The following is a 54,506-nucleotide window of genomic DNA, read 5'->3' as shown; positions in this document are numbered from 1 at the left end:
CTCATCGGCTGATCACCGACATTGAAGCTGGCGTCGAACAGTTCGGCCATGCGCGCCTCCACATTGGGGGGCAGGCGACGCGTGACGATGACGCGCGGCTTGGCGGGGCGCGGTTTTTTGGCCATGTCCCGCCGCTATGCTTGGCCGGGCCATCGGTCAAGCGCTTATGGCGGATTGGGCAAGTCAGCAGTTGTCGCGGGGGCGGCGCAGCGGCTATGGGAAGGCCATGGGTGACAGGAAAAACAGGTCTGGCATGAAGCGCATTTTGCTGGGCGCGGGCGTCCTTATGGCGCTGGGCGTAGCGGGTGGCGCGGTGATCGCGGCGGGCAAGCCCGTGCCTTACTGGGCGTCGATCGCGCAGAATGAGGCGCGGATGCGGGTCGGGCCGAGCCTGGATTACCCGTCCAACTGGATCTATCGCCGCCGCGACCTGCCGGTGAAGGTGGTGCAGGTGCTGGGCCTGTGGCGCAAGGTCGAGGACCCGGACGGCGCGCAGGGGTGGATGCATGTCCGGTTGCTCAGCGATACGCCGACCGGGGTGGTGCGGGCTGCGGAGGCGCCGTTGCGCGAATCGGCCAGCGATGGCGCGCGGACGCTGTTTCGCGCGCAAAAGGGCGTGGTGGGGCGCCTGTCCGACTGTTCGGGCGGCTGGTGCAGCTTCGACGTGAAGGGCCAGCGCGGCTATGTGAAGGCGCAGGATGTCTGGGGCGCGACCGAGTAATAGGATTTGCGGGGCTTAACTTCGCATATTTCCCGGTGATCGTGATATTTTCGTGCGTGCTGCGGACAGGATGTTACGCGGGCCGGTGGTTGCGGGCGGTGCGGAACTTCGCAAACTTCGCCCGTGTCGCGTGTGGGGGATTTGCGCGGGTGTGGCGCTGGCGGGCTGGGGTGGACGATGGGAAAGAGCAGGGCGCGAGTGTAGCAGGTGGCGGGGGTGTAGGACAGCGTGGGGGTCTGGCTAGGGTGGATGGCGGAATGTCGGGTTATGAGGTGCCAACCCGCTATTGCTGACATTGCATATCGAGGGCATTTTTCGGATAGCTCGAACTATGAAGCTTCCCAAGAATGTCCGCCGCCGCGAAGGCGATCTCCTTGCAATCGATCTGGGCGATGGCCGACGTTCCTATGCTCAGGTCGCGGCTGAACCACTCATGGTATTCTTCGAAGGTTGTTTTGCGAACAATCTGACACCCGAGGAGATTGGCGGTCTGCCGATTCTGTTCCGCCTATGGGTAGCAAACCATGCGACTACGCGGGGGCGTTGGTCGGTAGTCGGGCGAGCAGCACTTGCGCCGGAGAACCAAGAGGAACCCTTCTTTTATAAGCAGGATGCGATCACGGGCCGTTTGGCGCTCTATCATTCCTCCTTCGCAAAAACGAACTGGGAGCGAGCCGCGAGCCTTGCGGAATGTGAAGCCTTAGAATGCGCCGCTGTGTGGGAACCGGAACACATTGAAGATCGGCTGCGGGACCATTACGACGGAAGGACAAGCAAGTGGACCGAAAGTCTTCAGATTAACGTTGCGGCGATTCCTTAAAAGCGTCCGCTTTGCGGACCGGAATTCAGCGAGGCGAAAGGCAAAAATGGTCGTTCATTGCCAAGGTGATGAAGGTGGGTGTGGCGGCCTCTCGGTATGTGCGCGCCGCCAGCGTCGGTCCCCCTCATCCAACTTCGCCTAACCTCACTGCGTTCGGTAAGACTGCGTATCCTTCTCCCCCGTGGGGAGAAGGGAGGGGCTTATGAGCGCTATCAGTCAATTATCGTCGTCATCCTGACGAACGTCAGGATCCAGGGCGGTGTGAAGCTGCCCTGGATCCCGGATCAAGTCCGGGATGACGGGGGTAGGGGGCGGCCTTCTTTCTTTTACCAATCGTCCTCACGCTTCCGGGCGGGTCCAGATCCAGGTGCCGCCGATCAGGGCGGCGGTGAGGGGGAGGAGATACCAGGGCCAGGGGGAGAGGAAGAGGGCTAGGGTGGCGCTGAAGATAAAGGCGGCCAGCGCCGCTTTCTTGCCGCGGCGGCTGATCGCGCCGCGTTCCCGCCAGCGGCGGATGTGGGGGCCGAAATGTTTGTGGTCGAGCAGCTTTGCCTCCAGCGCCGGGCTGGAGCGGGCGAAGCAGAAGGCAGCGAGGATCATGAAGGGGACCGTGGGCAGCAGCGGCAGGAAGGCGCCGATCGCGCCGAGGCCGAGCGAGGCGAAACCGGCGATGAGGTAGAGGTGCCGCCGCATGGGGTTCCTGTTCTGGCCGGGGTGGGGCGGTGTGTGGGGGTGATGCTATTGCTTCGCAGGTGCGGGGGTGGATGGCAAGGGTGGAGAGCGACGTTGGCGTCGGTCCCCCTCATCCAACTTCGCCTAAGCCGCTGCGCGGCCAAGGCTTCGTATCCTTCTCCCCCGTGGGGAGAAGGTGGGTCAGGCCGCCGGGAGTCTTAGGCGGACCAGGAGGCCGCCAAGGTCCTCGCTTTCTTCCAGGGTGACGGTGCCGCCGTAGATTTCGGCGACGTCGCGGACGATGGCGAGGCCAAGGCCGGTGCCGGGCTTGCCGGAATCGAGGCGGACGCCGCGGTCGAAGATGCGGGTGCGGTCGGCGGGGGGGATGCCGGTGCCGTCATCCTCGACCAATATTTCCACCATGTCGCCCGCGCGCTGGACCGTGGCGAATACGCTGCCGCCGCCATATTTGGCGGCGTTTTCGACGAGGTTGCCGAGCATTTCGTCGAGGTCCTGCCGCTCGACACGGACGGCGGCGTCCTTGTCCCCATCCATGTCGACGCGGGCGTGGGCATAGAGGCGGGCGACGGCACGCTCGACGGCGGTGAGGCTGGCCCAGACGTCGGCGCGGCTCTGCGCGGCACCGCGCCTGCCGACGGCGCGGGCGCGGGCGAGGTGATGATCGACCTGCCGCCGCATGGTGGTGGCTTCGCGGATCACGGTTTCGCCAAGGTCGGGCGACTGGGCCGTGGCGGCGTTCATGATGACGGTCAGCGGGGTCTTGAGCGCATGGGCGAGATTGCCCGCATGGGTGCGCGCTTCCTCCGCCTGGCGTTCGTTGTGGGCGAGCAGGGCGTTCAGTTCCTCGACCATGGGCAGCACTTCGGCGGGCATGGGTTCGGTGACGCGGCTTTTGAGGCCGTCGCGCATACGGATGATTTCCAGCCGCACCTTGCGCAGCGGGCGCAGGCCATAGAGGGTCTGGAGCGTGGCCAGCACGAACAGGCCGAGCGCGAGCAGGGCGAAGCTCTGGAACAGGGTGGAGCGCAGGGTGCGGATCTGGGCGTTCAGTCCCTCGCGCGCCTGGCCGACGATGAACATCCAGCGGGTGTTCGATCCGGGCAGGACGACGGTGCGCTCCATGATGCGCAGATCCTCGCCGGGAAATTGCTTGCTGTCATAGACGTGGAGGTGGCGGTCATGATGGTCGGCGGGGACCTTGATCGCGCGGTCCCAGAGCGAGCGGGAGCGCCAATCTTCATGCCCCTTGGCGCTGACCTGATAATAGAGGCCGCTATTGGGTTCGAGGAAGCGCTGGTCGGCGAGTTCGCGGTTGAACAGGACTTCGCCGTCGGGGCCGATTTCCGACGCGGCGATCATCGCGGTCAGCACATAATTCATGCCGTCGTCGAAATTGCGGGTGATGGCGTCGGCCAGCACCCGGTCCAGCGCCACGCCGCCGCCCACCAGCAGCACGCTGATCCACAGCGCGGCGATGCCGATCATCCGGCGGCTGATGGAGCCGGTGGAGCGGACGGGGGGCTGATCGGTCGTGCTGGTCACAAACTGCCGTTCGCCCTGAGTAGCCACTGAGCGAAGTCGAAGTGGCGTATCGAAGGGTTCGTGCGAGATGCTTCGATACGGGATTTCGACTTCGCTCAATCCCTACTCAGCACGAACGGTGAATGGTTTACCGCCCCGGCTCGTCCAGGCTGTAGCCCAGGCCGCGGATGGTGGTGATGACGTCGGCGCCCAGTTTCTTGCGGATGCGGGTGACGAACACTTCGATCGTGTTGGAATCGCGGTCGAAATCCTGGTCGTAAATATGTTCGATCAGTTCGGTGCGGCTGACCACCTTGCCCTTGTGATGGAGCAGGTAGGACAGGAGTTTATATTCCTGCGCGGTGAGTTTTACCGGATCGCCGCTGAGCGTCACCTTGCCGGACCGCGTGTCGAGGCGGACGTCGCCGGCGGTCAGTTCGCTCGACGCATTGCCCGACGCGCGGCGAATGAGAGCGCGCAGGCGGGCGATGAGTTCTTCGGACTGGAAGGGTTTGGCGAGATAGTCGTCCGCGCCCGCATCCAGCCCCGCCACCTTGTCCGACCAGCTGTCACGCGCGGTCAGCACCAGCACGGGGAAGGCGCGGCCTTCCTTGCGCCAGCGGTCCAGAACGGTCAGGCCATCGATGGTGGGGAGGCCAAGGTCCAGCACGACCGCGTCGTAATTTTCGGTCGAGCCAAGGAAATGCCCATCCTCGCCATCGGTGGCGAGGTCGACGGCATAGCCTGCGCCCTCCAGCGTGTTCCTGAGCTGCTGGCCCAGACTTGGTTCATCCTCGACGATCAGCAGACGCATGGGCTGTTCCGTTTCTTATTCTGTGTCAGGCGCGGTCAGCGCGCCCAGCCGATGATATCGCCTGTCCGGCCGTCCGCATCAACCCACATGACCTTGCCGTCCTTCACATATTTCAGGCGGTAGCGGTTGGAGGATGGGTTAAATTCGCTGCCGACATAGCTGGCCCCGTTCATCTGCGAATCGACGCGGCGCTTGATCATGGCGAAGGGCATGACCTGGCCTTCGAGCATGGCGCGGCGCGCGGCGTCCTGCTCATCGCGTCGTCCGCCAGCGTCGGCAACGGGGACCAGCGCGAGTGCGGCCCCCATGGCGATGATTCCGGCGATCAGGCTTTTGCGCATCATTGTCATGGGCATGGCATAGGCGGAAGGCATTGAACAGGTGGTGAATGGGGGAGGGGGAATGGATTGTCACTCTCCGTCATGCCAGCGCACGCTGGCATCCCGCTTTCTTGCGCCTGGTTGGAAGAAGGAAGCGGGATGCCGGCTTTCGCCGGGATGACGAGGGTGGGACGTGTGGCCTTACTTTTCCAGTGCGTATTGCACCGTAAGCGTGACCGATGCGCTGACCTGGCCGGGTTCTACCGGGGTGGTGGGGGCGGCGTCGGCCTTGAAGCGGGCGCTTTGCAGCATCGGCATGGGAGGCTGGCCGCCGCTGTTGCTTTCGGCGATCGAAAGCAGGCGGGCGGAACGATAGCCTGCGGCCTGGGCGTAGAAATCGGCCTGGGCCTTGGCGCTCTTGAGCGCGGCGCCGCGCGCCTGCACCAGCATCGGCGCGGGATTGTCGATCGCGAAGGTCGGGCCGTTGATGTTGGTCGCGCCTGCGGCCACCATGGCGTCGAGCAGCGGGCCGACCTTTTTGATGTCGCGCAGTTTGACGGTCAACTGGTTCGACGCTTCATAGCCGATGAAGCGCGGGCCGGTGGGTTCGCCCTCGCGCTGGTTATAGTCATATTGCGCCGACAGGTTGATGCCGCTGGTCTGGATATCCTTCTTGGCGATCCCGGCTTTGGCGAGAGCGGCGATCAGCTTCTCGGTCTTTGCCGCATTGTCCTGCATCGCCGCCTGCGCAGTGGGTGCGCGGGTCTGGACGCCGGTGCCGACGGTGGCGATGTTGGGCGACCCCTCGACGCTTTCAGTGACGTTGAGCGTCACGACTGGCGCGGTTTCGGCGATGGTCACGCTGGTCTGGGCGATGGCGGCCATCGGCAGCGACGAAGCGGCAAGCGCCATGATGGCGAGGGCGGATTTCATGGGGGGAACTCTCCTGTTGGGATGCCGCCTGTTTGTGACGGCTGCGATGAATGGACGCTGACATGCGTTGAAAGCCGTCAGACAGGTTGAGGTTCCATTCCTCCCCGGCACGGGGAGGTGGCAGGCGAAGCCTGACGGAGGGGGTGTTCGGGCGCATGCCCCCTCCACCACCGCTTCGCGGCGGTCCCCCTCCCCGTGCCGGGGAGGATATGCTTGCCCCGTTGCGATCTTGCGACTAGCTGCACGCGCATGGCAGCACCTCTTCTTTCGTTTGAAAATCTCGGCCTCTCGCAGGGCAGTCACTGGCTGTTTCGCGGGATGGATATTCATGTCGGCGCGCGTGATCGGCTGGCGCTGATCGGGCGCAATGGCGTTGGCAAGACGACCTTGCTCAAGCTGCTGGGCGGGCAGATCGAGGCGGATGAAGGCGTGCGGTCGGTGCAGCCGGGCGCGCGGATCATCACGCTGGAGCAGGACCCGGACGTCAGTGCGTTTGCGACGCTGCATGATTTCGCGCTGGCGGGCGAATTTGCGCCGCCCGCGCATGAGGTGGAGGCGATTGCCGACCAGCTCGGCATCGACCTGTCGCGTGAGGCCAGGACGGCGAGTGGCGGCGAGCGGCGGCGGGCGGCGATTGCGCGGGCATTGGCGAGCGAGCCGGACCTGCTGCTGCTGGACGAGCCGACCAACCATCTGGATATTGCGGCGATCGACTGGCTGGAAAACTGGCTGGCGCGCTATAATGGCGGTTTCATCGTCATCAGCCATGACCGGGCCTTCCTGACCCGGCTGACCCGCCAGACTTTGTGGTTGGACCGGGGGCAGATGCGGCGTAACGAGATCGGCTTTGGCGGGTTCGAGCAGTGGATGGAAGCGGTCTATGCCGAAGAGGCGCGGGCGGCGGAGAAGCTGGACGCCAAGCTGAAGATCGAGGCGCACTGGCTGGAACGGGGCGTTACCGCGCGGCGCAAGCGCAACCAGGGGCGGCTGGCCAAGCTGTGGGAAATGCGCGAAATGCGCGCGGCGATGAACGGGCCGCAGGGCGTGGCTAAGATCGCGGTGGCGAGCGATGACAGCAAGACCAAGAGCGTCATCAAGGTCGAACATGCGACCAAGATGTTTGGGCAGCGGACGATCATCGACAATCTGTCGCTGCGGGTCCAGCGCGGCGACCGGATCGGCATCGTCGGCGGCAATGGCGCGGGCAAGACGACGCTGCTGAAGCTGCTGACCGGCGAGTTGCAGCCCGATAGCGGCACGGTGAGCCAGGCCAAGACGCTGGACATGATCTTCATCGACCAGCAGCGCAGCCTGATGCAGGGCGACAAGACGGTGCGCGAAGTGCTGGCCGAAGGGGGCGACTGGATCGACGTGCGCGGGGTGCGCAAGCATGTCCATGGTTACCTCAAGGACTTTCTGTTCGATCCGAGCCTTGCGGAGGCGAAGGTGGCGACCTTGTCCGGTGGGGAGCGGTCGCGCTTGCTGTTCGCGCGGGAATTTGCGCGTGAATCCAACCTTTTGGTGCTGGACGAGCCGACCAATGATCTGGACCTCGAAACGCTCGACCTGTTGCAGGAAGTGATTGCCGATTATGACGGCACGGTGCTGATCGTCAGCCATGACCGCGACTTTCTGGACCGGACGGTGACGGTGACGCTGGGTCTTGACGGGACGGGCGTGGTCGATGTGATCGTGGGCGGCTATGCCGACTGGATCGCCAAGCGCGATCCGCGCAAGGCGGCCAAGGTGGAAAAGAAGGCGGTTGCCGCGCCCGCGCCGCCAAAGCCCGTGTCGGCGAAGCTGAGTTACAAGGACCAGCGCGACCTGGAACTGCTGCCCAAGCGGGTCGAGGAACTGGAGGCGGTGATTGCGCGGGACGAGGATTTGCTGGCGGACCCGGCGCTTTATACGCGCGATCGCAAGCGGTTCGACGCGCTGACCGTCGCGATCGAGAAGGCGCGGGCGGAGAAAGAAGCGGCGGAAATGCGCTGGCTGGAACTGGCGGAGAAGGCGGAAGGGTTGGCGGGGTGAGCTGTTGTGCTCCCGCGCAGGCGGGAGCCTAGTCGATAGCGTGGGACTGGGCTCCCGCCTGCGCGGGAGCACGTAACATGGGACACTCGACTTCGCGCCAAACCGACGGCAGGGTGGGGCAGGATCGTAACAGGGGCTGACTGATGGACACGGTAACCGACCAGCCGCACCATGCCGTTCATTATGTGAACCGGGTCGGCTGGCTGCGCGCGACGGTGCTGGGGGCCAATGACGGAATCGTGTCGACCGCCAGCCTGATGACCGGCATTGCCGCGTCCGGGGCGGACGGGCAGACGATCTTGCTGACCGGGGTCGCGGCGCTGGTGGCGGGCGCGATGTCGATGGCGGCGGGGGAATATGTCTCTGTCAGTGCGCAGTCGGATACGGAGCGCGCCGACCTGGCCAAGGAGCGTCATGCGCTGGCCGCGCAGCCCGATGAGGAATGGGCGGAACTGCGCGACATCTATGTCGAGCGTGGCCTGACGCCCGATCTGGCGGGGCAGGTGGCGCAGCAGTTGATGGCCGCCGATGCGCTGGGCGCGCACGCCCGCGACGAACTGGGCATTTCCGATATTGCCACGGCCCGGCCGGTGCAGGCGGCGATGGCGTCGGCGGCGAGCTTTGCCGTGGGGGCCGCGCCGCCGGTGCTGGTTGCGGCGATCGTGCCGGCGGGCAGCGCGATCGTCGCGATCGTGGGCCTCTGCCTGCTATGCCTGGCGCTGCTGGGCTATGTCGGTGCGCGGCTGGGCGGGGCGCGGGTGGTGCGATCGATCGGCCGGACCCTGTTCTGGGGCGCTTTGGCGATGGCGGTGACGGCGGGTGCGGGGCATCTGTTCGGCGCGGCGATATAGTGGCAGGCTACACGCAAATTTTTACAGGAGACGATCATATGACCGACATTCAGCAGATTCCGCTCAAGACCATCAAGGGCGCGGACACGTCTCTCGCCGATTATGCAGGCAAGGTGGTGCTGGCGGTCAATGTCGCGTCCAAATGCGGCCTGACCCCGCAATATGAAGGGCTGGAAAAGCTGTTCGCCGATTATAAGGACAAGGGGCTGGTGGTCGCGGGCTTCCCCGCCAATGATTTCGGCGCGCAGGAGCCGGGGACCAACGACGAGATCGCGACCTTCTGCACCACCAATTTCGGCGTCGATTTCCCGATGTTCGAGAAGATCGTGGTGACCGGGCCGGACAAGCACCCGCTCTATGCCGCGCTGACCAGCGCCGTGCCGGAAGCGCAGGGTGAGGGCGATGCGTTTCGCGAGAAGCTGAAAGGCTATGGCATGACCCCCAATCCGGTGCCTGAAGTGCTGTGGAATTTCGAGAAATTCCTGATCGCCAAGGATGGCAGCGTGGCGGCGCGCTTTGCGCCGACGACCGCGCCGGACGATGCGGCGCTGGTCGCGGCGATCGAGGCGGAACTGGCCAAGTGAGGATGCGGGCAGGTCTGATCGCGGGCGTGATGCTGATGGCGGGGATGCCCGCCGGGGCGGCGCTGTCGCCCGCCGAATGCACGATCACCACCAGCGTCGAGGCGGGTTATGAACCCGCGATCGGCCTGCTCGAAAGGCTGGTGAACCAGAATAGCGGGTCGATGAACCTGGCGGGGGTGAAGGCGGTCGCCGACATGCTGCGGCCTGAATTTGAGAGACTGGGCTTTGTCGTGACCTGGCAGCCGATGGATGCGGCCAAGCGGGCCGGGCATCTGATCGCGGTGCATAAGGGGCGGGCCGGGACGACCAAGATGCTGCTGATCGGGCATCTCGATACGGTGTTCGAGCCGGATTCGCCGTTCCAAAAGTTCGAGCGCAAGGGTGATCTGGCGCGGGGGCCGGGCGTGGCGGACGATAAGGGCGGCGTGGTGACGATGCTGCTGGCATTGAAGGCGATGCAGGCGGCAGGCACGCTGAAGGCTGCGAATATCGAGGTGGTGCTGACCGGGGACGAGGAGGATTCGGGCGATCCGATCAGCATCGCGCGGGCCGACCTGATTGCCGCTGGTAAACGCGCCGATGTGGCGCTGGATTTTGAAGGGCTGTCCCAGCAGGATGGCAAGGATATGGGGTCGATCGCGCGGCGATCCTCCAACAGCTGGACGCTGACCGCGACGGGCAAGTCGGGGCATAGTTCGGGCATTTTCTCCGCCAGTGCGGGCGACGGCGCGGTCTATGAGCTGGCGCGGATCATCGTGGCGTTTCGCACGGAGCTGCCCGAACCCAATCTGACCTTCAATGTCGGGCTGATCGGCGGCGGGCAAAGCGCGGAGGTGGACAAGGACGGCGTGCGCATTGCGGTGACGGGCAAGACCAACATCATCCCGCCGATCGCCGTGGCCAAGGGCGATTTCCGCACGCTGAGCGAGGAGCAGACGGCGCGGGTGCGGGCGAAGATGCAGGCGATCGTCGGGGCGGGGCATCTGCCCGGCACGTCGGCGAGCATTGCGTTCGACATGGGCTATCCGTCGATGGCGCCCACGGCGGGCAATCGCGCATTGCTGGCGAAGCTGAACGGGGTCAATGCCGATCTGGGGCTGGCAGTAATGCCGGAGCTGGACCCGCTGAAGCGTGGCGCGGGCGATATCAGCTTTGTGGCGCAGGATACGGACGGGCTGGTGGGGCTGGGCGTGACGTCGAGTGGCGATCACAGCCCGGCGGAACAGGCCGACCTTTCGAGCATGAAGCGCCAGGCCAAGCGCGCAGCGATATTGATGAGCCGACTGGCGGGGGAGAAGGGGCGGAAGTAGGGGTACTCTACCGCCGTTCGCCCTGAGCGAAGTCGAAGGGTTCTACCGAGCGAAGCGAGGTGCCTTCGCCTCCGCTCAGGCAAAGGCTTCGACTTCGCTCAGCCCGAACGGGTTTGGGGTGCGCAACGTTTCTCGACTTCGCTCGAAACGAACGGATGTAAGTGTATCGCCATGCTCCCACCCACACCCCTCCTCGCCACCTCCATCGGCCCGGTGCTGGAGACGCTCAGCATTATCGGCACCTTCGTGTTTGCCGCGTCAGGGGCGTTGGCGGCGGCGCGGTTGCGGCAGACGTTGGTGACTTTCGCCTTTTTCGCGCTGGTGACAGGAGTGGGTGGTGGCACGTTGCGCGACCTGCTGATCAGCGCGCCGGTTTTCTGGGTGGTGGATGCCGCGCCTGCCATCACCTGCATGTGCGCGGCGGTGATCGTCTGGTGTACGCCGCGACGCTTCTGGAGTGAGCGGGCGCTGGACTGGCTGGATGCGATCGGGCTGGCGGCGTTTGCGGTGTTCGGCGCGGCCAAGGCGATGAGCTTTGGCGTGCCGCCCTTTGTCGCGGGGATGATGGGCGTGGTGACGGGCTGCGTCGGCGGGATCATGCGCGATCTGCTGGCAGGCGAACCGTCGATCCTGTTGCGGCCCGAACTCTATGTGACGGCGGCGGCGGTGGCGGCGGGGCTGTTCGTGGGGTTGCGGCTTGCGGGGCTGGACGTGCCGGTGGCGGGGGTCATCGCGGCGCTCGTGGGGTTCGTGCTGCGCGCGGTGGCGATTTGGCGCGGGCTGGGCTTGCCGGTGTATCGGGATGAGGAGGGATAGTGTCTCTTTATCCCTCTCCCTCAAGGGAGAGGGTTGCGCAGACTTGGCAGCTTGCTGCCTAGTCGTAGCTGGGAGAGGGTGTGCTGACCTCACGTTGGAGCGCCATATTGGCGTCGAACCCCCTCTTCCAACTTCGCCTAACCCGCTGCGCGGGTAAGGCTTCGTATCCTTCTCCCCGCTGGGGAGAAGGGGGTTAGCGCCATAGGCCTGTGATTAGTGCCATCATGCCACGTTCATCTGCTGCGCTCTGCATCTTGGGCGCGCCGTAGCTGCGGCATTCCAGGCAGTCGGCGCGGATGCCTGCGCCGGTGACCAGCGCCTTGACGTCGGCGACGGCCTGCATCGCCCAGCCGCGCTGGACCATCGCCTGGCGCGCCAGCATGTCGCGGGGGGCGACGGCGTCGTCGGTGTCGCGCTCGGCCATCGCCTCGATCCAGGCGGCCCATTTGTCGGGCGTCTTTTCGATGGTGTAGGCGCGGGCGGTTTTGGGGTCGATTTTGGCGCGGCGGGCGGCTTCGGCGATGGCGTCCTCCAGCCCGCCGAAGCGGTCGACCAGCCCGATTTGCCGCGCGGTGCCGCCGTCCCAGACGCGGCCCTGCGCAATGGCGTCGATCTGCGCCGGGGTCTTGCGGCGCGATTGGGCGACGATGCCGACGAAGCGGCGGTAGATATCCTCGACCCCCATTTGCATGATCGCGTCGAATTGCGGGGAGGTGCCACCGGCGAGGTCCGGCTGGCCCGACAGGGGCGTGGTGGCGACGCCGTCGGTGGTGACGCCCATCTTGGCCAGCGTGCCTTCAAAGCTGGGCAGGATGCCGAACACGCCGATCGAGCCGGTGATGGTGTCCGGCTGCGCAAAGATCATGTCGGCGGGGGTGGAGACCCAATAGCCGCCGCTGGCCGCGACATTGCCCATGGAGACGACCACGGGCAGGCCGTCCGCCTTGGCCTTCAGGATCGCGTTGCGGATTTTTTCCGACGCCATGACCGAACCGCCGGGCGAATCGACGCGGACGACCAGGGCTTTCAAATCCTTTTCGTTGAGCGCGGTCAGCAGCAGGTCCGAAATCGTGTCGCCTGCCGCCGTGCCGGGACCGGCTTCGCCATCGACGATATTGCCCGCGATCGTCAGCACGCCGATCTGGCCGTCATTGGCGGGTTTGCGCGCTTTGACATAGGCGGCGAGGTCGATCTTGGCGAAGCCGCCAGCCTTGGCATCGGATGCTTCGCCCGCAATCTCCGCGACCCGCGCGCCGAAAGCGGTGGCGTCGCCAAGCTTGTCGATCAGGCCTGCGGACAAGGCGGCCTGCGCCATATTGCCGTTGGCGGCGGTGGCGGCGGCGACCGGGTCGGCGGCATAGGCGGCGATCTTCGCCTTGGGCCGGGCCTTGGCGACGTCATCCTGCCAGTTCTGCCACAGGACATCGGCCAACGCCTGATTGGCCTGCTTGGCTTCGGGCGACTGGTCGGCGCGGATATAGGGTTCGACGAAGCTTTTATAGGTGCCGACGCGATAGACATGGGTGTTGACGCCCAGCTTGTCGATCAGCCCTTTGTAATAGAGGCCCGACCCGCCCCGGCCCATGATGGCGACGCCGCCCAGCGGATCGCTCCACGCTTCGCTGGCATGGGCGGCAAGCTGATAGCTGTCGTCGGTGTAGAGGGTGGCGTAGGCCAGCACCGGTTTCTTCGCAGCGCGCAGGCCATCGAGTGCCTGGCCGACGCGGGCGATGGCGACCTGACCGCCGCCCATGAAGCCATCCAGGTTCAGTACGACCGCCTTGACCTTGCTGTCCGTTTTGGCCGCCTCCAGCGCGGTGACGATGTCGGACAGGCGATATTCCTTCATGTCCGGGCCGGAGCCGGACAGGAGCGCGAAAGGATCAGCCTCGGCGGGTTGTTCGACGATCGTGCCGTCAAGGTCGAGCAGCAGCGCGCCCGCGCTGATGCTGGCGGCGGGCTTGGGCGAGAAGGAGAGGGCGGCGTAGAGCGCGCCGAAGAACAGCAGTAGGAAGAGCAGGACCAGCCCGTCCTTGATCGCGACCAATATGCGCCACGCGCCCTTCACAAATGCCAAGTGGGTGTTCCTTCTGCCCGGTCCGCCATGGCTAGCCCATCGCCCTGTCGACTGCAATGTGGGGGGACAGGCGAGCGGGACAAGCTTGCACGGCCGATTTTGGTCGCTATGGGGAGCTTTGCATAATCAGGGCCTTCCTTTCCCCGTTCGCCCTGAGCCTGTCGAAGGGCCGCACTTCTTGAAGAGAAGGACAAGGCTTCGACAGGCTCAGCCCGAACGGGTGTGGGGTTGGCGAATTGTGCCGCCGTCCCGTGATGGGAACTTATATTGTCCGCTCTTGCGCAGGAGACGTGCCCGATGCCCACCCTCGTCCTAATCCGCCATGGCCAGTCGTCATGGAATCTGGAAAACCGCTTCACCGGCTGGTGGGATGTGGACGTGACCGAGAAGGGCGCGGGCGAAGCACGGGCGGCGGGGCAGTTGATGAAGGCCAAGGGGCTGGATTTCGACCAATGCTATACCTCGCTCCAGACGCGCGCGATCAAGACGCTCAATCTGGCGCTGGAGGAAATGGGGCGGCTGTGGCTGCCGGTGGAGAAGGACTGGCGGCTGAATGAGCGCCATTATGGCGGGCTGACGGGCCTGGACAAGGCGGAGACGGCGGCCAAGCATGGCGACGCGCAGGTCAAGATATGGCGCCGCAGCTTCGACATTCCGCCGCCGGTGCTGGAAGCGGGCAGCGAGTTCGACCTGAGCAAGGATCGCCGCTATGCGGGGATCGCTATCCCCTCGACCGAGAGCCTGAAGGACACGATCGCGCGCGTGCTGCCCTATTGGGAAAGCCGCATCGCGCCGGACCTGAAGGCGGGCAAGCGGGTGCTGATTTCGGCCCATGGCAATTCGCTGCGTGCGCTGGTCAAGCATCTGTCGAACATTCCCGACGATGAGATCACCGAACTGGAAATCCCGACCGGCCAGCCGATCGTCTATGAACTGGCGGACGATCTGAGCGCGATCGAGCGCTATTATCTGTCGGAGCGGTAATCCTCCCCGGCACGGGGAGGGGGACCGCGCCCGCAGGGCGTGGTGGAGGGGGCAGGCCCCACGCGCTTCCATTCGCCGTTGCGCTTTGCCGCCAGCCCCCTCCGTCGCGCTGCGCGCGCCACCTCCCCGCAAGCGGGGAGGAAATACGACATTGCCCCCCGACGGGCTGGCCGCTAAGGGGCTTTGCTTTCCGGGCGGCACCGTAGCGGCCGCGCCATGAGGGGAAGCACGGGCATGAGCGGGGCAATCGAGGTCGGCATCATCATGGGGTCGCGGTCCGACTGGGACACGATGCGCCATGCCGCCGAAACGCTGGACGCGCTGGGCGTGGCCCATGAATGCAAGGTGGTGTCGGCGCACCGCACCCCGCAGAGGCTGTATGATTATGCGACGAGCGCGGTGGATCGCGGCCTGAAGGTCGTCATCGCGGGTGCTGGCGGCGCGGCGCATCTGCCGGGCATGTGTGCGTCGATGACGCGGCTGCCGGTGCTGGGCGTGCCGGTCGAATCGAAGGCGCTGAAGGGCATGGATTCGCTGCTGTCGATCGTCCAGATGCCCGGCGGCATCCCCGTGGCGACGCTGGCTATCGGCAAGCCCGGCGCGATCAATGCCGGGCTGCTGGCTGCGGCGATCCTGGCGACCCATGATCCGGCGCTCGCCGAGCGGCTGGACGCCTGGCGCGCGAAGCAGACCGATGCGGTCGCCGAAACGGTCGAGGACTGAGCCGCCCCATGACGACCATTGCGCCCGGTTCGACCATCGGCATCCTTGGCGGCGGCCAGCTGGGCCGGATGATCGCCATTGCCGCCGCGCAGTTGGGCTATTGCACCGCCATCTATGCGCCGGAGGAGAGCGGCCCCGCCGCTGACGTGTCGCCGCGCTGGACGCGGGGCAGCTATGACGACGCGGCGGCGCTGGCGGCCTTTGCCGATGGCGTCGATGTCGTCACCTATGAGTTTGAGAATATCGATCCGGCGGCGGTCGAGGTGCTGGCCACGCACGGGCTGGTCCGTCCCGGCGCGCAGGCGCTGCGCGTGGCGCAGGACCGGCTGGCGGAAAAGCGCTTCGTTTGCGATCTGGGCGGGCTGACCGCGCCGTTCGCGCCGGTCGAAGATCTGGACGATCTGGAGGCGGCCATCGCGCAGGTCGGCAGCCGGGCGATCCTGAAAACCAACCGCATGGGCTATGACGGCAAGGGGCAGGCGCGGCTCAACGAGCCGGGCGACGCGGTCGGCGCATGGAACGCGATCGGGCGGCAGAGCGCGATCCTGGAAGGCTTTGTGACCTTTGCCGAGGAATTTTCGGTCATATTGGTGCGCGGCGCGGATGGTGAAGTGCGCTTCTGGGACAGTTCTGCCAATGTCCATGTCGACGGTATCCTCGACACGTCGATCGCGCCCGCCGGGCCGCTGATCGAGGGGCAGGTGCCTGCTGCGCGTGCGCTGGCGCGCAAGATTGCCGATGCGCTGGACTATGTCGGCGTGCTGACCTGCGAATTTTTCGCCAGCGCCGACGGACCGGTGTTCAACGAAATGGCGCCGCGTGTTCACAATAGCGGTCACGGCACGATCGAGGGCGCGTTGACGAGCCAGTTCGAAAATCATGTCCGCGCGATTTGCGGCCTGCCGCTGGGCGACACTGCGCTGGCGGCGCGGCGGGTAGAGATGCGCAACCTGATCGGCGACGACGCGCATGACTGGCTGGCGATCCTGTCCGACCCGGCCAACCATCTGCACCTGTACGGCAAGCATGAAGCGCGGCCGGGGCGCAAGATGGGGCATGTGACGCGGCTGGTGCTGTGAGCGAGATCGTGCTGATCCTGGCCCGCGCCGATAATGGCGTGATCGGGCGGGATGGCGATCTGCCCTGGCGGCTTCCGGCGGACCTCAAGCGGTTCAAGGCGCTGACGCTGGGGCATCCGATGATCATGGGGCGCAAGACGTTCGACAGCCTGCCGGGCTTGCTGCCGGGGCGTCGCCATATCGTGCTGACCCGTGACGGCAAGTGGACGGGCGCGGGGGCGGAGGTGGCGCATGATGTCGCGGGCGCGCTGGCGCTGGCCGATGCGCCGAGCGTGATGGTGATTGGCGGGGCGGAAATCTATCGACTGTTCCTGGGCCAGGCGCATCGGATCGAGCTGACGGAAGTGCATCTGGACGCGGTGGGGGACGCCAGCATTGCCTATCCCGATCCGGCCGACTGGGCGGAAGTGGCGCGCGAGGATCATGGCGCGCTGGATGGACGGCCTGCCTATAGTTTCGTGACGCTCAAGCGTGAATAATTATCCGTTCGGGCTGAGCGAAGTCGAAGCCTTCTCCTGAGCGAAGCGAAGGCTCCTCACTATGTTCGGAGTAGCCCTTCGACTTCGCTCAGGGCGAACGGGAGGAGTGGAGATGTCGCATTGCCACGCCGTCGCCACCCCCCTATAGGCCGCGCCATGGAGCGGCTGACAAGCGGCGCCCCGGTCCCGGCGCATTTGCGCGGGGCCATCATGGCGCTGGGCAATTTTGACGGGTTTCACGCCGGGCATCAGGCCGTGGTCGGCCATGCGATAGACCGCGCCCGTGCCGAGGGGCGTCCCGTCATCGTCGCGACATTCGATCCCCATCCGATGAGGCTGTTCCGTCCCGATACGCCGCATTTTCGTCTGACCACGCTGGACCAGCGGCAGGCTTTGTTCGCCGCCGCCGGGGCGGACGCGATGATGGTGTTCGCCTTTACCCCGGAACTGGCGGCGCTCGATCCGGCGGCGTTCGTGCGCCTGCTGGCCGTCGATATGGGCGTGGCCGGGGTGGTGACGGGGCAGGACTTCACCTTTGGCAAGGGGCGGGCCGGGTCGGTGGCGCTTCTGTCCGAACTGGGCGCGCCATGGGATATGTGGGCGCAGGCAGTTGCGCCCGTGACGGATGCCGATGGGGCGGTGATTTCGTCCAGCCGCATTCGCGCGGCGTTGCAGGCGGGCGATTGCGCCACCGCGACCCGGCTGCTGACCCGGCCCTTCACGATCGAGGGCGTGGTGCAGCATGGCGACAAGCTGGGTCGCACGATCGGTTTCCCGACCGCCAATGTCGATATGGGCAGCTATTTGCGCCCGGCCTATGGCATTTATGCGGTGCGCGGGATCTTGCCCGACGGGCGGGTGCTGGACGGCGCGGCGAATCTGGGCATCCGTCCGACCTTCGACCCGCCCAAGGAATTGCTGGAGCCGCATTTCTTCGACTTTGCCGAGAGCCTGTATGACCAGTGCATTGCCGTGCAACTGATCGCCTTCCTGCGGGCGGAGGCGAAATATGACGGGCTGGACGCGCTGATCGCACAGATCGCGCGCGACTGCACGCAAGCACGGCAAATCCTTGCGGGAACGCCTTACGTCGCCTAATGGCGGCTTGTTTTCTCACCCGTTCGGGCTGAGCGAAGTCGAAGCCTTCCACTGAGCGGAGCGAAGTGACCTCCCTATCGGTCGGTCGAGCCCTTCGACTTCGCTCAGGGCGAACGGTCATTAGCAGATACCGGACCCAATATGACCGACGCACCTGACTATAAGTCCACCGTTTTCCTGCCCGTCACCGACTTTCCGATGAAGGCCGGCCTGGCGCAGAAGGAACCCGCGATTGCGGCGAAGTGGGAGGCGATGGGTCTGTATGACCGGCTGCGCGAGCGGCGCAAGGGGCGCGAGCGCTTCATCCTGCATGACGGCCCGCCCTACGCCAATGGCGACATCCATATGGGCCATGCGATGAACAAGGTGCTGAAGGACATCATCGTCCGTTCGCAATCGCTGCTGGGCAAGGATGCGCCCTATGTGCCGGGCTGGGACTGTCATGGCCTGCCGATCGAATGGAAGATCGAGGAGGAATATCGCAAGAAGAAGCTGAACAAGGACGAGGTGCCAGCGCAGGAATTCCGCGCCCAGTGCCGCGCCTATGCCGACAAATGGGTGGGTGTGCAGAAGGAGCAGTTCAAGCGTCTGGGCGTGATGGGCGACTGGGCCGATCCATACCTGACGATGAAGTTCGATGCCGAGGCGACGATCGTCGGCGAATTGCTCAAATTCGCGGAAAGCGGCCAGCTCTATCGCGGGGCCAAGCCGGTGATGTGGTCCCCGGTCGAAAAAACCGCGCTGGCCGAGGCTGAGGTGGAATATGAGGATGTCGTGTCGACGCAGATCGACGTGGCGTTCGAGATTGTCAGCGCGCCCAATGCGCCGGAGCTGGTTGGCGCGCACGCGGTGATCTGGACGACGACGCCCTGGACGATCCCGGTTAACCAGGCGATCGCGTTTGGGGAGGGGATTGAGTATTCGGCTATTCGTGATCCAGATGGTCGGGTTTATTTGATGGCGGATGAGCTTCAGCAAGCATCCGCTTTCCGTCACGCCGTTTATCTTCGTCATTCCCGCGAAGGCGGGAATCCATCTCCTGACGTTCCAGCGGTCACAGCGCCGGAGATGGATCCCCGCCTTCGCGGGGATGACAACATCATTTGGAGGGGCAAAGGCACCGATCTCGCCGGTGCCGTTGCCCGCCATCCGATGCATGCGCTCGGCGGCTTCTTCGCCCGGCCCCGTCCCTTCCTCCCCGCCGATCACGTCACCACCGATGCGGGCACCGGCCTTGTCCATATGGCGCCCGACCATGGCGAGGAGGATTTCATTGCGTGCAAGGCGCTGGGGATCGACCCGGTGTTTGCGGTCAATGATGCGGGTTTTTATCGCGACGATTGGGAGTGGCTGCCGGGGCAGGGCAGCGTCATCAACACCAAGTTCAACGGCGCGGACGGCCCGATCTGTAACGACCTGCGCGCGGCTGGCGCGCTGCTGTCGGCCAGCGAGTTCAAGCATAGCTATCCTCATAGCTGGCGGTCGAAGGCGCGGATCATCTATCGTTGCACCCCGCAATGGTTCATTCCGATGGACAAGCCCAGCGGGCAGGTGGCGGACTATCCGCTGCCGCCGCTGGAGCCGGTTACCGGGGCGCTGGCTGCAATCCTGCCGACCAACGGCCCGACCCTGCGCGGCGTGGCGCTCGATGCGATCGCCAATACACGCTGGGTGCCGGAGCGGTCGCGGAACCGTATCAATGCGATGGTCAGCGATCGTCCCGACTGGGTGATCAGCCGCCAGCGGGCCTGGGGCGTGCCGATCGCGCTCTATGTGCATCGCAAGAGTGGGCAATATCTGGTTGATTCAGCAGTCAATGCCCGCATCATCGAAGCGTTCAAGGGCGCGGGGGCGGACGCCTGGTTCGGGGCGGATCATCAGGCGCTGTTGGGGCCGGATTACGACCTCAACGACTATGAGGTCGTGACCGACATTCTCGACGTGTGGTTCGATTCCGGGTCGACCCATAGTTTCGTGGTGGAAGCCTGCTATGGCGAGGGCGTGCGCGCCGACCTGTATCTGGAGGGGTCGGATCAGCATCGCGGCTGGTTCCAGTCGTCGCTGCTGGAATCCAGCGGCACGCGCGGGCGTGCGCCCTATGACGCAGTGTTGACCCACGGCTTCGCGCTCGACGGCACCGGGCGCAAAATGTCCAAGTCGCTGGGCAATGTGGTCGATCCGCTCAAGATCATGGGCGAAAGCGGCGCGGATATCTTGCGCGTCTGGGTCGCCAGCACCGATTATTTCGATGATGTGCGCATCGGCAAGGAAGTGCTGGCCGGGTCGTCCGACGCCTATCGCAAATTGCGCAATACTTTCCGCTACATGCTGGGTGCTCTTGCCGATTATGATGAAGAGGCTGAGGCGGTATCCTATGCGGAAATGCCGGAGCTGGAGCGTTATATGCTCCACCGGCTGGCGACGCTGGACGCGGAATTGCGGTCGGTCGTGGACAAGGCGGCGGGCAGCGACAATTGGCTGGAGTTCAGCCGCTACACCCGCGCGCTGTTCGATTTCGCCAATAGCGACCTGTCGGCCTTCTTCTTCGATATCCGCAAGGACTGCCTCTATTGCGATGCGCCGTCGGACCCCAAACGCCGCGCCTATCGCACGTTGCTCGATACGCTGTTCCACGCGCTGGTCCGCTATGCCGCGCCGATCATCCCCTTCACTGCTGAGGAAGTATGGCAAAGCCGATTTCCAAGTGACGAGGAAAGCGTGCATTTTCTGGAATGGCCGGAGATCGACCGTCACTGGATCAACGCGCATCTGGACGAAAAATGGACCGAGCTGCGAAGCCAGCGCGAACAGGTGAACGAGGCGATCGAGCCATTGCGGCGCGAGAAGATCGTTCGCTCCAGCCTGGAGGCCGATGTCACCATGGGCCAGGTGCTGGCCGTGGGCGACGTTGATTTCGCCGAAGTCGCGATCGTCGCGCGGGTGACCATGGGCGAGGGCGACGGCATCAGCGTCCAGCCCAGCGAATGGCATAAATGCGGGCGCTGCTGGCGGTTGCTGCCCGAAGTTGCCGAGGATGGCGCATTGTGCGACCGGTGTGATGATGTGGTGAAGGCTTGACGACCATTGCACAGTTTCGTCATCCCGGACTCGATCCGGGATCCAGGGCGGCGCTGCACCGACCCTGGATGCTGACTTTCGTCAGCATGACGATATGTTTTTAGGCTGAGACAACAGAACCATGCCCACCCCTATCAACCACCGCCCGCTGGGGCTGACCGTCGCGATCGTGACGTTGGCGCTCGACCAGCTCATCAAATATGCCGTCACCTATCCGCTGGCGCTCAAGAGCCGGGCGGATACGGGCATCGAGATTTTGCCGATCTTTCGCCTGCGCTGGCTGGAAAATCGGGGGGTGTCGATGGGCTTTTTCCATGCCGATACCGACCTGATGCGCTGGGCGCTGGTGGGGATGACCATTTTGATCGCTGGCTTTGTCGGCGTGTGGATGTGGCGGGAAAAGGCGCGGCAGGATGTCGCGGCGCTGGGGCTGGTGCTGGGCGGGGCGATCGGCAATATCGTCGACCGGATCAGGCTGGGCTATGTCGTTGATTATGCGGACCTGCACTTTGGCGCATGGCGGCCCTTCCTGATTTTCAACCTGGCTGACGCAGCGATCACCATCGGCGTGCTGATCCTGCTTGCGCGGGCGTTGCTGCTGCGCGACAAGGGCGCAAATACGGAGACTTTGAAGTGAAGCTTAAACTGATCCTTGCCGCCGGTCTGCTCTCTACCCTGTCGGCCTGTGGCGGCGGCGGTGGCCTGTTCAACCGCGAACGGCCCGATGAATTTGCGGTGTCGCGTCAGGCGCCGTTGGTGATCCCGCCCGATTTCGCGCTGGTCCCGCCCGCGCCCGGCACGCCTTCGTCCAACGCGGTCGATTCGAGCAAGGCGGCAATGGAAGCGATGTTCGGCGGCCCGGCCCAGCGCAGCGCGACCGAAACATCGACGCTGAACGCGGCGGGTCGCGTCAATGCAGCGGCGGGCATCCGCTCGACCGCGGGCGATCCGGGGACCGAAGTGGTCGACAAGGGGGCGACGACACGCGACATCATTGCAGCGCCTGAAGGCGACGGGCAGGACGCACGGGCGGCCACGCCGCAGCAGTAAGGAATGGAAAAGGGGCCGAATGGCCCCTTTTTGTTGCGTGGTAAATACCGGGACATCCTCCCCTGCAAGGGGAGGTGGATGGCCGGAAGGCCAGACGGAGGGGTATCGCCCTATCGAGAGGGTGACACCCCTCCACCATTCGCTACGCGAACGGTCCCCCTCCCCTTGCAGGGGAGGATCTTTTTTCAGGCCCGCGCTTCTGTTCCCACGCTGTTGTGCCGCAACGCTGTCAGCACAGTGTCGATGATGGCATCGGCGTCCAGGCGGGCGTCGGCATATTGTTTTTCGGGCTTGTCCTGATCCTGAAACATGTCCGGCAGGCGCAGGGTGCGTAGTTTCAGGCCGTTGTCGATGAGGCCCAGGTCGCTGGCCAGTGTCAGCACATGCGCGCCAAGCCCGCCGATTGCGCCTTCCTCTATCGTCACGGCGACTTCGTGGGTGGTGAGCAGGCGGCGGATCATCGCTTCGTCGAGTGGCTTGGCAAAGCGCAGGTCGGCGACGGTGGTGGACAGGCCGCGCGCTTCCAATGCTTCGGCGGCTTTCAGCGCTTCCTCCAGCCGCGTGCCGAGCGAGAGGATCGCGACCTGCCGCCCGTCGCGCACGATGCGGCCCTTGCCGATTTCCAGCCGTTCGGGGACCACCGGCATATCGACGCCGGTGCCGTTGCCGCGCGGGTAGCGCAGCGCGATCGGGCCGCTGTCGTGGCAGGCGGCGGTGTGGGTCATGTGGACCAGTTCGGCTTCGTCTGCTGCCGCCATCACCACCATATTGGGCAGGGTGGCGAGATAGGTGACGTCGAAACTGCCCGCATGGGTTGAGCCGTCCGCACCGACAAGGCCCGCGCGGTCGATGGCGAATCGGACCGGCAGGTTCTGGATCGCGACGTCATGGACGACCTGATCATAGGCGCGTTGCAGGAAGGTCGAATAGATCGCGCAGAAAGGCCGCATCCCCTGAGCGGCGAGGCCCGCGGCGAAGGTGACGGCATGTTGTTCGGCGATGCCGACGTCAAAGCAGCGATCGGGGAAAGCGGTCGCGAATTTGTCGAGACCGGTGCCGGACGGCATGGCGGCGGTGATGGCGCAGACGGTCGGATCGCGCTGCGCTTCGGCGATCAGCGCCTGCGCAAAGACATTGGTGTAGCTGGGCGGGCCGGGTGGTGCCTTGGCCTGGGTGCCGGTGATGACGTCGAATTTCTGGACGCCATGATATTTGTCGTCGGCGGCTTCGGCGGGGCCGTAGCCCTTGCCCTTTTGCGTGACGACATGGATCAGGCACGGCCCTTCGGCGGCGTCGCGGACATTTTCCAGCACCGGGATCAACTGGTCGAGATTATGGCCGTCGACCGGGCCGACATAGTAAAAGCCCAGTTCCTCGAACAAGGTGCCGCCCATCGCCATGCCGCGGGCGAATTCGTCGGTCTTTCGCGCGGCATTGTGGAGCGGGCGGGGCAGCTTGCGCGCCAGCCGCTTGGCAAGGTCACGCAGGCCCAGAAATTCGCGGCTGGACACGAGCCGCGCCAGATAGCCCGACAGGCCACCGACGGGCGGGGCGATCGACATGTCATTGTCGTTCAGAATGACGATCAGGCGATTGCCCGCCGCCTGCGCATTGTTCATCGCCTCATAGGCCATGCCCGCCGACATGGCGCCGTCGCCGATGACGGCGATGCCCTTGCCCGGCTGATCCTGCATCTTGTTGGCGATGGCAAAGCCCAAAGCCGCGCTGATCGAGGTGGAGCTGTGCGCCGCGCCGAACGGGTCATAATCGGATTCGGACCGCTTGGTGAAGCCCGACAGGCCGCCCCCCTGACGCAAGGTGCGGATGCGGTCGCGCCGCCCGGTCAGGATTTTGTGCGGGTAACATTGATGCCCCACGTCCCAGATCAGCTTGTCGCGGGGCGTATCGAACACATAATGGATGGCGGTGGTGAGTTCCACGACGCCAAGCCCGGACCCCAGATGGCCGCCGGTGACGCCGACGGCGGCGATCACTTCCTGCCGCAGTTCGTCGGCAAGTTGCCGCAGCTGCTCCGGCTTGAGGGCGCGCAGGTCGGACGGCCAGATCACCTGGTCGAGCAACGGGGTTTCGGGACGATCGTTCATAAAAGGCATAGACTCGTCAGGGCGCTAGGCCGTTCCGTCGCGAAGCGCAACGATCCACTTATGCGGCGCATTTGGCGCATGTCCCCAAAATCTCGATCACCGGGCGTTCGGGCCTGAACCCTTCCTGCTCGGCGACGGCGCGGACCTGGTTGGTGACCTTGTCATCATCGAGGTGCGTGGCCTGCTTGCAGGTGCGGCACACCAGGAAGATGCAGTCATGGTGGCAGCCGGGATGGGCGTTGGCGATATAGGCGTTGGCGCTTTCCACCCGCATCGCGATATTGTTGGTCACGAACAGGTCGAGGATGCGATAGACGCTGTTGGGCGCGACCCGCTTGCCGCGCGCCTTGGACACGGTATCGGCGATGTCATAGGCCGATGCGGGCTTTTCCTCCGCCGCCAGCGCATCGAAAATGGCCGCGCGCATGGGCGTCCATTGCTCGCTCTGCGCTTCCAGCGTGACGCGCGCGGCGTCGGCCAGCCGGGTGCCGGTGGGTTCGTGATGATGATGGTGATGGTCGGCCATGACGTCAATCTAGGCCGGGTCAGTGGCGGGGGCAAGGGCGCGCGTCAGCGTTGCCCGAAGGTCCATGCCGCCCACAGCCATCCGGCGATCATCAGCAGGCCGCCGATCGGGGTAATCGCGCCCAGCCATTTGGGCGCGCCCAGCGCCATGGCGTAGAGGGTGAGGGCGAAGATCGCCGCACCGACCAGCAGCAGCGCCGCCGCGCCGCGCGCCACGCCCATGATCGCCAGCGCGGCGACGGCGTGGACCAGTTGGTAGAGGCCGCCGGTGCGCAGCCATTCGACCGCCTTGGCATCGGTAACGCCATGCGCGCCGAACGCGCCCGCGCCGATGGCCAGGGCGGCGGACAGGGCGGCGAAAATCGCGATCATGTCTTGTCTCCATCGCCACGGGTCAGCAGGCGCATGCCCCGGCCGGGGCGGTACATCAGGTCTTTCGCCGCCAGCAGCGTGCCATGTTCGATCTGGAGTGCGAGGCGCTGTTCGTCATTGGCGCGATATTGGCGTTCGACTTCCTCGACCTCCTCAGGCGGAACGCCCAGCGCCTGCATCGCCTGCACGCCCATGCAGATGGCCGATTCATAGACTTCGCGGACGACGGCGGCGAGATCGATATCCTGCAAGGCGAGCAGCTGTTTCCGGTCGAAGGCGCGGACCATGAGGGCCGCCTGCGGGAAAGCCTCCACGATCGGCTGGAGCGTACGGCTGTCGAGCGAGGGATCGTCGATGCAGAAGGCGATCAGCCGGGCTTCGTCGGCACCTGCGCGGTGGAGCAGGTCGATGCGGGTGCCGTCGCCATAATAGACTTTGGTGTCGAACCGCTGCGACACTTCGATCTGGGCGGGCTTCTTGTCGATCGACACGACGGCAAAGCCATGGCCGATCAGCATCTGCGCGACGGTCTGGCCGAAACGGCCATAGCCCACGACGATGGCGGTGCCGCGCGGCGCCTGGTCCGGGCCGGGCAGGTCGGCGCCATCCCTGGGTGCGGCGAATTCGAACCGGCGGGCGAACAGCATCAGGAAGGGCGTGGTCGCCATGGAGAAGGTGACGATGGCGCTGAACAGGCTGGCGGCTTCGGGCGCGATCAGCAGCGCGCCCTGCGCCTGGGCGAACAGGACGAAGCCGAATTCGCCGCCCTGGCTCAGCAACAGGCCAGCGCCCAATGCGGGTCGCCAGTCCATGCCGAACAGGCGCGCTAGGCCCGCGATGATCGCCGCCTTAGTCGCGACCAGGATCAGAGCCATGCCGATGACAAATATCGGGTTGGCGGCGACGGTGGCGAGGTCCAGCACCATGCCGACGGCCAGGAAGAAGAGGCCGAGCAGGATCGAGCGGAAGGGTTCGACGTCGGCCTCAATCTCATGCCGGTAGGGCGAATCGGCGAGCATCACGCCTGCTACGAACGCGCCCAGCGCGGTCGACAGGTGCAGGCTGTGCATCAGCGCGGCGGCGGCCAGCACGGTGAACAGGCCGACGGTGACGAACAGTTCGCGTTCGCCAAAGCGTCCGACCAATGAGAGGAGCGGGCGCAGGATGAAGCGGCCAGCAAGGACGAGGCCTGCAATCGCTGCGACGGTGTAGGCCGCCGTCATCCATCCCGGTGGTCCGCCCGCATCAGCCGGATTGCGGGAGAGCGCCGCGACGATAGTGATCAGCGGGACGATCGAGAGATCCTGAAACAGCAGGATCGAGAATATTTTTTCACCAAATGGCGAATTGATCCGGCCGCTGGATTTGAGGCCCGGCAACACCTGCGCCGTCGAGGAAAGGGCGAGCGGCAGGCCGAGCGCAATCGCCGCGCCCCAGGTGAAGCCGGTGAAATAGAAGATGATCGCGGTAAGGGCGCAGCCGCACAGCACGACCTGCGCCATGCCCAGGGCGAAGATGTCCTTCTTCAAGCGCCAGAGACGGGCGGGATGCAGTTCAAGCCCGACGAGGAACAGCAGCAGTACGATACCGATTTCGGCAATGGCGAGTTTCGATTCGCCCCCGCCGACCAGCCCCAGCCCCTGCGGCCCGACCAGCGCCCCCGCGACGAGATAGCCCAGCACGGCACCAAGCCCGAAGCGGCGGAACAGGATGACGAACAGCAGCGCGGCACCCAGCAGGATGACGCCTTCGGACAGCAGCATTTCGGTTGCGCTGATGGTGGGGCCGCTGGCGGGAGCGGTTGGCGTGGCCATCAGGCGTCGGCCATCCGGGCGGCTTCGGCAATGGCTTCAAAGCCCAGGCGGATCGAGGCGTGGCGGGCGGGATAGCCGCGCGCCGGGGCCAGCACGGCAATACCTGGCCAGAAGTCGAGATCGTCGCTGGCACCGGAAAGATAGGCGGTGAGCCTGTCGCGGGCGTCGGCCAGTTCATCGGCGCTCATGCCGATCGCCTGCGCCGCCATCAGCGACGCGGACGCCTGCCCCAGCGCGCACGCCTTTACGTCAAGACCAATGTCGGCCAACCGCCCGTCGGCCATCGCCACATCCACCGTCACCCGCGACCCGCAAGTAGGCGACCGCCGCTCGACGCTCGCCTGCGGGGCGGGCAGGCGGTGGTGGTGCGGGATGCTGGCGGCGAGCCGCAAAATATCTTTGTTGTAAAGGGGTGCGCTCATTGCGTCCCATGTAGGACAGGATGGGCGTGGGGTGAAGGCGGCGAATGGTCATAGGGGGAAATAATGGGGCCGAGTGTTCCCGCGGAGGCGGGAACCAGTCCCGCCGTTTGAACTGGGTTCCCGCCTGCGCGGGAACACGCTGCGTACATACTCGCCATTGTGAAGTGCCGCCCCCGCGCTTATCGCGCCATCCATGAAGATTCTGGTCGATGCCGATGCCTGTCCTGTGAAGGATGAGATTTACAAGGTCGCCTTTCGCCATGGCGTGCCGGTGACGATCGTCAGCAACAGCCCGATCCGAATCCCTGCGCATGAGCTGCTCGACCGGGTGGTGGTGAGCGACGGGTTCGATGCGGCGGATGACTGGATCGCGGAGCGGGCGGATGCAGGGGCGGTGTGCATCACGGCTGATATCCTGCTGGCGGACAGGTGCCTGAAAGCCGGTGCGGTGGTAATCGCGCCCAATGGCAAGCCCTTCACATTGAGTTCCATCGGCGCGGCGATAGCGACGCGGGCGATCATGGCGGATTTGCGGGCCGGGGGTGAGCAGATTGGTGGGCCACCGCCGTTCGGCAAGAATGACCGGTCGCGATTCCTGTCGGCGCTGGACGAGGCGCTGGTGCGTCTGAAGCGGGGCCGCTGATGGCCGATTGGGACGCGATCATCCTGGGCGCGGGCGCGGCGGGGATGATGTGCGCGGCGATAGCGGGCCAGCGCGGCAGGCGCGTGCTGCTGGTCGACCATGCCGATCAGGTGGGCAAGAAAATCCTGATTTCCGGCGGCGGGCGGTGCAATTTCACCAATGTCGATACGGCGGCGGATCGCTATCTGTCGGCCAATCCGCATTTCGCCAAATCGGCGCTTGGGCGGTATAGCGCGCAGGATTTCATCGCGCTGGTCGATAGCTATGGCATCGCCTGGCATGAAAAGACGCTGGGGCAGCTGTTCTGCGACGGGTCCGCGAAACAGATCGTCGCGATGCTGGAAGAGGAATGCGCCAAGGGCGGCGTGACGCTGGCGCTGGGGCAGCCGGTGGCGGATGTGAGCCATGGTGATGGCCTGTATCGGGTGACGACGGGCGGCGTGGAGCATTGCGCGCCCGCGCTGGTGCTGGCGACCGGCGGGCCGTCGATCCCGAAGATGGGCGCGACCGGCTTTGCCTATGAGGTCGCGCGGCAATTCGGGCTGTCGATTGTCCAGCCCCGGCCTGCGCTGGTGCCGTTTACGCTGGGGACGGAAGAGGCGCTGTTTCAGGCGCTGTCGGGTGTGTCGGCGGACGTCGTAGTGCGGTGGAACAAGGTTCGGTTTCGCGAGGCGGCCTTGTTCACCCATCGCGGGCTGTCGGGACCGGCGATGTTGCAGATTTCCTCCTACTGGCAGCATCGCACGCCGATCCATGTCGATTTCCTGCCCGATCATGGGGCGGACTGGCTGATCGAGGCGAAGCGGGAGCGGCCGCGCGCCAGCCTGCGCAAGCTAGTGGCGCAGGCGTTGACCGAGCGGCTGGCCGATGCGCTGCTGGAGCGGGCCGGGGTGCAGGGCGAGATGGGTACTCTGTCCGACAAGGCGCTGCGGCAATTGGGGGCGCGGCTGCATGACTGGCCGTTCGAGCCGACGGGGACGGAGGGCTATGCCAAGGCCGAAGTGACCGTTGGCGGGATCGCGACGGCGGGCCTGTCATCGCGAACGATGGAGGCGGCCAAGGTGCCGGGGCTGTACGCGATTGGCGAGGCGGTGGACGTGACCGGGTGGCTGGGCGGCTATAATTTCCAATGGGCGTGGGCCAGCGGCTGGGCGGCTGGGCAGGCGGTTTAGGGTTTACCTTGTTCCCCCTCCCGTAAACGGGAGGGGGTTAGGGGGTGGGTCAGCGCTACGTTGCGTTTGCCCACCCCGCTGCGACTAAGACGCTGCGCGCCTAAGTCTCGCTGCCCCTCCCGCTTGCGGGAGGGGAATAGATTTAAGGCCCGCTATCCTCACCCTCTGGCGGTTGCGTGGGCGCGATGCGGGGTGGGGGGGCGTCGGTTGGCGGGGCGGGCTGGTCGGTGGGCAGGCGGATTTGGGCCGGGCCGATATTCACCGTCATGCCGCCTTCGTCGACACCGAGCTGGACATTGCCGATGCCGGTTTCCACGCTGATATTGGCGATGGCGTTGACGAGGTCGGCGTCCTGGGTTTCTTCCGGTGCGTCCTCGACCGTTTCGTTGATCGCGCCGCTCATGAAATTGCGCCAGATGCGCGCGGGGATGCCGCCGCCGGCCGCGCCACCGGGGAGCGGGCTATTGTCGTCATTGCCGATCCAGACGGCGGTGACGAGGCCACCGGCATAGCCGACGAAGATGGCGTCGCGGCTGTCCTGGGTCGTGCCGGTCTTGCCGAAGGTGCTGGTGCGCAGGGCCGCCGCGCTGCCGGTGCCGCGATTGGCGGCGGAGGACAAGAGATCGCGGATCATCGCCAGTTCATCGTCGCCAAAGGATCGCTGGCGCGCCATCAACTTTTCGAACCAGCCCTGCTCTTCGGGCGGCAGGCCGTGGGCGAGGACGGGATAGGCACCCGCCGCGACCGCCGCATAGGCTTCGGCCAGTTCGATCAGCGGAATTTCCGATGTGCCGAGCGCGAGGCTCAGATCCTCGGTGAGCGGTGCGGTGACGCCCAGATCGCGAGCGACCTTGATAACATTGTCGACGCCGACCTTCTGCGTCAGGCGGACGGCGGCGACGTTGCTGGACGCGGCAAAGGCCTGACGCAGGCTGATGCGGCCGCGATATTTGCCGCCATGATTGGCGGGGCGATAGCTGCCGGTGGTGATCGGCGTGTCGTCGATCATATCCTCCGGCGTCATGCCCGCGCGGAAAGCGGCGAGATAGACGAACAGTTTGAAGGTCGATCCGGGCTGGCGCTTGGCCTGCACGGCGCGGTTGAAACTGCTCTTGGTGTAATTTTTGCCGCCGACCATGGCGACGACGCTGCCGTCGGGCTTCATCGCCACCAGTGCGGCCTGCGCGCCGCCCAGCGGCGCGCGGCGGATGGCGGCTTCGGCGAGGCGCTGGATGCGCCAGTCGAGCGTGGTGTCGATCTTTTGCTCACCATAGACCGCCCCCGCCCGGTCGCGCGCCTGCGGCAGCACCCAGTCGGCGAAATAGGTGCCGGTGGTGGCGTCGGGGGTTTCGCGGACGTTGAGGCGGGCAGGGGAAAGGGCGTTGCGTTCGGCCTGGCTGATATAGCCAGCGTCCACCATCGCCTGCGTCACCAGCGCGGCGCGCGCGCGCGCGCCCTTCAGGTTGCTGGTGGGGGCGAGGCGCGAGGGGGCTTTCAGCAGCCCGGCCAGCATCGCGGCCTGCGGGATGGTCAGCCGTTCGGGCGCGCGGTTGAAATAATGGAGCGAGGCGGCGCGCAACCCGTACACATTGTCGCCGAAATAGACGTTGGACAAATAGCGTTCGAGGATCTGGTCCTTGGTCAGCCAGGCTTCGAGCCAGAAGGCGATCATCGCCTCACGCGCCTTGCGGCCCATGGTGCGGTCGCTGGAGAGGAACACGCCCTTGGCCAGCTGCTGGGTGATGGTGCTGCCGCCCTGCGACGATCCGTCCGACCAGAGATTGTGCCAGGCGGCGCGGGCGACGCCGCGCGGATCGACGCCCCAATGGCTGTAGAAGCGGCGATCCTCGATCGCCATGAAGGCTTGCGGGACATGGGCGGGCAGCTGGGCGATGGTGACGGGCGTGTCGATCACCGCGCCGCGGCGGGCGATGAGGTGACTGTCCGCCGACATCAGGCTGATGCTGGGCGGCGCGATCGGCCGCAGCGATCGGGAAAGCGGGGCGGTGACGGCGAGCCAGCCGATCATCAGCATCAGCAGCGCAAGACCCGCTGCGACGATCCAGCCCAATATCTGCAACCGGCGTCGCCAGGGCGTGGGCGGGGCGAAGGCGCTGGGCGGCCCGGCGCCAAATTCGCGCGGGGACAGCGAGGCAGGATCGGCGGTGCTGGACGGATCGGTCATCGGTTCAGCCATGCTGTATTATTCACCTGATACAGTCAAGTCTGTCCCGCACCGGGACAGGCCAATCTTAACCATCATTCGCGATGGCCCCAAAGGTAAATAATGCGTTAACCTGCGACCATGCGAACACGTCCCCTTGTCCTGACGACCGAATCCGCCCGCCACCCCTTTCGCCAGCGGTTGCCCCAGCATGTGCTGCGCGTCGTGGAGCCAGCGCCTGCGCGCAAGCGGAAGATGGTTGATGACGATAGCGACTGGAAGCTGTTTGGGTTGAGCTTCTGCGCCTTCTTCACGGCATTCTACAGCTTCATTTCCTGAGCGCATCACGCGCAGACAGGGCCGTCGCAGGCCTTGTGCAGTTTCCACGCCAGCCAGGCGCAGGGCAGGCAGAGCAGGGCGACGAGCAGCAGCTGCTTCACCACCGACAGCCCGGCAATCGTCAGGCCGATCGCTATCACCGATCCGATCACCATCGCGCCTGAATTGACGATATTATTGGCCGCGACCGTGCGCGCCGCTTCGCATTTTTCCACCGTAGTGGTCAGGAAGGCGTAGAGCGGTACGACGAACATGCCGCCAAAGGTCGCAACACCCAGAAGGCAGGCGGACAGCGCGATCGCCATGGGATGGGCGAGGAAGCCGGTAAAGGACAGCATCTCCCCGGCGGGCGCGGGCGTCCAGAGTGCGCACACGACATGGAAGGCGACGATGCAGGCGCCCATGCCGATGACCGATGCGGGGGCATATTTTGCCGACACATGGCCGCAGAGCAGCCGGTTGATCGCGACCGATCCGATGGCGATGCCGATCGAGAAAATGCCCAGGAACAGGCTGGCGACGGACTTGTCGGCGGTCAGCACATTTTTGACCAGCGGCGGAAACTGGATGAACAGGATGGAGCCGACCGCCCAGAACAGGCTGATCGACATGATGGCCAGAAAGAGTCGGCGGATGTGCATGGTGCCGCGCACCAGCGTGACGGACGATCGGATGATGTGGAAATCGATCGGCGTGCGTTCCAGCAGCGACGGGGCGGGCGGCACTTCACGGCCCGCGACATAGCCGATCAGCGCGGTGATGACGATGCCGATGGCGGCAATCTCCACCGGGATCAGGCCCGCCAGGATCGTGCCGGCGAGGATGGCGATATAGGTGCCGGCCTCCACCAGGCCGGTGCCGCCCAGCACTTCTTCATCGTGAAGATGCTGGGGCAGGATGGCATATTTGATCGGGCCGAAGAAGGTGGAGTGAACCCCCATGGCGAACAGCGCAAGCAGCAGCAGCGGAATGGCCAGCGTGTGGATGGCGATGCCACCCCAGATGAGGCCAAGGCCCGTCGCGCCGACCAGCATGATCGCGATTTCCGCGCCCTTGACCCATCGGATGATGACCGCCTTGTCGCGCTGGTCGGCCAGTTGCCCCGACAGCGCCGACAGCAGAAAGAAGGGCAGGATGAAGATGCCGGTCGCCAGCGCGCTGAACCAGGTTTCGGACCGTTCGTCATTATAGACCTGATAGACGACGAACAGCACCATCGCGTTCTTGAACAGATTGTCGTTGAACGCACCCAGCAGCTGGGTGATGAAAAGCGGCAGAAAACGGCGCTTGTTCAAGAGCCTGAGAGAGGCTTTCATGGATGAATCTGGCTTCTTTTCCGTTAGCGACCGGTGCGGGGTCTAGCCGCTGCCGGTGCCGCTGTCCAATCCCGTCACCGCAAACATCTGCCGCGCCTTGTGCGTCGGGCCGGACTGTGGCAGTCGGCGGCGATGCTGACGCTGCCTAATCTGCTCACGCTTTCGCGCATCGTCACGGTGCCGTTGCTGGTCGCCCTGCTGTGGCCCGCGGAAATGGGGGCGCGCTGGATCACCGGCTATGCGCTGGCCTTCGCGCTCTATTGCCTGATGGGCATCACCGATTATTTCGACGGCTATCTGGCGCGCGCACAGGGCGCGGTGTCGCGGCTGGGCATTTTCCTGGACCCCATCGCCGACAAGATCATGGTCGCCGCCGTCATCCTGATGCTGACCGCGACGCGCGACATAGCGGGCATCCACATCGTTGCCGCGATGATCATTCTGCTGCGCGAGATTGCCGTGTCGGGCCTGCGCGAATTTCTGGCGGGGATTCAGGTGTCGGTGCCGGTGTCGCGGCTGGCCAAGTGGAAAACGACGTTCCAGATCATTGCGCTGGGCGCGCTGATCCTGGCGGGGGCGGTGCCGCAATTCCCCTTCGTCCAGGCGGTCGGCATCGTGACGCTATGGGCCGCGGCCTTGCTGACGCTGATAACCGGCTGGGATTATCTGCGCGTCGGCATAAAGCATATGGATTGAGCGATGGCGGCTCTGACGATCGTCTATTTCGCCTGGGTGCGCGAGCGGATCGGGCTGGATGAGGAGCAAGTGGCGCGGCCTGATCTGGGCGCGACCGTTGCCGATCTGGTGGCTGGACTGGCGGCGCGGGGCGGCGGTTATGCCGAGGCGCTGGGCGATGTGACGCGGCTGCGCGCGGCATTGGACCAAAGGTTCGTGGCCCTCGATACGGTGATCGGCGATGCGCGCGAACTGGCGCTGTTTCCGCCGGTGACCGGGGGATGAAGCGGGTCGCGGTGCAGGCCGGGGATTTCGACGTCGCGGTGGAACTGGCCGCGCTCGAAGCGCTGGGCGGCGGCGGGGTCGCGAGCTTTACCGGCGTGGTACGCGGTGGCGGCGGGTTGGTCGCGCTGGAACTGGAACATTATCCGGCGATGACGCAGGCGCAGGTCGACCGCATCTGTGACGAGGCGATGGCGCGCTGGCCGCTGCTGGGCTTAACCGTCATCCACCGCTTCGGGCGGCTGGAGCCGGGCGCGCGGATCGTGTTCGTCGGCACGGCGTCGCGCCATCGCACCGCCGCGCTGGAAAGCTGCGCCTTCCTGATCGACTGGCTGAAGTCGGAGGCGCCCTTCTGGAAGAAGGAGCATTTCGCCGATGGCGCGACCGGGTGGGTCGAGGCGCGGGTTGAGGATGAGGTGAAGGCGAAGGGGTGGAATGGCCACGACTGAACGCTACTGCAACTCCTCTCTTTGCAGGGACGGCTACTGTGCATGACGTTCCGTTATCCCTTCAACGTCATGCTGAACTCGTTTAGCTGCGCTGGCCTGCGGCTCAGCATCCATCATGCCCCCAAAGCCCCTGTTTGAGACGAGAAATGGATCCTGAGCCGAAGGCCAGCGCAGCTAAATAAATTCAGGATGACGATGAAGGAGGGTGCAGTTTCAAATGCGATAGCCCTGCCCTGCGGGGGAGGATTTGATGCTACGCCGCCTCCACCATCACCGCCGGAGGGTCGGACGCCTCGCGCAATATCCCGGCGAGCAGATGAAATTCCTTTTCGCGCGGACTGTTCTTGCGCCAGACCAGGGCGATGTCGCGCCAGGCGCGGTCGGAGCGGAGGGGGCGGGCGACGATCTGGGTATGTTCCAAAATGCCGCTCGTGATCGCCATTTCGGGCAGCATGGTGACGCCCAGGCCATTGTCGACCATCTGGATCAGCGTGTGCAGCGACGTCCCCATCATGATCGCGCTGGCGCGCAGTTCGGGGCGGTTGCAGGCGGCGAGCGCATGGTCCTTGAGGCAATGACCATCCTCCAGCAGCAATAATTTGCTCTCGTCGATCATTTCCGGCCCGATCCAGTCGGGCGGATCGCGGGGATCATCGCGCGGGAAGGCAACATAGAGGCGGTCCTGAAAGAGGATTTCGCTTTCCAGTTCGCCAGTGGGGAAGGGGAGGGCGAGCAGGACGCAATCGACATTGCCGTGGCGGAGCGATTCGATCGCCGCCGATGTGGTTTCCTCACGCAGATAGAGTTTGAGTTCGGGGCGGTCGGCGCGCAGCCGGGGGAGGAGGCGCGGCAGCAGGAAGGGGGCGATGGTCGGGATCACGCTCATGCGTAGTTCGCCCGACAGCGGCTTACCGGACGCTTCGGCGATGGCGGAAAGCTCCTCCGCCTCTCGCAACACCCGGTGCGCCTTTTCCACGATGCGATCGCCCAGAGCGGTGAAGCGGACGACGCGGCGGGTGCGCTCGACCAGGGTGACGCCGAGCAGCGACTCCAACTCGCGGATGCCCGCCGACAGGGTGGACTGGGTCACATAGCAGCTGTCGGCGGCCTTGCCGAAATGACCCTGTTCCTTCAGCGCAACCAGATATTGCAGCTGTTTGAGGGTGGGCATGTAGTTGGACATCTATCGGCTTCCTCGATCAGAAAGCCGAATATAAGTGCCTTAGCCGATATATCCAAGAAATTTGGCGAGGCCGAACATCGAGGTGATGGTCAGGATGATGCCGACCGCCGTGAACAGCAGGCGGGGCGGGATATGCCGGGCGAGCATCGCGCCGATCGGGGCGGCCGCGACGCCGCCGATCAGCAGGCCGAGCGTATAGGTGGTGAAGGCCTGCCAGCCCAGATGAATGAGGAAGGTGATGCTGATCGACAGGGTCAGGAAGAACTCGACCGTATTGACCGTGCCGATCGTATGGCGCGGGCTGGACCCCTGCAACAACAGGTTGGACGTCACGATAGGCCCCCAGCCGCCGCCGCCGGTCGCATCCATGAAGCCGCCCACCAGGCCGAGCGGCGCAACCCAATTGGGGTCTTTCTGCTTGGGCGGCAGGTGAAAGCCGCGCCAGACCAGATAGAGGCCGATGCCCGCGAGATAGGCCTGAATATAGGGTTTGATGACCGCGCCGTCGATGTTGGACAGGACATAGGCGCCGGTCACGCCGCCGATGACGCCGGGGATGATGAGTTTGGAAAACAGCTTCCAGTCCACATTCTTGTGCAGGATATGGCTGATAGCGGAGACGGCGGTGGTGAAGGTTTCAGCAACATGGACACTGGCCGATGCGCGGCTGGGCGGCACGCCGAGCGTGAGCAACAGGGTGCTGGAGATGACGCCATAGGCCATGCCGAGCGCGCCATCGACCATCTGGGCACCAAAGCCGACAAGGATGAAGGGCAGGATTTCGCCGAAATTGGCGATGAAAGCGTCGATCATCCGGTTGCCTCTGGTCTGATTGTCTACTTCTATGATTGGCTTATCCGGGGCCGCCAAGCAAGTTTCTATTTTGGCTCGCAAAGGGGAAATAGCGCCGTCTCTGGAAAAATCGGACCTGCGACGCTATGTTGGGGGCGATTTTGTTACAGCGGCGTGCGGACAGGCACGCCCGGTTCGGGGACATGTGGATGGTACGCAACCTCATTGCCTATCTTGATTCGGTCAAGTCGCGCGATCCCGCGCCCCGTTCACGGGCGGAAATCCTGCTTTATCCGGGCATTTGGTCGCTGGCTTTCCACCGGGTGGCGCATCGGCTCTACCGGGCGCGGCTCTATTTCCTGGCGCGGGCGGTCAATCATTTCTCGCGCTTCCTGACCGGGAACGACATTCATCCGGGCGCCAAAATCGGCAAGCGTTTCTTCATCGACCATGGTTTTACCGTGGTCGGCGAGACGGCGGAGATTGGCGACGATGTCACGCTGTACCAAAATGTGACGCTGGGCGGGACTGATCCGGCCAATGGTATTGCGGGCAAGCGTCACCCGACGCTGGGCAATGGCGTCATCGTCGGGTCTGGCGCGCAGGTGCTGGGGCCGGTGACGGTCGGCGCGCGGGCGCGGGTCGGGGCCAATGCGGTGGTGACCAAGGATGTGGCCGAGGGCGCGACGATGGTGGGCATCCCTGCGCGCGCGATGCTGGTCGACGTGACCGCCTATCAACGCGACTTCATGCCCTATGGCACGCCCTGCACCGATTGTTTCGACCCGGAAAAGCAGAAGCTGGAACTGCTCCAGTGCGAGGTCGAGCAGTTGCAGAAGCGGCTGGCCGAGCTGATCGCGGAACAGCAGCGGCCAAAGCTGCCCGATGATGAGCCGTCGCTGTTCAAGGAACGTGGCCGGGCCTGATGTCCAATGTGACGCCGTTTCCCAAGGATGGGACGGGGCAGGTCGGGTTCGACCGGCTGGAATTGCAGCGGATCATGGACCTGTATGGCCGGATGGTGTCGGCCGGGCACTGGCGCGACTATGCGATGGATATGGGGCGGGAGGCCGCGATTTTCAGCGCCTTCCGCCGCGCCGCCGAACGCCCCGAATATCGCATCGAAAAGCGCCCGGCGCTGCGCAACCGGCAGGGCATGTGGGCGCTGGTCGGCGAGGGCGGCCATATATTGAAACGGGGCCAGGAGTTGCAGAACATCCTGGCCCCGGTCGAGCGCAAATTGTTGCGGATCGTCGAGGGGTAAATTCTTGCCTTATAGGGTTTTGCGAAATTCGTACCGTTTTCAGATTTTGTCATCCCCGCGAAGGCGGGGATCCATCTCCTGACCTACAATCAAGTGGATAGGTTGGGAGATGGATTCCCGCCTGCGCGGGAATGACGACACTATTTGAGAGTGTCTGAGTTTCGCAATTCCTCCCCAAGGCAAGCTTGGGGAGGAATTTTTACGCCGGTGCGCGGTCCAGATAGGGCAGCTTGTCGGTCAGGACCGGGGGCAGGCCGCTGACCACCAGCGTGCGGGCATGGTGCCAGAGCGCGGAGAGCAGCAGCAGCGAGGAGCCGATCACCAGCGCGGTGAAGGCGGCGGAGAGTTCGACCGCGCCTGCCTGCTTGAACAGGGCGTAGAGGGCGAAGAGGACATAGGCGAGGCTGGACACCAGCAGCGCGCGCCGGTCGATCGCCAGGGCGACAAGGCCAAAGGCGACATAGAGGGCGATCACCATCAGCGCCTTGGCCACGCTGATGTCATCGCCGTCGAACACGCCCAGCAGATGGAACAGCGAATGGGCGATCATCGGCGCAGCGGTCAGGTGCAGCCAGAAGGCGACATCCGACCGGCGGGTGATGCGGCTGCGGTCGGACATGTCCCACCACATCGCGAAGGCGAAAATGGTGAGACCGCCGGCGAGCAGCAGCAGGAAGGGCAGTGTCTGATTGAAAGGCACCGCCGCAATGATCAGGCTGGCGACGACGAGCGCCGCCGCGCCTGCGCCCGCCGCGACCGTGATCGGCACCATGAAGCGCCGCCAGTGCGCGAAGGCCGCCAAGGCGCTGAACGCAGCCACGCCCGACAGGATCAGCGCGCCGCCGCGATGTCCCGCATCGGGGAAGAATTGCGCCGCCAGCGCGCCAAGCGAAAAGGCGACACCGCCGACAAAGCCTGCCAGCAGCAGGATGGAGGGCAGCGCCATGCGCCGCTGGCGGGTGAAATATTCGGCCAGCCCCCAGCTGGTCGCCGCGACCAGCAGGCCCGACATCAGCGAGGGATGATGTTCCGCCGCGCCCAGCCGCACGCTGTTGCCCAGCCAGCCCACAGCGACCAGCAGGATGACGCCAGCGATCGACACGAAAATATCGTTGAAGCCGGTCAGCAGGCGGAAGGATTCTTCATCCACCACCGGGCTGGACCGCAACCGGGCGACATGGTCGCGCAGCGCCTGCGCACTTTGCGCCGGGATCACCCCGGCCGCTACGGCATCCTGTAGATCGCTCTCGCTATACATCGTCCAGCTCCAAAGGACTGTTGATTATGTGCCTTCATAGCATGACTGTATTATATCATCAATACAGCAGATTTGGCCTTTTTCTGCGGCCCGGCGAATGATAGCGCGGATAGCGAACAATGAAGGAGAGCCGCGATCATGACCCTGCCGACATCGCTTCAAGGCCGTTTGTCGTTGCCGCTGATCGGATCGCCGATGTTCATCATATCGCAGCCCGAACTGGTCATCGCCCAGTGCCGCGCGGGCATTGTCGGCGCTTTCCCCTCGCTCAATGCCCGGCCTTCGGGCGTGTTCGAAAGCTGGCTGCAACGGCTTCAGGCGGAACTGACCGACAAGGACGCGCCCTTTGCCGTCAACCTGATCGTCCACAAGACCAATCCCCGGCTGGAGGAGGATCTGGCGCTGTGCGTCAAATATCGCGTGCCGATCATCATCACGTCGCTGGGCGCGCAGGAAAAGGTGAATGAGGCGATCCACAGTTATGGCGGGATCGTGCTGCACGACATTATCAACGATCGTTTCGCGCGCAAGGCGATAGAGAAGGGCGCGGACGGGCTGATCGCCGTCGCTGCGGGAGCGGGTGGCCATGCCGGGACGCTCTCGCCCTTCGCCCTGGTTCAGGAAATACGCCAGTGGTTCGACGGGCCGCTGGCCCTGTCCGGGTCGATCGCGACGGGCCGGGCGATCGCGGCGGCGCGGATGATGGGGGCGGACCTGGCCTATATGGGGTCACCCTTCATCGCCACGAGCGAGGCCAATGCCGACGCCGCCTACAAGCAGATGATCGTGGACAGCCACGCCGACGACATCGTCTATTCCGACGTGTTCACCGGCGTCCACGGCAATTATCTGCGCCCCAGCATCGTTGCATCGGGCATGGACCCGGACGCGCTGCCCAAGGCGGCGGACATGGATTTCGCCAGCGCGATGACCGACAAGAAGGCTTGGCGCGATGTGTGGGGATGCGGGCAGGGGATCGGCGCGGTGACTAAGGTGCAGCCCGCTGGCGCGTTCATCGCGGGGTTGAAGGCGGAATATGACGCGGCGGTGGCGGGGTTTGTGGCGTAATCGCATCCTGTCCTGTTAGGCAGGGCTATCGCACATGGAACCGCGCTCACCTTAACTCGTCACCCTGAACTTGTTTAGCTGCGCTGACCTGCGGCCCATGGTCCATTTCTCGTCACGAGCGGCGGCTTTTGGCGCACGATGGATCCTGAAACAAGTTCAGCCCAAGCGACTGTTCGGGTTCGATAACCGTGCGGAGGGGTAATCACGCTGAACTGGGGGCTCGTGCGCCCAAGGATGAAATGATCTCCCCGCCGGAGCCGCTGCGATATCTCTATCATTCAACGGCTCAGACAAGTTCAGGGTGACGAGTAAAGTGGGTATGGATCGATTTGCGATAGCAGGATTTGGGCGACACAAACTGTATAACTCGCTTTGCGCGCCGCGCTCCCTTGGCTAGAGGGCAGTCATGACCGAGCCCATCACCGCCATCCTGCTCGCCGGATCAAGGCCGACGGCTGATCCTCTCGCCGTGGCGGCAGGGGTGGCGATCAAGCCGCTGGTGCCGGTGGCGGGCGAGCCGATGATCAATCATCCGGCCCGCGCGTTGCTGGCCCATCCGGCGGTGGGGCAGGTGATTGTTCTCACCCAATCGCCTGATACCTTTGCTGCCGATCCCGCGACGGCATGGTTGCTGACGCACCCGCATGTCCGGTTCGAGCAGAGCGGCGCAGGGATTGCTTCCTCGCTGCTGGCGCTGCTGGAGCGGGGCGATGTGCCATTTCCAATTTTGCTCACCACCGCCGACCATGTGCTGCTCGATAACGCGATGCTCGACCAGTTTACCGCTGAGGCGACGGGCGCGGACATTGCCGTCGCCATGGTAGAGCGGCGCACATTGCTGGCGCGCTATCCGGGGTCGCGTCGCACCTGGCTCAAATTTCGCGATGGCTGGTGGTCGGGGGCCAATATCTTCTGGTTCGGCAGTGACCGGGCGCGGCCTGTCATCGCATTGTGGCAGGAGGTAGAGCAGGACCGCAAGAAGGGCTGGAAGATCGTGTCGGCCTTTGGTCCGATCGCGCTGATCGGCACGTTGTTGCGCATATTGACGTTGCGCGGCGGCATAACCCGGATCGGGCGGCGTTTTGGATTGGTTGCCCGGCTGGTCGCTATGGAAAAGGCCGAAGCCTGCATCGATGCGGACAAGGTGGACGATGTGGTGCTGATCGAACGGATCGTCGCCGCGCGAATAAGCACCTAGGCCCCTAATCTCCGTTCGTTTCAAGCGAAGTGGAGAAACCTGTGTGTGACGTTTCTCGACTTCGCGCGAAACGAACGGAGGTGGAGTTTCAGCCAAGAGCGACGACGCGCTAAGCCGCCTTGCGCGCGCCGTCGAGCTTGCCCAGCAGCGCCTCGACATCCTGCGCCGGGATCGGGCGGCTGAACAGATAGCCCTGGATCTGGCCGCACCCTTCTGCGCGCAATATGTCGAGCTGTTCGCTATGCTCCACGCCCTCGGCGGTGGTTTCGATCCCCAGCGCGTCGGCCAGCGTCGTGATTGCGCGGATGATGGCGGTCGCGCCCTTATGCTCCAGCAGATCGACGATGAAGCTGCGGTCGATCTTGAGCTTGTCGAAGGGGAAGCTGCGCAAATAGCTGAGCGAGCTATAGCCGGTGCCGAAATCGTCGAGCGCCACCCGCACGCCCAGCGCGCGCAGGCTGTGGAGCGAGGACAGCGTCGCCTCGACATTGTCGATGAACAGGCTTTCGGTGATTTCCAGCTCCAGCCGGTTGGGCGCGATGCCGGACCGCGCCAGCGCCTGCAAGACCACGGCGGTCAGATTCGGGCTGCGAAACTGGATCGGCGATATGTTGACGGCGACGCGAATATGGTCGGGCCAGGTCGCGGCGATCCGGCAGGCTTCGTGCAGCGCCCATTCGCCGATGGGGATGATGAGGCCGGTTTCTTCCGCCAGCGGGATGAAATTGACCGGCGACACCATGCCGCGCGTGGGATGCTGCCAACGCAGCAGCGCTTCAAACGCGGTGACGCGATTTTGCGACAGGCCAAAGAGCGGCTGGAAATGCAGGGCCAGTTCGCCATTGCGCAGCGCGTCGTGCAGGTCGGTTTCCAGCGCGCGGCGGGCCTGCGCCTCGGCATCCATGGCGCTTTCGAAGAAGCGATGGCTGCCCTTGCCCTCGCTCTTGGCCCGGTGCAGCGCGAGTTCGGCATTTTTGAGCAGGCTGGTCGCGTCCGCCCCGTCCTGCGGACTGAGCGCGATGCCGACGCTGGCGCTGACGATGATGCGATGGCCGTCAATATCGAAAGGTTCGGCCATGGCCGCGACGATGGCGCGACCGGCCTGATCGGCGGTCTGTCCGCCTGCGCGCAGTTTGACCGCAAATTCGTCCCCCGCCAGTCGGGCGACAAAGCCGCTGGGGCAGGTCGCGGCCAGGCGCGTGCCGACTTCGCACAGCAGGGCGTCGCCGATCGGATGGCCAAGCGATTCGTTGATCGATTTGAAATTGTCGATGTCGACGCTGAACAGCATCAGATGGCCGCCCTCGGCGCGGGTCAGGCCCAGCGCGACCTGTTCGCGCAGCATCGCCCGGTTGGGCAGGCCGGTCAGCGCGTCGTGGAACGCCATGTGCGCGATCTGCGCCTCGCGCGCCTCGACTGCATCGACCATGCGGTTGAAGCTTTGCGCCAGACGGCCGATTTCGTCGCGCGTCTCGACCTTCACCTGGGCATGTTCGCCTGCGCTCACCTTGCGGGCGGCGGCCTCCAGCGCGACGATCGGCTGGGTCAGGCGGCGGGAAGCCGCAAATACGCCAGCCACCGCCAGCACGCCGCCAATCGCGCCAAAGCCGAACAAGGCCCAGAGGATCGGGGCATAGCCCGCCATGGCGCGGGTCAGACTATATTCCAGCACCAGCATTTCCGGCGCCGTCTCGATCAGCGTTTCGACTGGCCGGGTCTGCACCAGCATGAGTTCGCCATCGCGCATGACTTCGCGCAGGCCGCCATCGGCCTTGTCCGCCCGCGCGACGCGCGAGAGCGGCATGAGTTGCGGATGCAGGTCGATCGAGGAGAGTTTCGCCAGCGCGTTGAGGTCCGCCGGACCCATGTTGCGGGCGAACACGACCCAGCCGGTCAGCATCGGCGCGCGCACCGGTGCGGCAGCCGCGATATGGCTGTCGCTGCCCCATCGCACGACGCCCTGCGTCCGCCCGGCGTCGAGCGCGTCGTAAAGCTGATCCTGTTCCGGGCGGCTCAAATCCTTGATGTCGCCCACCACCGTGCCATCGACGCCGACGAACAGCGCATGGTCGAGCTGGAAGCGCCCTTCCAGACTATGCAGCGCGGACTCGATCGTCGGGGCGTCACCGGTGCCTACCGCCTCGCGGAAGCCGAAATCGCTGGCCAGCACATCGGCCCCCTGGCCAAGCTGGCGCAGCTGCATCGCTGAAATCCGGTCGAACAGCGCGCTGCCGACGTTCATTTCGCGCCGGATGACATTTTCGGCATAGCTTTCGATGGCATTGCGCGTGCCGAACAGGGTCAGCGTCGTCACCGCTACGAACAACGCGCCGTAAAAGAGCGTCATCCTGATCGTCAGGGTCGACTGCGCCGCGCGCCGCCAGCGCCGCCATAGTCGTTTCAGGCGGAGCGCGCGGGTCATCTGGAGGCGCGCAACGCCAATGGCACGCTCTTGCTCACCGTGCCGCTGCCGGGAATGGGCAGGTTGATCAGCAGTTCATTATCCTTGCCCTTGAGCAGCGGATGCCACACCGTGACCTGCGCCGTGCCGGTCGCCAACCCGTTGATCCGCGCTTGCCCTGCGGCATTGCTCTTGGTGGCAAAGGGGGTGTCGACCACCTTGATGAAGCCGCTCATCGCGTCGTGAATATTGCAGCCCAGCGCCACCGCGCCCGCGCTGGTAAAGGTATAGCTGCGGCTTTCATCCTGCCCGAACAGCTTGATTTCAAACTTGGCGGGTTTGGAGAAGGAATAGACATGGTGCCGCACCTTGTCCTTGTTGGGGAATTTCACCGTCGCGCCGACGGGCACGATCAGAACATGGGGCGCAAAGGCGATATTCTGCTGCACCATCGTCGTGCCCCAGGGGAAGCGGATCGGCCCGGCCGGGATGCCGCCCGCGGGGCGAACGGTGACGACCGCGTCACTGACCGGGCGACCAGCGGAATCGACGATCCGAAGATCAAGGTCACCCGCGATTGCCGGACTGGCGATCAAAGACAGGGCAGCAAGGAGTAGGCGTGACTCGTTCATGGTTACTCTTGGTAAATGGAAATATTGAACAAATGTTTAGTTCATTTTGGATCAGATTTTCGGAGGGTTAGGGCGGCAAACCCTATTTTAACCATGATCTGCCTAACAGCCGATCATGACCTGTTTCCGTCCTCTCCTGCTTGCTGCCCTCACGCTGGCCGCTGTGTCGCCGCAACAGGGCATGGCCAGACCGATCCGCAATGGCGGCAAATTGTTGCTGACCAATGGCATCACTTCGCTGGAAGGCGCGTCAGGCGGTGGCCTGACCCCCTGGGCGGTCATCGCAGGCAATGAGACATCCGACGGCATCGGCCTGTCGGCCCATGGCACGCTGGTCGAGGTCAAGGATTATGACTATCAGAGCGCGGGTGTGGCGATCGGCATCCGCGACCGGATCGAACTGAGCTACACGCATCAGGATTTCAACACGAACGAGATTGGCGCGGCGCTGGGACTGGGCAAGGATTTTGCCTTTTCGCAGGATATTTTCGGCGCGAAGGTCAGGCTTGCGGGTGATCTGGTCTATGACCGGCTGCCCGCCATCGCAGTCGGCATCCAGTATAAAAATAATAATCAAGGGGCGATCGTCCGCGCAATTGGCGCGAAGAATGACGAGGGCGTCGATTATTATGCCTCCGTCAGCAAATTATTCCTCTCCCGTTCCATCCTTCTGTCCGGCACCGCGCGTCTGACCAAGGCGAACCAGATGGGGCTGCTGGGCTTTGGCGGCGGCAAGCAGGGTGGGCATACGCTCCAGTTTGAAGGATCGGCCGCCTGGCAATTGTCGCGCCGCATCGCGATTGGCGGGGAATATCGGCGCAAGCCCGACAATCTCAATATCGCGCGGGAGGATGACTGGTTTGACGCCTTTGCCGCCGTCGCGATCAGCCGCAATGTCACCGCGACGATTGCCTATGCTGATCTGGGATCGATCGCCACGGTGAAGAAGCAGCGCGGCGTTTTTCTCCAGCTTCAGACCGCCTTCTAAAGGACGCAATCCCATGTCCCTGATCCTGTCGCTGCTGCTGTTGCAGGCCCCCCATGCGCTGCCAGGCGAAACCGCCGTCGACCCCTATGTGGCCGATAACCGCCATGCCGGGGCCGCACCGTTTGAGGGGGACGGCATGGCCAAGGCCTTTGGCGGGCAGGACGGCATCCGCCGCATCGTCGACCGCTTCGTTACGATCAACTTTGCCGATCCGGTGATTGGCGAGATTTTCGCCAATCATGATCAGGTCCGCCTGAAGCGCACCCTGTTCGAGCAATTCTGTTTCATCCTGAACGCCGGGTGCGACTATACCGGGCGCGATATGGCCAGCGCGCACAAGGATCTGGGCGTGCAGAAGGCTGATATGAATCGTCTCGTTGAAACGCTCCAGCGGGCAATGGGCGAGGAGGGCGTGAGCTTTCAGGCGCAGAACCGTTTTCTGTTCAAACTCGCGCCGATGCGCCGCGATGTGATTGAAAAGTAACGTTACGCCTGCGGTCCGACGGAAACCCTTTCTCCATGCGCTCGTTTAACATGTGGAAATCACGCAAGGAGTAAATCAGATGGGTGAAGCAACCGACAAGCTGAAGGCCGCTGGCAACAAGGTTGCTGGTGCCGTCAAGGAAGGCATCGGCAAGGCGACCGACAATGAGCGTCTGGAGTCCGAAGGCAAGGCGCAGAAGGCCAAGGGCACGGCACAGGACGTCGCCGGTTCGGTCAAGGGTGCGCTCGGCGACAAGATCTGAATTTGAGTTGCTCCCAAGCAGGAGAAAGCCCCGCCCTTATCCGGCGGGGTTTTCTTTGTCCGCCAGATAGGCGCGCACGTCCCGCCGCAACTCGCCTGCGCACAGATACAGCGCGATGACATTGGGGATAGCCATCAGGAAGAAACTGCTGTCGACGATGCCGACGACGCGGCCAAGGTCGATCGCGGCGGCGGGCGGCAGGGCGACGATGTAGAGGATCTTGTAGGTCCATTGCGCGCGCGGGCCATGGCCGAACAGATAGCCCCAGGCCTGCAAGCCATAAAAGCCCCATGCCACCAGCGTCGAGTAAGCGAACAGGAACACCACGACCGCCAGCAGCCAGGGGAACCAGGGCGACACCTGCGCAAAGGCGGCCGACGTGATCGCAATTCCCTCCAGCCCCGTATTCCATGTTCCGGCAACGACCAGCGCCAGTCCGCCGAGCGCGCAAACGATCATCGTGCCGAGCAGGGGTTCGAGCAGCGCGACCAGCCCTTCGGACACCGGATGCCGCGCCCGCGCCAAACTATGCGCCATCACCGCCGACCCGACGCCTGCCTCACTCGCAAACACGGCGCGGCGCATCCCCGCGACGAACGCGCCCACCGCGCCGCCGGTCGCCGCCTGACCGCTCCACGCCCCGTCCCAGATCAGCGCCAGTGCGCCCGGAATGGCGTCCAGATGCAGGATCAGTATCGCCAGCACGCCCGCCAGATAGACCGCGACCTTCAGGGGGGTCAGCCGCTTGGCGACCTCCCCCAGCCAGGCCGCGCCACCCAGCGTCACCAGCGCGACGGCTCCGGCGAGGAATACGCCATAGGCCCAGCCATTGGAAAGGCCGGTAACGACCTTCACCTGCGCGAAACTCTGGTTCACCTGCACCATCGGGATCGCGCCGAACAGGGCGAAGAAGGCATAGGCGCCGCCCAGCATCATGCCGATCCTTGGCCAGCCGCGCGCGGCGCCAACCGCTTTCAACACATACATCGGCCCGCCATGGACATGGCCCTGTGCGTCAAACACGCGATATTTCAGGCCCAGCGTGACCTCCGCCATCTTCACCGTCATCGCGAACCAGCCGATGATGAACATCCACAATATCGCGCCCGGCCCGCCCATTGTCAGCGCCACCGCGACGCCCGCAATATTGCCAAGCCCGATCGTGCCGGACAGCGCGGTGCTGAGCGCTGCCCACTGGCTGACATCGCCCTGCGCTTCGCCCTTGTCCGGCTGGGTGCGCAGGATGCGGATCGCGCGGCCGACCTGGGTAATGTTGGGAAAGCCCAGCCAGAGCGTAAAGAACAGCATCGGCAGTGCCAGATACAGCACGATCAGTTCGATCTGCGCGCCCGCCACCGGCACCTTGAAAAACACCGCGCCCGAAAGCGCGTCGATAAACCCATTGAAACTGTCCATCGCGTCGGGATGCCGCGAGGCCGCTGGAAAGTCGATCAAGAAAAACTTGGGCTTTCTCTCCTCCCGCTCAGCCCGAACGGTTCTGGGGTTGATACGGGGCGCCTCCCCGGTGCATGAGAAACGCATGACCAGACGATATTTCGGCACCGACGGCATACGCGGGCGCACCAACGCATGGCCGATGACGGCGCAACTGGCGATGCAGGTCGGCATGGCGGCGGGGACCCATTTCCAGCGCGGCGACCACCGCCATCGCGTGGTGATTGGCAAGGATACGCGCCTGTCGGGCTATATGGTCGAAAATGCGCTGGTCGCGGGCTTTACCGCGGTGGGCATGGACGTGGTGCAGTTCGGGCCGATCCCGACACCCGCCGTCGCGATGCTGGCCCATTCGATGCGCGCCGACCTTGGCGTCATGATCTCGGCCAGCCACAATCCCTATTTCGACAATGGTATCAAATTGTTCGGGCCGGACGGCTACAAGCTGTCGGACGAAGATGAGCTGAAGATCGAGGCGCTGATCGATCAGCAGGTGCCGCTCGCCGCGTCCAAGGATATCGGCCGCGCCCGGCGGGTCGAGGATGCGCGTGGCCGCTATATCCATGCGGTCAAATCCAGCTTCCCCGCCGACCTGCGGCTCGATGGCCTGAAAATCGTTATCGATTGCGCCAATGGCGCGGCCTATCAGGTCGCGCCGTCGGCCCTGTGGGAACTGGGCGCGACTGTCGTGGCGGTCGGCGTCAATCCCAACGGCACCAACATCAATGACGGCTGCGGATCGACCGCGCCTTTGCTGTGTCAGGAAACCGTCGTGTCGTCGGGCGCGGATATCGGCATCGCGCTGGATGGAGACGCGGACCGGCTGATCGTGGTCGATGAGAAAGGCCAGATCGTCGACGGTGACCAGATCATGGCGCTGATCGCCGCCAATTTCGCGCGCGCGGGGACGCTGCGCGGGGGCGGACTGGTGGCGACGGTAATGTCCAATCTGGGGCTGGAGCGCTTCCTGACCGGGCAGGGCATCGGGCTGGAGCGCACCAGCGTGGGCGATCGCTATGTGCTGGAGCGGATGCGCAGCGGTGGTTTCAATGTCGGCGGCGAACAGTCGGGCCATATGATCCTGTCCGACTATGCGACTACCGGCGACGGAACGGTCGCCGCGTTGCAGGTGCTGGCCGCACTCGTCCGTTCCGGCAAGCCCGCCAGCGAGACGCTGCACCAGTTCGACCCGGTGCCGCAATTGCTCAAAAATGTGCGCTTTTCCGGGGGCAAGCCGCTGGAGCATGACGACGTCAAGCGCGTCATCGCGCAGGCGGAGGCAGAGCTGACCGGGGTTGGCCGTCTGGTCATCCGCCCGTCCGGCACCGAACCGGTGATCCGGGTCATGGCCGAAGGCGACCGCGAGGAACAGGTGCGCGACGTGGTCGATCGCATCTGCGCGGCGGTCGAGAAGGCGGCGGCGTGAGAGAATTTCTCCACCGTCATCCTGACGAAAGTCAGGATCCAGAGTCGCTCTCTCAGCGCCTGGCGCTCTGGATCCCGGATCGGGTCCGGGATGACGAGGATGGGAGTTGGCTCCATGCTTGAAATGCGCCCCGATTGCGAACGCTGCGGCACGGACCTGCCCGCCGATGAACCCGGCGCATTCATCTGCTCGTTCGAATGCACCTTTTGCGCGCCCTGTGCCGAGGCATTGGATGATCGCTGCCCTAATTGCGGCGGCGAATTGATGGACCGGCCGAGCCGCACGGGCAAGGCGCTGGCGGGCAATCCTGCGTCCACCATGCGCCACTATAAGGGATGAGCATCGCGCGCATCCTGATCATCGCCGGGTCCGACAGTGGCGGCGGTGCGGGTATCCAGGCGGATATCAAGGCGGTGACGATGCTGGGCGGCCACGCCATGACCGCGATCACCGCGATCACCGCGCAGAATACGCTGGGGGTGCAGGGCGTCCACCCGATCCCGACCGACATGGTGCTGGCGCAGATGCACAGCTGCATCAACGATATTGGCGTCGATGCGGTGAAGATCGGCATGATCGGATCGGCGGAGACGGCGATGGCGGTGGCGGAACTGCTCAGCGGCCTGAGCGACGTGCCGATCGTCTTTGATCCGGTTATGGTGGCGACCAGCGGATCGGTGTTGGCCGACGCGGCGACAATCGCGGCGTTCGAGAAATTGATGGCGATCGCCACGCTAGTGACCCCCAACATCCCCGAACTGGCAGCGCTTGGCGGCGAAGGCATTGCCGCGCGCTTTGGCACGCATGTGCTGGCCAAGGGCGGGCATGGCGTGGGTGCGCTGCTGGTTGACCGCTTGGTCGGCCCGAATGGTCTGGTCACCGACTGGACCGACCCGCGCATCGACACGCCGCACACCCACGGCACCGGCTGCACGCTGGCCAGCGGGATTGCGACCGGGCTGGGGCAGGGGATGGCGTTGGGTGCCGCGATTGCACGGGCGCGCGCTTATGTCCGCGCGGCGCTGACGATCGCGCCGGGGCTGGGCGGCGGGCATGGGCCGATGGGTGCGCCGCCAGAATTTCTTGCGCATTTTCATGCCTGATTTCGCCCATGAACTGCGCCATCATCCGGAGCTGGTCGCTGGGGTGGATGAGGCGGGCAGGGGACCGCTGGCCGGGCCGGTGGTAGCCGCCGCCGTCATCCTGCGGGCGGAAGATTGCCCCGAAGGCCTCAACGACAGCAAAAAGCTCTCGGCCAAACGACGCGGGGCGCTGGAGGGGGAGATCAAGGCGCGCGCGCTCTGCTGGGGGCTTGGGGTCGCCAGTGTCGAGGAGATCGACCGGATCAACATCCTCTGGGCAACGATGCTGGCGATGACGCGGGCGGTCGAGGCGCTGGGGCAGGATTGCCAGCATGTGCTGGTCGATGGCAACCGGGTGCCGGACTGGCGCTGGCCCGCCACTGCGGTCGTGGGCGGGGACGCGCTGTGCCTGTCGATCGCGGCGGCCTCCATATTGGCCAAGGAAGCACGGGACCGGATGATGCTGGAGGCGGCGGCCAGCCACCCTCATTATGGATGGGAGAGCAACAAGGGCTATGGCAGCGCGCAGCATCTGGCCGCGCTGCGGACTCATGGACCGACGCCGCTGCACCGGCGCAGCTTTGCGCCGGTTGCGCAGATGCTGCTGATTTAAGCTATCTCCCCTCCCCAGCGGGGAGGGGTCGGGGGAGGGGGAGCGAGGCGAAGCTGAGCGTCAACTCTGGCGGCAGTACACCCCCACCCAACCTCCCCCTCAAGGGGGAGGAGACAGGAAGGGCGAGATACTGCGTCTTTCCCCCTGTCCCAAGTCGGGACCAATGCGGTAAAGCGCATCCCACCCTCTGGCGCGCAGCTGGCTTATGGTTAAGAAAGGCTTATGCTTTTCCCCCGGCTGTTCGTCCTGCTGTGCTGCCTGGCTATGGGCATTCCGTCCGCGCGGGCGGAGCTGGCCGATATGCCGCTGGCACCAGGGGGCTTTCGCTGGGCCGATGACGAGGCTGCGGGCGGGCCGCTCTATCTGATCGTCAGTATCGCGCGGCAACGGGTGCATGTCTATCGCGGCGACCGGCTGATCGGCGCGGCCAGCGTGTCCACGGGGACGAAGGGGCACCGCACTCCCACCGGCAGCTTCCCCATCCTGCAAAAGCGCCAGTGGCACCGCTCCAACCTCTACAGCAATGCGCCCATGCCGTTCATGCAGCGGCTGACCTGGGACGGCATAGCGCTCCACGCCGGGCATAATCCCGGCTACCCGGCCAGCCATGGCTGCATCCGCCTGCCCTATGCCTTTGCCCGGCAACTCTTCGCGCTGACGCAGATCGGCACGCTGACGGAGGTTACCAGCGACCGGCTGAACGCCGCGATCCTGCTCGACCCGCTGGTCGTGGGGGATGCGGGGAGCAGCGTGGTGACCTTTGGCATGGGCGGCGATATGCGGCGCGGGAGTGAGACGCGGGTGCCGCTGCTGGAAATCGACCCGGATATTTTCGGGGTCTGGTCACGGGGTGCTGACGGCCGGCATACAGGCCGCACTGTTCAATGATGTCGGCATAGCAGGGACCAGCCTGCCAACGGTCATTTGAAAAGGCAGGGCCAGACTGACCCTGGCCATATCGTCGATGCCGTCGCATGTGACATTTTTTTCGATGGTGACGCCCGCCAAAGGCAGGGTCAGGCCCGATCGCGCAACATGGGTCACGGCAAATTGTTTAGCCGCGTCATCGTCGGCGCACGAAGGATCGCCGATGGCCACACAGCGCGCCGTTGCATAGGCGGACTCCTGAACGACCTGAAGGCACCATAAGGCCCGTCCGGCTTCGATGATGCCGAAGATGAACAGCAGGAGGAGCGGCGCGACGAGCGCGAATTCCATGATCGTTGCTCCCCGGCGATCTTCCTTTATGGCGCGCAGCTTCATTGCATCCGCACCGTTACACGAGCGGTGATTTTCGAGCCGTCCAGCCAGGGATTGGGCAGCACGACATGGTGGTAGGTCGCTTCGGCCGCGATGGTGAGATAATAGCCGGAAAGCCCGCCTGACGGACAGGTCGCTCCACATTGCGCATGGGCTGTGAACGACCCGTTGGTCGGCGAAATGCAACCACAGGTGCGCGCGACATTGACGCAGCTGCTGCCGTCATTGCACGTCACGCTCACGGTCGGCGTGCTGCCGATATGGGCGCTGGCGGTCACATATTGGGCGACTTTTACCGGGTCCACATTGGTCCGCGCATTGAACGCGGCAATGGATGCTTCGCTGACGGCGCGCTTCAATCGCTGCTTGTGCAGGGCGTAGATGCCGAAATCGGCGCTGACGACCAGCAAGCTGAGAATGAAGATGCTCGACAGGGCGAATTCGATGGTGGCGACGCCGCGCTGGTCGCGACGCGCGCGTGCGATGAGGGAAGAGAGTGTGATCATCGGACCAGCGAGACCCCGCTGCTACTGCCTGACCCTGATGAGGAAAGGGGGGAGCAGGAGGAGGTGGAGGCGCCGGCGCCACCAAAGACGGTGACCGTCTGGGCCACCAGGCTCCAGCATTTGCCGCCACCACTTAACTGGCCACCGCTGCGCACGGTCAGGACCGAGTTGGGGACATAGATGATGCCTGCCAATATGCTGCTGCCGCCACCTTCGATCACCGTGGCACTGCTGCTGTCGGTGATGAAAAGAAAGTCCCTGATTGCCCCGGTTCCGCCGCCGGTGGGCGCGGTCAGGGCCAGATGGGCGCTGCCAGACAGGACGACGTCGCCCGACAGGATGAAGCTGATGTCGGTGCCGGTCATGCTGCCGGTTGTCGTATTGTGGAAATTGCCGTTGATATAATAGGCGCCTGATCCGAACACCGCATTGCTGCTGAGCGTCAGGTCGCCGTTGATATAGTGGCTGGCGGTCGTGCCAAATGTGATGGTGCCAGCCGCCTGGATCGCGCCGTTGGCGCTGAAAGCCCCGTGGCCAAGGACGAGCGTGGAACCGCCGCCGGTCAATATCGCATTGCCATCGCCCCAGCTATCCTTGGTGATGGCAAAGGCGCCGTTCCCGAAACGGACCGACGATGAACCCCCTATATTCAATTTGCCGTTGATGTCGGTATCGCCATCGCCGACCGTCAGGCTGGTTGCGCCTTGGGTATCGATCGGGCCGAAATAGTGGCGTCCTGCGCCGATCGACGTGGTTGAACTGCCCTGCAATGTCGTGCGGCCCAATATGGCGAAATTGCCACTGCCCGTTATAAAACTGCCCGAAACGATCAGGTTGCCGCCAATGGCGACATTGGCTGAACCACCGTCGCCCAACCAGAATCCGGCGCCGGTGTTGTTGACGCTGCCGCCGACGTTCAGATTGGCGCTGCCCGTGATGACCAATCCGGTCCCGCCGCCGGCAAAACCGACATCGCCATGCGTGTTGATCGTGCCGTTGCCCTCTATCCTGATCGCCGCAGCGTTCTGGATGCTTCCCCCGACATTGATCGTGCCGTTGCCGCGAATGGTGATGCCGGGCCAGATTCCGGTGATGTTGTTGCGGACATTGATGGTCGTCGGCCCGCTGAACGCGACATTTTCCGTCACCGACATCGTGTCGAAATCATAGGTGCCGCCAGGGAATACCCATGCGCTGCCGTCCCACACGCCGGTAACGGACGTGCCGCCGTTGGTATAGACATAGGCGTTGACCGGCCACCATGTCCGCTGGAACTGGGCGCTTGGCGCCGATACGCCGACAGACGGGATCGCGGACAGCACCGGCACCAGCACTGGCGTAACCGTGCCGATCCTGGCGCGGGCGGCGAGCATGTCGGCGTTACCGCTCAACGGATCGCTGACAAGGGCAGCGCCCTCCTTCTTCAGATCAGCCTGGATGCTGCTGTCATAGGGCGGCGTGTGGATCGCGCCGTGCGCGCTGATCGCTTTGGCGCTGATCGTCGATCCGCCTTCGGCATAGGCGTCGCTATTCGTCCAGATCGCGCAATCGGGGGCGGCAATGCCCGACCCGCCCGTTGCGGAAACGCCATGGCTGGCACTCTGCGCCAGCGCGATGATGCATGGCGATGAGGCGGGGGGCAGTTTGGCAAACGCGGTTGCGCTAACATCAAAACTGGTTCCCAGCCCGAATATGCGGCTAAAGAAATAGGGTTGGGTTGTCGTGACGATGGCCCGGACGGCGCGTGCGCCACTGCTGTCGGGCGAATCCACGATCGAAACAGCGACAGCATCGGCAACCAGGCCGGAGCCACGGGTAATCTCCCTGGCGGTTCCCAGCATCTCGCTTTCGGATTTGTTGACCAGATACACATTCGCAGCGGCCAAGGCAGCCATGTCCGCAATGCTCTGATTGGCGACGCGTTCGGCATAGCCGTTACTGAGTTCGACGCCGAAACCGATCATGCCCGCCAATATCGGGAGCGATAATGCGCCCATCATGGTAACGCTACCAATTGCGTTGCTGCGTAGCCCCTTTGTTCGAATTGAAAACATGCGACCCCTAGCTTCTAGCTATGTGGAATTATCACTATTATTTTTACGCCTTATCATTTATGCGACTGCCTGGCGCTTTGTGAATCGGGTGCTGCATTGCAATGCATAATTTTTCGTAAATGATATGTTTGGGCAACATAGGTTAGGATTCCGCCACGCCCGGACGATTTATTGCGGATATTTTATGGCCGGAAGGCTGGCCAGCACGGCATAATTCCGTCATTGCCGCTACGGTATCCTGCCTTTTGTCAAGCCGGGACTGTCAGATCGTGTCCCGCGGGATGGTGTAACAGCGGGTATCCTCGGTAGAGGATCGGACT

56 protein-coding genes (1 of these 56 running past the window's edge) are annotated in these 54,506 nt (G+C 64.5%); 33 read left to right on the top strand and 23 right to left on the bottom strand.

Translation table 11 applies throughout. The features are described from left to right. On the bottom strand, positions 1 to 125 hold the beginning of the coding sequence (locus ACODR8_RS05020; RefSeq protein WP_489006238.1) for a 2-hydroxyacid dehydrogenase. Its footprint begins 874 nt before the window's first position; 125 of the gene's 999 nt are visible here — the first part of the coding sequence; the start codon lies at positions 123 to 125; the stop codon falls past the left edge of the window. A 128-nt stretch (positions 126 to 253) separates the two neighbouring features. Between ACODR8_RS05020 and ACODR8_RS05015 the strand changes: the two genes are divergently transcribed. Further along, positions 254 to 721 (top strand): SH3 domain-containing protein, encoded by a 468-nt coding sequence (locus ACODR8_RS05015; RefSeq protein WP_489006237.1) that lies wholly within the window; start codon positions 254 to 256, stop codon positions 719 to 721. Between the two features lie 331 nt (positions 722 to 1,052). Beyond that, a complete protein-coding gene (locus ACODR8_RS05010; RefSeq protein WP_489006236.1) occupies positions 1,053 to 1,541 on the top strand; it encodes an immunity 26/phosphotriesterase HocA family protein in 489 nt (162 codons plus the stop codon). 339 nt (positions 1,542 to 1,880) lie between these two features. Here ACODR8_RS05010 and ACODR8_RS05005 read toward each other — a convergent pair whose 3' ends face one another. From ACODR8_RS05005 to ACODR8_RS04985, 5 genes are all read right to left on the bottom strand, one after another. Next, positions 1,881 to 2,234, bottom strand: coding sequence for a YbaN family protein (locus ACODR8_RS05005; protein WP_489006235.1), 354 nt, complete (start codon positions 2,232 to 2,234; stop codon positions 1,881 to 1,883). Positions 2,235 to 2,414: 180 nt separating this feature from the next. Next, complete coding sequence (locus ACODR8_RS05000; RefSeq protein ID WP_489006482.1) at positions 2,415 to 3,719, bottom strand: sensor histidine kinase; 1,305 nt, start codon at positions 3,717 to 3,719, stop codon at positions 2,415 to 2,417. 184 nt (positions 3,720 to 3,903) lie between these two features. Beyond that, positions 3,904 to 4,569 (bottom strand): response regulator transcription factor, encoded by a 666-nt coding sequence (locus ACODR8_RS04995; RefSeq protein ID WP_006953141.1) that lies wholly within the window; start codon positions 4,567 to 4,569, stop codon positions 3,904 to 3,906. A 35-nt stretch (positions 4,570 to 4,604) separates the two neighbouring features. Continuing rightward, on the bottom strand, positions 4,605 to 4,943 hold the full coding sequence (locus ACODR8_RS04990; protein WP_294132269.1) for a hypothetical protein: 339 nt from the start codon (positions 4,941 to 4,943) through the stop codon (positions 4,605 to 4,607). Positions 4,944 to 5,090: 147 nt separating this feature from the next. Continuing rightward, the gene (locus ACODR8_RS04985) at positions 5,091 to 5,822 is read right to left on the bottom strand and encodes an SIMPL domain-containing protein (RefSeq protein ID WP_489006234.1); all 732 of its coding nucleotides are present in this window, start codon (positions 5,820 to 5,822) and stop codon (positions 5,091 to 5,093) included. Positions 5,823 to 6,071: 249 nt separating this feature from the next. Here ACODR8_RS04985 and ACODR8_RS04980 point away from each other — a divergent pair, with 249 nt between their 5' ends. From ACODR8_RS04980 to ACODR8_RS04960, 5 genes are all read left to right on the top strand, one after another. Next, positions 6,072 to 7,853: an ABC-F family ATP-binding cassette domain-containing protein gene (locus ACODR8_RS04980; protein ID WP_489006233.1), complete on the top strand. Its 1,782-nt coding sequence runs from the start codon at positions 6,072 to 6,074 to the stop codon at positions 7,851 to 7,853. A 143-nt stretch (positions 7,854 to 7,996) separates the two neighbouring features. After that, positions 7,997 to 8,704 carry a VIT1/CCC1 transporter family protein gene (locus ACODR8_RS04975; RefSeq protein WP_489006232.1) on the top strand — a complete coding sequence of 236 codons (708 nt, stop codon included), beginning with the start codon at positions 7,997 to 7,999 and terminating at the stop codon, positions 8,702 to 8,704. A 38-nt stretch (positions 8,705 to 8,742) separates the two neighbouring features. Then, the gene (locus ACODR8_RS04970; RefSeq protein ID WP_489006231.1) at positions 8,743 to 9,288 is read left to right on the top strand and encodes a glutathione peroxidase; all 546 of its coding nucleotides are present in this window, start codon (positions 8,743 to 8,745) and stop codon (positions 9,286 to 9,288) included. A gap of 2 nt (positions 9,289 to 9,290) precedes the next feature. Beyond that, positions 9,291 to 10,598 (top strand): M20/M25/M40 family metallo-hydrolase, encoded by a 1,308-nt coding sequence (locus tag ACODR8_RS04965; RefSeq protein WP_489006481.1) that lies wholly within the window; start codon positions 9,291 to 9,293, stop codon positions 10,596 to 10,598. Positions 10,599 to 10,769: 171 nt separating this feature from the next. Continuing rightward, complete coding sequence (locus ACODR8_RS04960; protein ID WP_489006230.1) at positions 10,770 to 11,414, top strand: trimeric intracellular cation channel family protein; 645 nt, start codon at positions 10,770 to 10,772, stop codon at positions 11,412 to 11,414. A 193-nt stretch (positions 11,415 to 11,607) separates the two neighbouring features. On the opposite strand, the gene sppA is transcribed toward ACODR8_RS04960, so the two are convergent. Then, positions 11,608 to 13,491: a signal peptide peptidase SppA gene (sppA, locus tag ACODR8_RS04955; RefSeq protein WP_489006229.1), complete on the bottom strand. Its 1,884-nt coding sequence runs from the start codon at positions 13,489 to 13,491 to the stop codon at positions 11,608 to 11,610. Between the two features lie 297 nt (positions 13,492 to 13,788). On the opposite strand from sppA, the gene gpmA reads away from it, so the two are divergent. The 8 genes from gpmA (at position 13,789) to ACODR8_RS04915 (ending at position 21,982) form a co-directional block, all read left to right on the top strand. Continuing rightward, positions 13,789 to 14,475 (top strand): 2,3-diphosphoglycerate-dependent phosphoglycerate mutase, encoded by a 687-nt coding sequence (gene gpmA, locus ACODR8_RS04950; RefSeq protein WP_017182717.1) that lies wholly within the window; start codon positions 13,789 to 13,791, stop codon positions 14,473 to 14,475. A 234-nt stretch (positions 14,476 to 14,709) separates the two neighbouring features. Continuing rightward, positions 14,710 to 15,198, top strand: a complete 489-nt coding sequence (gene purE, locus ACODR8_RS04945) for a 5-(carboxyamino)imidazole ribonucleotide mutase (RefSeq protein ID WP_489006228.1) — start codon at positions 14,710 to 14,712, stop codon at positions 15,196 to 15,198. A gap of 8 nt (positions 15,199 to 15,206) precedes the next feature. Beyond that, positions 15,207 to 16,277 (top strand): 5-(carboxyamino)imidazole ribonucleotide synthase, encoded by a 1,071-nt coding sequence (locus ACODR8_RS04940; RefSeq protein ID WP_489006227.1) that lies wholly within the window; start codon positions 15,207 to 15,209, stop codon positions 16,275 to 16,277. Next, a complete protein-coding gene (locus ACODR8_RS04935) occupies positions 16,274 to 16,756 on the top strand; it encodes a dihydrofolate reductase (protein ID WP_489006226.1) in 483 nt (160 codons plus the stop codon). Before ACODR8_RS04940 ends, ACODR8_RS04935 begins: the two co-directional genes overlap by 4 nt. A 156-nt stretch (positions 16,757 to 16,912) precedes the next feature. Continuing rightward, positions 16,913 to 17,854, top strand: a complete 942-nt coding sequence (locus ACODR8_RS04930) for a bifunctional riboflavin kinase/FAD synthetase (protein ID WP_489006225.1) — start codon at positions 16,913 to 16,915, stop codon at positions 17,852 to 17,854. 141 nt (positions 17,855 to 17,995) lie between these two features. Continuing rightward, the gene (locus tag ACODR8_RS04925) at positions 17,996 to 20,932 is read left to right on the top strand and encodes an isoleucine--tRNA ligase (protein WP_489006224.1); all 2,937 of its coding nucleotides are present in this window, start codon (positions 17,996 to 17,998) and stop codon (positions 20,930 to 20,932) included. Between the two features lie 121 nt (positions 20,933 to 21,053). After that, positions 21,054 to 21,569, top strand: coding sequence for a signal peptidase II (gene lspA, locus ACODR8_RS04920; RefSeq protein ID WP_489006223.1), 516 nt, complete (start codon positions 21,054 to 21,056; stop codon positions 21,567 to 21,569). Beyond that, a complete protein-coding gene (locus ACODR8_RS04915; protein ID WP_489006222.1) occupies positions 21,566 to 21,982 on the top strand; it encodes a DUF3035 domain-containing protein in 417 nt (138 codons plus the stop codon). Before lspA ends, ACODR8_RS04915 begins: the two co-directional genes overlap by 4 nt. 185 nt (positions 21,983 to 22,167) lie before the next feature. On the opposite strand, the gene dxs is transcribed toward ACODR8_RS04915, so the two are convergent. Genes dxs through ACODR8_RS04890 form a run of 5 tightly spaced genes read right to left on the bottom strand, consistent with a single transcriptional unit; the run spans position 22,168 to position 27,220 of the window. After that, positions 22,168 to 24,096: a 1-deoxy-D-xylulose-5-phosphate synthase gene (gene dxs / locus ACODR8_RS04910; RefSeq protein WP_489006221.1), complete on the bottom strand. Its 1,929-nt coding sequence runs from the start codon at positions 24,094 to 24,096 to the stop codon at positions 22,168 to 22,170. A 49-nt stretch (positions 24,097 to 24,145) separates the two neighbouring features. After that, entirely contained in the window at positions 24,146 to 24,613 is a 468-nt protein-coding gene (locus ACODR8_RS04905; RefSeq protein WP_217671895.1) for a Fur family transcriptional regulator, read from the bottom strand. A 44-nt stretch (positions 24,614 to 24,657) separates the two neighbouring features. Further along, entirely contained in the window at positions 24,658 to 24,984 is a 327-nt protein-coding gene (locus ACODR8_RS04900; protein ID WP_217671897.1) for a DUF423 domain-containing protein, read from the bottom strand. Continuing rightward, positions 24,981 to 26,798: a cation:proton antiporter domain-containing protein gene (locus ACODR8_RS04895; RefSeq protein WP_489006220.1), complete on the bottom strand. Its 1,818-nt coding sequence runs from the start codon at positions 26,796 to 26,798 to the stop codon at positions 24,981 to 24,983. Before ACODR8_RS04895 ends, ACODR8_RS04900 begins: the two co-directional genes overlap by 4 nt. Continuing rightward, positions 26,798 to 27,220, bottom strand: a complete 423-nt coding sequence (locus ACODR8_RS04890) for an iron-sulfur cluster assembly scaffold protein (RefSeq protein ID WP_489006219.1) — start codon at positions 27,218 to 27,220, stop codon at positions 26,798 to 26,800. Before ACODR8_RS04890 ends, ACODR8_RS04895 begins: the two co-directional genes overlap by 1 nt. A gap of 193 nt (positions 27,221 to 27,413) precedes the next feature. Here ACODR8_RS04890 and ACODR8_RS04885 point away from each other — a divergent pair, with 193 nt between their 5' ends. Next, complete coding sequence (locus tag ACODR8_RS04885) at positions 27,414 to 27,863, top strand: YaiI/YqxD family protein (protein ID WP_489006218.1); 450 nt, start codon at positions 27,414 to 27,416, stop codon at positions 27,861 to 27,863. Beyond that, positions 27,863 to 29,035, top strand: coding sequence for a BaiN/RdsA family NAD(P)/FAD-dependent oxidoreductase (locus ACODR8_RS04880; protein ID WP_489006217.1), 1,173 nt, complete (start codon positions 27,863 to 27,865; stop codon positions 29,033 to 29,035). The genes ACODR8_RS04885 and ACODR8_RS04880 overlap by 1 nt, the downstream gene beginning before the upstream one ends. A gap of 142 nt (positions 29,036 to 29,177) precedes the next feature. Here ACODR8_RS04880 and ACODR8_RS04875 read toward each other — a convergent pair whose 3' ends face one another. Continuing rightward, entirely contained in the window at positions 29,178 to 31,232 is a 2,055-nt protein-coding gene (locus tag ACODR8_RS04875) for a transglycosylase domain-containing protein (RefSeq protein ID WP_489006216.1), read from the bottom strand. A gap of 108 nt (positions 31,233 to 31,340) precedes the next feature. On the opposite strand from ACODR8_RS04875, the gene ACODR8_RS04870 reads away from it, so the two are divergent. Beyond that, the gene (locus ACODR8_RS04870; RefSeq protein ID WP_294132189.1) at positions 31,341 to 31,538 is read left to right on the top strand and encodes a hypothetical protein; all 198 of its coding nucleotides are present in this window, start codon (positions 31,341 to 31,343) and stop codon (positions 31,536 to 31,538) included. Between the two features lie 5 nt (positions 31,539 to 31,543). Here ACODR8_RS04870 and ACODR8_RS04865 read toward each other — a convergent pair whose 3' ends face one another. Further along, a complete protein-coding gene (locus ACODR8_RS04865; RefSeq protein ID WP_217671906.1) occupies positions 31,544 to 32,854 on the bottom strand; it encodes an MFS transporter in 1,311 nt (436 codons plus the stop codon). Between the two features lie 132 nt (positions 32,855 to 32,986). Here ACODR8_RS04865 and pgsA point away from each other — a divergent pair, with 132 nt between their 5' ends. The 3 genes from pgsA to ACODR8_RS04850 are packed head-to-tail and all read left to right on the top strand — an operon-like array spanning position 32,987 to position 34,260. After that, entirely contained in the window at positions 32,987 to 33,550 is a 564-nt protein-coding gene (pgsA, locus tag ACODR8_RS04860; RefSeq protein ID WP_119745326.1) for a CDP-diacylglycerol--glycerol-3-phosphate 3-phosphatidyltransferase, read from the top strand. Between the two features lie 3 nt (positions 33,551 to 33,553). After that, positions 33,554 to 33,814, top strand: coding sequence for a molybdopterin converting factor subunit 1 (moaD, locus tag ACODR8_RS04855; protein WP_489006215.1), 261 nt, complete (start codon positions 33,554 to 33,556; stop codon positions 33,812 to 33,814). Then, on the top strand, positions 33,811 to 34,260 hold the full coding sequence (locus ACODR8_RS04850) for a molybdenum cofactor biosynthesis protein MoaE (protein WP_489006214.1): 450 nt from the start codon (positions 33,811 to 33,813) through the stop codon (positions 34,258 to 34,260). Before moaD ends, ACODR8_RS04850 begins: the two co-directional genes overlap by 4 nt. Positions 34,261 to 34,513: 253 nt before the next feature. Here the strand turns inward: ACODR8_RS04850 and ACODR8_RS04845 are convergent, their stop codons facing one another. Both ACODR8_RS04845 and ACODR8_RS04840 read right to left on the bottom strand, forming a co-directional pair. Further along, positions 34,514 to 35,443 (bottom strand): hydrogen peroxide-inducible genes activator, encoded by a 930-nt coding sequence (locus tag ACODR8_RS04845; protein WP_217671910.1) that lies wholly within the window; start codon positions 35,441 to 35,443, stop codon positions 34,514 to 34,516. A gap of 39 nt (positions 35,444 to 35,482) precedes the next feature. After that, positions 35,483 to 36,256 (bottom strand): sulfite exporter TauE/SafE family protein, encoded by a 774-nt coding sequence (locus tag ACODR8_RS04840; RefSeq protein WP_489006213.1) that lies wholly within the window; start codon positions 36,254 to 36,256, stop codon positions 35,483 to 35,485. A 188-nt stretch (positions 36,257 to 36,444) separates the two neighbouring features. Here ACODR8_RS04840 and epsC point away from each other — a divergent pair, with 188 nt between their 5' ends. Beyond that, positions 36,445 to 37,161, top strand: coding sequence for a serine O-acetyltransferase EpsC (epsC, locus tag ACODR8_RS04835; RefSeq protein ID WP_489006212.1), 717 nt, complete (start codon positions 36,445 to 36,447; stop codon positions 37,159 to 37,161). Next, positions 37,161 to 37,499, top strand: a complete 339-nt coding sequence (locus tag ACODR8_RS04830) for a DUF2794 domain-containing protein (RefSeq protein WP_006954549.1) — start codon at positions 37,161 to 37,163, stop codon at positions 37,497 to 37,499. Before epsC ends, ACODR8_RS04830 begins: the two co-directional genes overlap by 1 nt. Positions 37,500 to 37,698: 199 nt before the next feature. Here ACODR8_RS04830 and ACODR8_RS04825 read toward each other — a convergent pair whose 3' ends face one another. Next, positions 37,699 to 38,757 carry a hypothetical protein gene (locus ACODR8_RS04825; protein ID WP_489006211.1) on the bottom strand — a complete coding sequence of 353 codons (1,059 nt, stop codon included), beginning with the start codon at positions 38,755 to 38,757 and terminating at the stop codon, positions 37,699 to 37,701. Between the two features lie 138 nt (positions 38,758 to 38,895). Here ACODR8_RS04825 and ACODR8_RS04820 point away from each other — a divergent pair, with 138 nt between their 5' ends. Further along, the gene (locus tag ACODR8_RS04820) at positions 38,896 to 39,825 is read left to right on the top strand and encodes an NAD(P)H-dependent flavin oxidoreductase (protein ID WP_489006210.1); all 930 of its coding nucleotides are present in this window, start codon (positions 38,896 to 38,898) and stop codon (positions 39,823 to 39,825) included. Positions 39,826 to 40,231: 406 nt separating this feature from the next. Then, the gene (locus ACODR8_RS04815; RefSeq protein ID WP_489006209.1) at positions 40,232 to 41,023 is read left to right on the top strand and encodes a nucleotidyltransferase family protein; all 792 of its coding nucleotides are present in this window, start codon (positions 40,232 to 40,234) and stop codon (positions 41,021 to 41,023) included. A gap of 109 nt (positions 41,024 to 41,132) precedes the next feature. Here ACODR8_RS04815 and ACODR8_RS04810 read toward each other — a convergent pair whose 3' ends face one another. Next, positions 41,133 to 43,445: a putative bifunctional diguanylate cyclase/phosphodiesterase gene (locus ACODR8_RS04810; protein ID WP_489006208.1), complete on the bottom strand. Its 2,313-nt coding sequence runs from the start codon at positions 43,443 to 43,445 to the stop codon at positions 41,133 to 41,135. Continuing rightward, entirely contained in the window at positions 43,442 to 44,056 is a 615-nt protein-coding gene (locus ACODR8_RS04805; protein ID WP_489006207.1) for a cupredoxin domain-containing protein, read from the bottom strand. Before ACODR8_RS04805 ends, ACODR8_RS04810 begins: the two co-directional genes overlap by 4 nt. Positions 44,057 to 44,171: 115 nt before the next feature. Between ACODR8_RS04805 and ACODR8_RS04800 the strand changes: the two genes are divergently transcribed. The 3 genes from ACODR8_RS04800 to ACODR8_RS04790 all read left to right on the top strand — a co-directional run bounded on the left by ACODR8_RS04800 (position 44,172) and on the right by ACODR8_RS04790 (position 45,790). Next, positions 44,172 to 45,044: a DUF3034 family protein gene (locus tag ACODR8_RS04800; RefSeq protein WP_489006206.1), complete on the top strand. Its 873-nt coding sequence runs from the start codon at positions 44,172 to 44,174 to the stop codon at positions 45,042 to 45,044. Positions 45,045 to 45,057: 13 nt separating this feature from the next. Continuing rightward, positions 45,058 to 45,528 carry a group I truncated hemoglobin gene (locus ACODR8_RS04795; protein WP_489006205.1) on the top strand — a complete coding sequence of 157 codons (471 nt, stop codon included), beginning with the start codon at positions 45,058 to 45,060 and terminating at the stop codon, positions 45,526 to 45,528. A 79-nt stretch (positions 45,529 to 45,607) separates the two neighbouring features. Further along, the gene (locus tag ACODR8_RS04790) at positions 45,608 to 45,790 is read left to right on the top strand and encodes a CsbD family protein (protein WP_489006204.1); all 183 of its coding nucleotides are present in this window, start codon (positions 45,608 to 45,610) and stop codon (positions 45,788 to 45,790) included. Positions 45,791 to 45,826: 36 nt separating this feature from the next. On the opposite strand, the gene ACODR8_RS04785 is transcribed toward ACODR8_RS04790, so the two are convergent. Then, a complete protein-coding gene (locus ACODR8_RS04785; protein ID WP_489006480.1) occupies positions 45,827 to 47,206 on the bottom strand; it encodes an alanine/glycine:cation symporter family protein in 1,380 nt (459 codons plus the stop codon). A gap of 124 nt (positions 47,207 to 47,330) precedes the next feature. Here ACODR8_RS04785 and glmM point away from each other — a divergent pair, with 124 nt between their 5' ends. The 5 genes from glmM (at position 47,331) to ACODR8_RS04760 (ending at position 51,254) form a co-directional block, all read left to right on the top strand. Continuing rightward, positions 47,331 to 48,671: a phosphoglucosamine mutase gene (gene glmM, locus ACODR8_RS04780; protein WP_217673302.1), complete on the top strand. Its 1,341-nt coding sequence runs from the start codon at positions 47,331 to 47,333 to the stop codon at positions 48,669 to 48,671. A gap of 114 nt (positions 48,672 to 48,785) precedes the next feature. Further along, positions 48,786 to 49,010: a DUF1272 domain-containing protein gene (locus ACODR8_RS04775; RefSeq protein ID WP_489006203.1), complete on the top strand. Its 225-nt coding sequence runs from the start codon at positions 48,786 to 48,788 to the stop codon at positions 49,008 to 49,010. Next, positions 49,007 to 49,774, top strand: coding sequence for a bifunctional hydroxymethylpyrimidine kinase/phosphomethylpyrimidine kinase (thiD, locus tag ACODR8_RS04770; protein ID WP_489006202.1), 768 nt, complete (start codon positions 49,007 to 49,009; stop codon positions 49,772 to 49,774). The genes ACODR8_RS04775 and thiD overlap by 4 nt, the downstream gene beginning before the upstream one ends. Then, positions 49,767 to 50,366, top strand: a complete 600-nt coding sequence (rnhB, locus tag ACODR8_RS04765; protein ID WP_489006201.1) for a ribonuclease HII — start codon at positions 49,767 to 49,769, stop codon at positions 50,364 to 50,366. The genes thiD and rnhB overlap by 8 nt, the downstream gene beginning before the upstream one ends. 222 nt (positions 50,367 to 50,588) lie before the next feature. Then, positions 50,589 to 51,254, top strand: coding sequence for a L,D-transpeptidase family protein (locus tag ACODR8_RS04760; protein ID WP_489006200.1), 666 nt, complete (start codon positions 50,589 to 50,591; stop codon positions 51,252 to 51,254). On the opposite strand, the gene ACODR8_RS04755 is transcribed toward ACODR8_RS04760, so the two are convergent. Genes ACODR8_RS04755 through ACODR8_RS04745 form a run of 3 tightly spaced genes read right to left on the bottom strand, consistent with a single transcriptional unit; the run spans position 51,210 to position 54,132 of the window. Beyond that, the gene (locus ACODR8_RS04755) at positions 51,210 to 51,629 is read right to left on the bottom strand and encodes a TadE/TadG family type IV pilus assembly protein (protein WP_489006199.1); all 420 of its coding nucleotides are present in this window, start codon (positions 51,627 to 51,629) and stop codon (positions 51,210 to 51,212) included. The genes ACODR8_RS04760 and ACODR8_RS04755 overlap by 45 nt on opposite strands. After that, a complete protein-coding gene (locus ACODR8_RS04750; RefSeq protein WP_489006198.1) occupies positions 51,626 to 52,132 on the bottom strand; it encodes a TadE/TadG family type IV pilus assembly protein in 507 nt (168 codons plus the stop codon). The genes ACODR8_RS04755 and ACODR8_RS04750 overlap by 4 nt, the downstream gene beginning before the upstream one ends. Then, a complete protein-coding gene (locus tag ACODR8_RS04745) occupies positions 52,129 to 54,132 on the bottom strand; it encodes a pilus assembly protein TadG-related protein (RefSeq protein ID WP_489006197.1) in 2,004 nt (667 codons plus the stop codon). The genes ACODR8_RS04750 and ACODR8_RS04745 overlap by 4 nt, the downstream gene beginning before the upstream one ends. Positions 54,133 to 54,506 lie beyond the last annotated feature (374 nt).

This window comes from Sphingobium sp. FG58, from assembly GCF_057809055.1.
The sequence above is the reverse complement of the archived record's forward strand: the minus strand, read 5'-3'. Positions and strand labels throughout refer to the sequence as shown.

What these genes read in the sequence shown, in the direction of transcription:
- ACODR8_RS05015 (WP_489006237.1), top strand. Translation starts at nt 254, where the DNA reads ATGAAGCGCATTTTGCTGGGCGCGGGCGTCCTTATGGCGCTGGGCGTA.
- ACODR8_RS05010 (WP_489006236.1), top strand. Translation starts at nt 1,053, where the DNA reads ATGAAGCTTCCCAAGAATGTCCGCCGCCGCGAAGGCGATCTCCTTGCA.
- ACODR8_RS05005 (WP_489006235.1), bottom strand. Translation starts at nt 2,234, where the DNA reads ATGCGGCGGCACCTCTACCTCATCGCCGGTTTCGCCTCGCTCGGCCTC.
- ACODR8_RS05000 (WP_489006482.1), bottom strand. Translation starts at nt 3,719, where the DNA reads ATGATCGGCATCGCCGCGCTGTGGATCAGCGTGCTGCTGGTGGGCGGC.
- ACODR8_RS04995 (WP_006953141.1), bottom strand. Translation starts at nt 4,569, where the DNA reads ATGCGTCTGCTGATCGTCGAGGATGAACCAAGTCTGGGCCAGCAGCTC.
- ACODR8_RS04990 (WP_294132269.1), bottom strand. Translation starts at nt 4,943, where the DNA reads ATGCCTTCCGCCTATGCCATGCCCATGACAATGATGCGCAAAAGCCTG.
- ACODR8_RS04985 (WP_489006234.1), bottom strand. Translation starts at nt 5,822, where the DNA reads ATGAAATCCGCCCTCGCCATCATGGCGCTTGCCGCTTCGTCGCTGCCG.
- ACODR8_RS04980 (WP_489006233.1), top strand. Translation starts at nt 6,072, where the DNA reads ATGGCAGCACCTCTTCTTTCGTTTGAAAATCTCGGCCTCTCGCAGGGC.
- ACODR8_RS04975 (WP_489006232.1), top strand. Translation starts at nt 7,997, where the DNA reads ATGGACACGGTAACCGACCAGCCGCACCATGCCGTTCATTATGTGAAC.
- ACODR8_RS04970 (WP_489006231.1), top strand. Translation starts at nt 8,743, where the DNA reads ATGACCGACATTCAGCAGATTCCGCTCAAGACCATCAAGGGCGCGGAC.
- ACODR8_RS04965 (WP_489006481.1), top strand. Translation starts at nt 9,291, where the DNA reads ATGCGGGCAGGTCTGATCGCGGGCGTGATGCTGATGGCGGGGATGCCC.
- ACODR8_RS04960 (WP_489006230.1), top strand. Translation starts at nt 10,770, where the DNA reads ATGCTCCCACCCACACCCCTCCTCGCCACCTCCATCGGCCCGGTGCTG.
- gpmA (WP_017182717.1), top strand. Translation starts at nt 13,789, where the DNA reads ATGCCCACCCTCGTCCTAATCCGCCATGGCCAGTCGTCATGGAATCTG.
- purE (WP_489006228.1), top strand. Translation starts at nt 14,710, where the DNA reads ATGAGCGGGGCAATCGAGGTCGGCATCATCATGGGGTCGCGGTCCGAC.
- ACODR8_RS04940 (WP_489006227.1), top strand. Translation starts at nt 15,207, where the DNA reads ATGACGACCATTGCGCCCGGTTCGACCATCGGCATCCTTGGCGGCGGC.
- ACODR8_RS04930 (WP_489006225.1), top strand. Translation starts at nt 16,913, where the DNA reads ATGGAGCGGCTGACAAGCGGCGCCCCGGTCCCGGCGCATTTGCGCGGG.
- ACODR8_RS04925 (WP_489006224.1), top strand. Translation starts at nt 17,996, where the DNA reads ATGACCGACGCACCTGACTATAAGTCCACCGTTTTCCTGCCCGTCACC.
- lspA (WP_489006223.1), top strand. Translation starts at nt 21,054, where the DNA reads ATGCCCACCCCTATCAACCACCGCCCGCTGGGGCTGACCGTCGCGATC.
- dxs (WP_489006221.1), bottom strand. Translation starts at nt 24,096, where the DNA reads ATGCCTTTTATGAACGATCGTCCCGAAACCCCGTTGCTCGACCAGGTG.
- ACODR8_RS04905 (WP_217671895.1), bottom strand. Translation starts at nt 24,613, where the DNA reads ATGGCCGACCATCACCATCATCATCACGAACCCACCGGCACCCGGCTG.
- ACODR8_RS04900 (WP_217671897.1), bottom strand. Translation starts at nt 24,984, where the DNA reads ATGATCGCGATTTTCGCCGCCCTGTCCGCCGCCCTGGCCATCGGCGCG.
- ACODR8_RS04895 (WP_489006220.1), bottom strand. Translation starts at nt 26,798, where the DNA reads ATGGCCACGCCAACCGCTCCCGCCAGCGGCCCCACCATCAGCGCAACC.
- ACODR8_RS04890 (WP_489006219.1), bottom strand. Translation starts at nt 27,220, where the DNA reads ATGAGCGCACCCCTTTACAACAAAGATATTTTGCGGCTCGCCGCCAGC.
- ACODR8_RS04885 (WP_489006218.1), top strand. Translation starts at nt 27,414, where the DNA reads ATGAAGATTCTGGTCGATGCCGATGCCTGTCCTGTGAAGGATGAGATT.
- ACODR8_RS04880 (WP_489006217.1), top strand. Translation starts at nt 27,863, where the DNA reads ATGGCCGATTGGGACGCGATCATCCTGGGCGCGGGCGCGGCGGGGATG.
- ACODR8_RS04875 (WP_489006216.1), bottom strand. Translation starts at nt 31,232, where the DNA reads ATGGCTGAACCGATGACCGATCCGTCCAGCACCGCCGATCCTGCCTCG.
- ACODR8_RS04870 (WP_294132189.1), top strand. Translation starts at nt 31,341, where the DNA reads ATGCGAACACGTCCCCTTGTCCTGACGACCGAATCCGCCCGCCACCCC.
- ACODR8_RS04865 (WP_217671906.1), bottom strand. Translation starts at nt 32,854, where the DNA reads ATGAAAGCCTCTCTCAGGCTCTTGAACAAGCGCCGTTTTCTGCCGCTT.
- pgsA (WP_119745326.1), top strand. Translation starts at nt 32,987, where the DNA reads ATGCTGACGCTGCCTAATCTGCTCACGCTTTCGCGCATCGTCACGGTG.
- moaD (WP_489006215.1), top strand. Translation starts at nt 33,554, where the DNA reads ATGGCGGCTCTGACGATCGTCTATTTCGCCTGGGTGCGCGAGCGGATC.
- ACODR8_RS04850 (WP_489006214.1), top strand. Translation starts at nt 33,811, where the DNA reads ATGAAGCGGGTCGCGGTGCAGGCCGGGGATTTCGACGTCGCGGTGGAA.
- ACODR8_RS04845 (WP_217671910.1), bottom strand. Translation starts at nt 35,443, where the DNA reads ATGTCCAACTACATGCCCACCCTCAAACAGCTGCAATATCTGGTTGCG.
- ACODR8_RS04840 (WP_489006213.1), bottom strand. Translation starts at nt 36,256, where the DNA reads ATGATCGACGCTTTCATCGCCAATTTCGGCGAAATCCTGCCCTTCATC.
- epsC (WP_489006212.1), top strand. Translation starts at nt 36,445, where the DNA reads ATGGTACGCAACCTCATTGCCTATCTTGATTCGGTCAAGTCGCGCGAT.
- ACODR8_RS04830 (WP_006954549.1), top strand. Translation starts at nt 37,161, where the DNA reads ATGTCCAATGTGACGCCGTTTCCCAAGGATGGGACGGGGCAGGTCGGG.
- ACODR8_RS04825 (WP_489006211.1), bottom strand. Translation starts at nt 38,757, where the DNA reads ATGTATAGCGAGAGCGATCTACAGGATGCCGTAGCGGCCGGGGTGATC.
- ACODR8_RS04820 (WP_489006210.1), top strand. Translation starts at nt 38,896, where the DNA reads ATGACCCTGCCGACATCGCTTCAAGGCCGTTTGTCGTTGCCGCTGATC.
- ACODR8_RS04815 (WP_489006209.1), top strand. Translation starts at nt 40,232, where the DNA reads ATGACCGAGCCCATCACCGCCATCCTGCTCGCCGGATCAAGGCCGACG.
- ACODR8_RS04810 (WP_489006208.1), bottom strand. Translation starts at nt 43,445, where the DNA reads ATGACCCGCGCGCTCCGCCTGAAACGACTATGGCGGCGCTGGCGGCGC.
- ACODR8_RS04805 (WP_489006207.1), bottom strand. Translation starts at nt 44,056, where the DNA reads ATGAACGAGTCACGCCTACTCCTTGCTGCCCTGTCTTTGATCGCCAGT.
- ACODR8_RS04800 (WP_489006206.1), top strand. Translation starts at nt 44,172, where the DNA reads ATGACCTGTTTCCGTCCTCTCCTGCTTGCTGCCCTCACGCTGGCCGCT.
- ACODR8_RS04795 (WP_489006205.1), top strand. Translation starts at nt 45,058, where the DNA reads ATGTCCCTGATCCTGTCGCTGCTGCTGTTGCAGGCCCCCCATGCGCTG.
- ACODR8_RS04790 (WP_489006204.1), top strand. Translation starts at nt 45,608, where the DNA reads ATGGGTGAAGCAACCGACAAGCTGAAGGCCGCTGGCAACAAGGTTGCT.
- ACODR8_RS04785 (WP_489006480.1), bottom strand. Translation starts at nt 47,206, where the DNA reads ATGGACAGTTTCAATGGGTTTATCGACGCGCTTTCGGGCGCGGTGTTT.
- glmM (WP_217673302.1), top strand. Translation starts at nt 47,331, where the DNA reads ATGACCAGACGATATTTCGGCACCGACGGCATACGCGGGCGCACCAAC.
- ACODR8_RS04775 (WP_489006203.1), top strand. Translation starts at nt 48,786, where the DNA reads ATGCTTGAAATGCGCCCCGATTGCGAACGCTGCGGCACGGACCTGCCC.
- thiD (WP_489006202.1), top strand. Translation starts at nt 49,007, where the DNA reads ATGAGCATCGCGCGCATCCTGATCATCGCCGGGTCCGACAGTGGCGGC.
- rnhB (WP_489006201.1), top strand. Translation starts at nt 49,767, where the DNA reads ATGCCTGATTTCGCCCATGAACTGCGCCATCATCCGGAGCTGGTCGCT.
- ACODR8_RS04760 (WP_489006200.1), top strand. Translation starts at nt 50,589, where the DNA reads ATGCTTTTCCCCCGGCTGTTCGTCCTGCTGTGCTGCCTGGCTATGGGC.
- ACODR8_RS04755 (WP_489006199.1), bottom strand. Translation starts at nt 51,629, where the DNA reads ATGAAGCTGCGCGCCATAAAGGAAGATCGCCGGGGAGCAACGATCATG.
- ACODR8_RS04750 (WP_489006198.1), bottom strand. Translation starts at nt 52,132, where the DNA reads ATGATCACACTCTCTTCCCTCATCGCACGCGCGCGTCGCGACCAGCGC.
- ACODR8_RS04745 (WP_489006197.1), bottom strand. Translation starts at nt 54,132, where the DNA reads ATGATGGGCGCATTATCGCTCCCGATATTGGCGGGCATGATCGGTTTC.